Source organism: Stappia sp. MMSF_3263, from assembly GCF_030733745.1.
GTDB lineage: Bacteria > Pseudomonadota > Alphaproteobacteria > Rhizobiales > Stappiaceae > Stappia.
Genome location: NZ_JASHIK010000009.1, coordinates 1 through 57671, shown reverse-complemented (window position 1 = coordinate 57671; position 57671 = coordinate 1). Strand labels below are relative to the sequence as shown.

General features: G+C 67.0%; 43 protein-coding genes and 1 tRNA gene (1 of these 44 running past the window's edge). 34 read left to right on the top strand and 10 right to left on the bottom strand.

Going from position 1 to position 57671, the window contains the following annotated elements; translation table 11 throughout:
- From hutG to RBB46_RS11630, 5 genes are all read left to right on the top strand, one after another.
- A protein-coding gene (hutG, locus tag RBB46_RS11650; RefSeq protein WP_306029262.1) for an N-formylglutamate deformylase crosses the window boundary here: on the top strand, positions 1–449 show its 3' portion. 352 nt of this gene lie to the left of the window's left edge; only the last 449 of its 801 coding nucleotides appear in the window; its start codon lies beyond the left edge, outside the window; the stop codon is at positions 447–449.
- A gap of 15 nt (positions 450–464) precedes the next feature.
- Positions 465–2138 carry a urocanate hydratase gene (gene hutU / locus RBB46_RS11645; RefSeq protein ID WP_306029155.1) on the top strand — a complete coding sequence of 558 codons (1674 nt, stop codon included), beginning with the start codon at positions 465–467 and terminating at the stop codon, positions 2136–2138.
- Positions 2139–2218: 80 nt separating this feature from the next.
- Positions 2219–3316: a TRAP transporter substrate-binding protein gene (locus RBB46_RS11640; RefSeq protein ID WP_306029154.1), complete on the top strand. Its 1098-nt coding sequence runs from the start codon at positions 2219–2221 to the stop codon at positions 3314–3316.
- Positions 3317–3400: 84 nt separating this feature from the next.
- Positions 3401–3925 carry a TRAP transporter small permease subunit gene (locus RBB46_RS11635; protein WP_306029153.1) on the top strand — a complete coding sequence of 175 codons (525 nt, stop codon included), beginning with the start codon at positions 3401–3403 and terminating at the stop codon, positions 3923–3925.
- A complete protein-coding gene (locus RBB46_RS11630) occupies positions 3922–5475 on the top strand; it encodes a TRAP transporter large permease subunit (RefSeq protein ID WP_306029261.1) in 1554 nt (517 codons plus the stop codon). The genes RBB46_RS11635 and RBB46_RS11630 overlap by 4 nt, the downstream gene beginning before the upstream one ends.
- A gap of 60 nt (positions 5476–5535) precedes the next feature.
- Here RBB46_RS11630 and RBB46_RS11625 read toward each other — a convergent pair whose 3' ends face one another.
- Positions 5536–6027 carry an ureidoglycolate lyase gene (locus RBB46_RS11625; protein ID WP_306029152.1) on the bottom strand — a complete coding sequence of 164 codons (492 nt, stop codon included), beginning with the start codon at positions 6025–6027 and terminating at the stop codon, positions 5536–5538.
- Positions 6028–6576: 549 nt separating this feature from the next.
- Here RBB46_RS11625 and RBB46_RS11620 point away from each other — a divergent pair.
- The 6 genes from RBB46_RS11620 (at position 6577) to RBB46_RS11595 (ending at position 22285) form a co-directional block, all read left to right on the top strand.
- Complete coding sequence (locus RBB46_RS11620; protein WP_306029151.1) at positions 6577–18444, top strand: right-handed parallel beta-helix repeat-containing protein; 11868 nt, start codon at positions 6577–6579, stop codon at positions 18442–18444.
- 264 nt (positions 18445–18708) lie between these two features.
- Positions 18709–19224, top strand: a complete 516-nt coding sequence (locus tag RBB46_RS11615; RefSeq protein ID WP_306029150.1) for a phage tail protein — start codon at positions 18709–18711, stop codon at positions 19222–19224.
- 46 nt (positions 19225–19270) lie between these two features.
- A complete protein-coding gene (locus RBB46_RS11610; RefSeq protein WP_306029149.1) occupies positions 19271–19789 on the top strand; it encodes a phage tail protein in 519 nt (172 codons plus the stop codon).
- Between the two features lie 12 nt (positions 19790–19801).
- The gene (locus tag RBB46_RS11605; protein WP_306029148.1) at positions 19802–20326 is read left to right on the top strand and encodes a phage tail protein; all 525 of its coding nucleotides are present in this window, start codon (positions 19802–19804) and stop codon (positions 20324–20326) included.
- A 106-nt stretch (positions 20327–20432) separates the two neighbouring features.
- On the top strand, positions 20433–21725 hold the full coding sequence (locus RBB46_RS11600; protein WP_306029147.1) for a hypothetical protein: 1293 nt from the start codon (positions 20433–20435) through the stop codon (positions 21723–21725).
- A 5-nt stretch (positions 21726–21730) separates the two neighbouring features.
- Positions 21731–22285, top strand: a complete 555-nt coding sequence (locus RBB46_RS11595) for a GNAT family N-acetyltransferase (protein WP_306029146.1) — start codon at positions 21731–21733, stop codon at positions 22283–22285.
- A gap of 91 nt (positions 22286–22376) precedes the next feature.
- Here RBB46_RS11595 and RBB46_RS11590 read toward each other — a convergent pair whose 3' ends face one another.
- Together RBB46_RS11590 and RBB46_RS11585 are read right to left on the bottom strand one after the other, a co-directional pair.
- The gene (locus RBB46_RS11590) at positions 22377–22679 is read right to left on the bottom strand and encodes a hypothetical protein (protein WP_306029145.1); all 303 of its coding nucleotides are present in this window, start codon (positions 22677–22679) and stop codon (positions 22377–22379) included.
- Complete coding sequence (locus RBB46_RS11585; RefSeq protein ID WP_306029144.1) at positions 22676–23149, bottom strand: hypothetical protein; 474 nt, start codon at positions 23147–23149, stop codon at positions 22676–22678. Before RBB46_RS11585 ends, RBB46_RS11590 begins: the two co-directional genes overlap by 4 nt.
- Before the next feature lie 208 nt (positions 23150–23357).
- Between RBB46_RS11585 and RBB46_RS11580 the strand changes: the two genes are divergently transcribed.
- Positions 23358–24131, top strand: a complete 774-nt coding sequence (locus RBB46_RS11580) for a SapC family protein (protein ID WP_306029143.1) — start codon at positions 23358–23360, stop codon at positions 24129–24131.
- Positions 24132–24219: 88 nt separating this feature from the next.
- On the opposite strand, the gene RBB46_RS11575 is transcribed toward RBB46_RS11580, so the two are convergent.
- Positions 24220–24774: an invasion associated locus B family protein gene (locus RBB46_RS11575; protein WP_306029142.1), complete on the bottom strand. Its 555-nt coding sequence runs from the start codon at positions 24772–24774 to the stop codon at positions 24220–24222.
- A gap of 152 nt (positions 24775–24926) precedes the next feature.
- Here RBB46_RS11575 and RBB46_RS11570 point away from each other — a divergent pair, with 152 nt between their 5' ends.
- The 6 genes from RBB46_RS11570 (at position 24927) to RBB46_RS11545 (ending at position 35484) form a co-directional block, all read left to right on the top strand.
- Positions 24927–25979: a LacI family DNA-binding transcriptional regulator gene (locus RBB46_RS11570; protein ID WP_306029141.1), complete on the top strand. Its 1053-nt coding sequence runs from the start codon at positions 24927–24929 to the stop codon at positions 25977–25979.
- 74 nt (positions 25980–26053) lie between these two features.
- Positions 26054–29377 carry an ammonium transporter gene (amt, locus tag RBB46_RS11565; RefSeq protein WP_306029140.1) on the top strand — a complete coding sequence of 1108 codons (3324 nt, stop codon included), beginning with the start codon at positions 26054–26056 and terminating at the stop codon, positions 29375–29377.
- A gap of 96 nt (positions 29378–29473) precedes the next feature.
- Entirely contained in the window at positions 29474–30058 is a 585-nt protein-coding gene (locus tag RBB46_RS11560) for a TetR/AcrR family transcriptional regulator (protein WP_306029139.1), read from the top strand.
- Positions 30055–31221, top strand: coding sequence for an efflux RND transporter periplasmic adaptor subunit (locus tag RBB46_RS11555; RefSeq protein WP_306029138.1), 1167 nt, complete (start codon positions 30055–30057; stop codon positions 31219–31221). Before RBB46_RS11560 ends, RBB46_RS11555 begins: the two co-directional genes overlap by 4 nt.
- Positions 31222–31340: 119 nt before the next feature.
- On the top strand, positions 31341–34508 hold the full coding sequence (locus RBB46_RS11550) for an efflux RND transporter permease subunit (protein WP_306029137.1): 3168 nt from the start codon (positions 31341–31343) through the stop codon (positions 34506–34508).
- 349 nt (positions 34509–34857) lie between these two features.
- A complete protein-coding gene (locus tag RBB46_RS11545) occupies positions 34858–35484 on the top strand; it encodes a LysE family translocator (protein WP_306029136.1) in 627 nt (208 codons plus the stop codon).
- A gap of 169 nt (positions 35485–35653) precedes the next feature.
- On the opposite strand, the gene RBB46_RS11540 is transcribed toward RBB46_RS11545, so the two are convergent.
- The 5 genes from RBB46_RS11540 to RBB46_RS11520 form a co-directional block, all read right to left on the bottom strand.
- A complete protein-coding gene (locus tag RBB46_RS11540; protein ID WP_306029135.1) occupies positions 35654–36595 on the bottom strand; it encodes a U32 family peptidase in 942 nt (313 codons plus the stop codon).
- Positions 36586–37584, bottom strand: a complete 999-nt coding sequence (locus RBB46_RS11535; protein WP_306029134.1) for a peptidase U32 family protein — start codon at positions 37582–37584, stop codon at positions 36586–36588. Before RBB46_RS11535 ends, RBB46_RS11540 begins: the two co-directional genes overlap by 10 nt.
- Positions 37581–38132: an SCP2 domain-containing protein gene (locus RBB46_RS11530; protein WP_306029133.1), complete on the bottom strand. Its 552-nt coding sequence runs from the start codon at positions 38130–38132 to the stop codon at positions 37581–37583. The genes RBB46_RS11535 and RBB46_RS11530 overlap by 4 nt, the downstream gene beginning before the upstream one ends.
- A 170-nt stretch (positions 38133–38302) precedes the next feature.
- Positions 38303–40663, bottom strand: coding sequence for an EAL domain-containing protein (locus tag RBB46_RS11525; RefSeq protein WP_306029132.1), 2361 nt, complete (start codon positions 40661–40663; stop codon positions 38303–38305).
- Positions 40664–40830: 167 nt separating this feature from the next.
- Positions 40831–41976 (bottom strand): MFS transporter, encoded by a 1146-nt coding sequence (locus tag RBB46_RS11520; protein WP_306029131.1) that lies wholly within the window; start codon positions 41974–41976, stop codon positions 40831–40833.
- A 1045-nt stretch (positions 41977–43021) separates the two neighbouring features.
- Between RBB46_RS11520 and RBB46_RS11515 the strand changes: the two genes are divergently transcribed.
- Both RBB46_RS11515 and RBB46_RS11510 read left to right on the top strand, forming a co-directional pair.
- Positions 43022–43225: a hypothetical protein gene (locus RBB46_RS11515; protein ID WP_306029130.1), complete on the top strand. Its 204-nt coding sequence runs from the start codon at positions 43022–43024 to the stop codon at positions 43223–43225.
- Positions 43226–43357: 132 nt separating this feature from the next.
- Positions 43358–44029: a hypothetical protein gene (locus RBB46_RS11510; RefSeq protein ID WP_306029129.1), complete on the top strand. Its 672-nt coding sequence runs from the start codon at positions 43358–43360 to the stop codon at positions 44027–44029.
- A gap of 385 nt (positions 44030–44414) precedes the next feature.
- Here the strand turns inward: RBB46_RS11510 and RBB46_RS11505 are convergent.
- Positions 44415–44504, bottom strand: a tRNA-Ser gene (locus RBB46_RS11505).
- Positions 44505–45014: 510 nt separating this feature from the next.
- On the opposite strand from RBB46_RS11505, the gene RBB46_RS11500 reads away from it, so the two are divergent.
- The 14 genes from RBB46_RS11500 (at position 45015) to RBB46_RS11435 (ending at position 57621) form a co-directional block, all read left to right on the top strand.
- Positions 45015–45650, top strand: a complete 636-nt coding sequence (locus RBB46_RS11500) for a 50S ribosomal protein L21 (protein WP_306029128.1) — start codon at positions 45015–45017, stop codon at positions 45648–45650.
- 46 nt (positions 45651–45696) lie between these two features.
- On the top strand, positions 45697–45966 hold the full coding sequence (gene rpmA / locus RBB46_RS11495; protein WP_306029127.1) for a 50S ribosomal protein L27: 270 nt from the start codon (positions 45697–45699) through the stop codon (positions 45964–45966).
- 133 nt (positions 45967–46099) lie between these two features.
- A complete protein-coding gene (locus RBB46_RS11490; RefSeq protein ID WP_306029126.1) occupies positions 46100–46720 on the top strand; it encodes a GNAT family N-acetyltransferase in 621 nt (206 codons plus the stop codon).
- Entirely contained in the window at positions 46702–47280 is a 579-nt protein-coding gene (locus RBB46_RS11485; protein WP_306029125.1) for a GNAT family N-acetyltransferase, read from the top strand. The genes RBB46_RS11490 and RBB46_RS11485 overlap by 19 nt, the downstream gene beginning before the upstream one ends.
- Positions 47277–47807: a GNAT family N-acetyltransferase gene (locus RBB46_RS11480; protein ID WP_306029124.1), complete on the top strand. Its 531-nt coding sequence runs from the start codon at positions 47277–47279 to the stop codon at positions 47805–47807. Before RBB46_RS11485 ends, RBB46_RS11480 begins: the two co-directional genes overlap by 4 nt.
- A 46-nt stretch (positions 47808–47853) precedes the next feature.
- Positions 47854–48897: a GTPase ObgE gene (gene obgE / locus RBB46_RS11475; protein WP_306029123.1), complete on the top strand. Its 1044-nt coding sequence runs from the start codon at positions 47854–47856 to the stop codon at positions 48895–48897.
- 90 nt (positions 48898–48987) lie between these two features.
- Complete coding sequence (gene proB / locus RBB46_RS11470; protein WP_306029122.1) at positions 48988–50235, top strand: glutamate 5-kinase; 1248 nt, start codon at positions 48988–48990, stop codon at positions 50233–50235.
- On the top strand, positions 50228–51514 hold the full coding sequence (locus RBB46_RS11465) for a glutamate-5-semialdehyde dehydrogenase (protein WP_306029121.1): 1287 nt from the start codon (positions 50228–50230) through the stop codon (positions 51512–51514). The genes proB and RBB46_RS11465 overlap by 8 nt, the downstream gene beginning before the upstream one ends.
- Positions 51515–52159, top strand: coding sequence for a nicotinate-nucleotide adenylyltransferase (locus RBB46_RS11460; protein WP_306029120.1), 645 nt, complete (start codon positions 51515–51517; stop codon positions 52157–52159).
- Between the two features lie 256 nt (positions 52160–52415).
- Positions 52416–52826: a ribosome silencing factor gene (gene rsfS / locus RBB46_RS11455; RefSeq protein WP_306029119.1), complete on the top strand. Its 411-nt coding sequence runs from the start codon at positions 52416–52418 to the stop codon at positions 52824–52826.
- 99 nt (positions 52827–52925) lie between these two features.
- On the top strand, positions 52926–53408 hold the full coding sequence (gene rlmH / locus RBB46_RS11450; protein ID WP_306029118.1) for a 23S rRNA (pseudouridine(1915)-N(3))-methyltransferase RlmH: 483 nt from the start codon (positions 52926–52928) through the stop codon (positions 53406–53408).
- Between the two features lie 228 nt (positions 53409–53636).
- Positions 53637–55031 (top strand): murein hydrolase activator EnvC, encoded by a 1395-nt coding sequence (locus RBB46_RS11445; RefSeq protein ID WP_306029117.1) that lies wholly within the window; start codon positions 53637–53639, stop codon positions 55029–55031.
- Positions 55028–56365: a S41 family peptidase gene (locus RBB46_RS11440; protein ID WP_306029116.1), complete on the top strand. Its 1338-nt coding sequence runs from the start codon at positions 55028–55030 to the stop codon at positions 56363–56365. Before RBB46_RS11445 ends, RBB46_RS11440 begins: the two co-directional genes overlap by 4 nt.
- A 77-nt stretch (positions 56366–56442) precedes the next feature.
- A complete protein-coding gene (locus tag RBB46_RS11435) occupies positions 56443–57621 on the top strand; it encodes a divergent polysaccharide deacetylase family protein (protein WP_306029115.1) in 1179 nt (392 codons plus the stop codon).
- Positions 57622–57671 lie beyond the last annotated feature (50 nt).

Genomic DNA, 57671 nt, shown 5'->3' with positions numbered 1-57671 from the left:
CGTTCCATGCCCCCTATCATGCGGCGCTGGCCGACGAGATCGCGCGGGTGAAGGCGATCCACGGGGTGGCGATCCTTTATGACTGCCACTCGATCCGCTCGCATATCCCGTTTCTATTTGCCGGCAAACTTCCCGACTTCAACATCGGCACCAATGGCGGCGAGACCTGTCATGCGCTGATCCAGCAGGCGGCGGTCGAGGTCTGCGGCGGGGCGCAGGGCTATTCCTGCGTGCTCAACGGCCGCTTCAAGGGCGGCTGGACGACGCGCCACTACGGCCGGCCTTCGGACAATGTCCACGCCATCCAGATGGAGCTTGCCCAGTCGACCCATCTGGCGAGCGAAAGCGCGCCCTTTGCCTATGACGCGGCGAAGGCCGCCCCCTTGCGCGCCCATCTCAAGACCCTGCTCACCCGTCTGGAACGCCTCGCGCTCGACGGCAAGCTTTAGATCCGGAGGAAATCCATGACCAATCCCCGCCACAACAGCCGCACCGTGCGGGCCGCCACCGGCACCGAGATCACCGCGAAGTCCTGGCTGACCGAGGCCCCCTTGCGGATGCTCATGAACAATCTCGATCCGGACGTCGCCGAAAAGCCGCACGAGCTCGTCGTCTATGGCGGCATCGGCCGGGCGGCGCGCACCTGGGACGATTTCGACCGCATCGTCGCCACCCTGCGCGACCTGGAGGAGACCGAGACGCTGGTCGTCCAGTCGGGCAAGCCGGTCGGCGTCTTTCGCACCCACAAGGACGCGCCGAGGGTGCTGATCGCCAATTCCAACCTGGTGCCGCACTGGGCCAACTGGGACCACTTCAACACGCTCGATAAGGCCGGGCTGATGATGTACGGCCAGATGACCGCCGGCTCGTGGATCTATATCGGCAGCCAGGGCATCGTGCAGGGCACCTACGAGACCTTCGTCGAGGCCGGCCGCCAGCATTACGGCGGCTCGCTCAAGGGCAAGTGGATCCTCACCGGCGGCCTTGGCGGCATGGGCGGCGCCCAGCCGCTCGCGGCCGTCATGGCCGGCGCCTGCTGCCTCGCCGTCGAGTGCAACCCGGACTCCATCGATTTCCGCCTGCGCACCCGCTATGTCGACGAGAAGGCGGAAACGCTCGACGAGGCGCTGGAGATGATCGAGCGCTGGACCAAGGCGGGCGAGGCCAAGTCCGTCGGCCTGCTCGGCAATGCCGCCGACATCTTCCCCGAACTGGTGCGGCGCGGGGTGAAGCCGGACATCGTCACCGACCAGACCTCGGCGCATGACCCGATCAACGGCTACCTGCCCAAGGGCTGGACCATGGCCGAGTGGGAAGCGAAGCGCGAGAGCGACCCCAAGGCCGTGGAAAAGGCGGCGCGCGCCTCCATGCGCGAGCATGTCGCCGCCATGGTCGACTTCTGGAACTTGGGCGTGCCGACCCTCGATTATGGCAACAACATCCGCCAGGTGGCGCTGGAGGAAGGGCTGGAAAATGCCTTCGCCTTCCCCGGCTTCGTGCCGGCCTATATCCGTCCGCTCTTTTGCCGCGGCGTCGGCCCGTTCCGCTGGGCGGCGCTGTCCGGCGATCCGGAGGACATCTACAAGACCGACGCCAAGGTCCGCGAACTGCTGCCCGACAACACCCACCTGCATCGCTGGCTCGACATGGCGCGCGAGCGCATCGCCTTCCAGGGGCTGCCGGCGCGCATCTGCTGGGTGGGCCTGGGCGACCGCCATCGGCTCGGCCTTGCCTTCAACGAGATGGTGAGGAACGGCGAGCTGAAGGCGCCCGTCGTGATCGGTCGCGACCATCTCGATTCCGGCTCCGTCGCCTCGCCCAACCGCGAGACCGAGGCGATGAAGGACGGCTCGGACGCCGTCTCCGACTGGCCGCTGCTCAACGCGCTGCTCAATTGCGCCTCGGGCGCCACCTGGGTCAGCCTGCATCATGGCGGCGGCGTCGGCATGGGCTTTTCCCAGCATTCGGGCATGGTGATCTGCTGCGACGGCAGCGAGGACGCCGAGCGCCGCATCGAGCGGGTGCTGTGGAACGATCCGGCCACCGGCGTGATGCGTCACGCCGATGCCGGCTACGACATCGCGCTCGACTGCGCGAAGGAACACGGCCTGCGGCTGCCCGCCATCCTTGGAAACTGAGGACGGGCGGCCAGGGGCCGTTGCGGGGCGTGTCGCCCCATGGAAGACGTGAACGAAGACCAACCAGAGGATCGTGCACCATGAAAAGACGTGATTTCCTGAAGACCGCCGGTGTCGGCGCCGTTGCCACCGCCGCCGCTTCCACCCTTGCCGCCCCGGCCATCGCCCAGGACGTCAGGCGCTGGAAGATGGTCACCGCCTGGCCGAAGAACCTTCCCGGTCCGGGCGTCGCCGCCCAGATGCTGGCCGACCGCATCACCGCCCTGTCGGGCGGGCGCATCGAGGTGCAGCTCTTTGCCGCCGGCGAACTGGTGCCGGGCAACGGCGTCTTCGATGCCGTCTCCGAAGGCACCGCCGAGCTCTACCACGCGGTTCCCGCCTATTGGGGCTCCAAGTCGAAGGGCATCCTCTTGTTCGGTTCGCAGCCGTTCGGCCTGCGCGCCGACGAGCAGTTCGGCTGGCTCGCCCATGGCGGCGGACAGGAACTCTATGACGAGATGTATGGCCGCTTCGGCCTGAAGCCGTTCCTGTGCGGCAACTCGGGTCCGCAGTGGGCCGGCTGGTTCCGGGGCGAGATCAACTCCGTCGACGACCTCAAGGGCCTGCGCTTCCGCACCACCGGGCTTGCCTCGGAAATGTGCGCCAAGCTCGGCATGGCCGTGCAGGCGATGGGCGGGCGCGACATGTTCCAGGCGCTGCAGTCCGGCGCGCTCGACGCGGGCGAGTTCATCGGCCCCTGGTCGGATTCGGCCCTCGGCTTCTACCAGGTCGCCAAGAACTACTACTGGCCCGGCGTCGGCGAGCCGTCCTCGGCCGAGGAATGCGCCGTCAACAAGGCCGCCTACGAGGCCCTCCCGGAAGACCTCCAGCAGGCCGTCAGCGTCGCCTGCTCGAGCCTCTACAATCCGGTGTGGACCGAGTACACGACCAAGCACGCCCTGGCGCTGGAAAAGCTGGTCGCCGAGCAGGGCGTCCAGGTCAAGAAGCTGCCCGACGAGGTGATCGTCGCCATGGGCAACGCCGCCGGCGAGGTCATCGGCGAATTGCGCGAGAACGACGACGAACTGGTGCGCCGCATCACCGAGAGCTTCCTCGGCTACCGCGCCTCGGTGTCGGCCTACATGACCTATGCGGATAACGGGCAGATGAATGCCCGCGCCATGGACTACAAGTACTAACAAGGTCATTGTTCACGAGGCCGCGGACCGGAAACGGCCCGCGGTCCAACCCGCCCCGTTCAAGCCCCGACCAGAGGACCGCCCGTGCTCGACCGCCTCGCCGACAGGCTCGACCTCGTCAACCGCGCCGTCGGCGCCACGGTGCGCTGGCTGGCGCTCTTCATGGTGCTGCTGCAGTTCGCCGTCGTCGTGCTGCGCTATGTCTACGGCATCAGCTTCATCTTCCTGAACGAGGGCGTGCTCTACATGCATTCGGCCCTGTTCATGCTCGGCGCCGGCTACACGCTGCTCGTCGACGGACATGTGCGGGTCGACATCTTCTATGCCAGGGCGGCAAGACGCGGCCGCGCGGCGATCGATGCCGGCGGCGCGGTTCTCTTCCTGCTGCCGTCGATGGCGATCCTCGCATGGTGGTCGTGGCCGTCCGTCAGAAACGCCTGGGCGGTCATGGAAGGGGCGATCTCGGTGGGCGGCATTCCCGCATCCTTCCTGTTGAAGTCGCTGATCCCCGCCTTCTGCCTGCTGCTCGCCCTGCAGGGCCTCGCCTGCCTGCTGCGCGACATCGCGCGCTTCGCCGCGCCCTCCCCCAATGACGGGACGCCCGCCTGATGCTGCCGCTCGATCTCCTGATGTTCGCCGCCCTGATCGCGGCGATCCTGATCGGTTACCCGGTCTCCTTCACGCTGGCCGGCATCGCCACGCTCTTCGCCGTCCTCGGCTGGTTCACCGGCCAGTTCGACATGAGCCTGCTCGGCGCGCTGGCCCAGCGCGTCTTCGGGCTGATGACCAATGACGTGCTGATCGCCATTCCGCTCTTCGTCTTCATGGGCGTGGTGCTGGAGAAAAGCCGCATCGCGGAAGACCTGCTGGAGACCGCCGGCCGCCTGTTCGGCACGCTGCGCGGCGGCCTTGGCATCTCGGTCGTGCTGGTCGGCGCGCTGCTTGCCGCCTCCACCGGCATCGTCGGCGCGACGGTGGTCGCCATGGGCATGATCGCCCTGCCGACCATGCTGCGCAACGGCTACGATCCCAGGCTTGCCTCCGGCATCGTCTGCACCTCGGGCACGCTCGGCCAGATCATTCCGCCCTCGACGCTGCTGATCATCCTCTCCGACGTGATGTCGAACGCCTACCAGCAGGCGCAATACGCGCAAGGCAAGTTCACCATCGAGACCATTTCGGTCGGCCAGATCTTCGCGGCCGCGCTGCTGCCGGGCCTGACGCTGGTGGCGATCTACATCATCTACCTGCTGGTCAAGGCCTGGCTGCAGCCGGCATCCGCTCCGGCGATGGCACAGCTCGACGAGAGCCCCTCGCGGACCCAGGTGGCGCGCGCCATCCTGCCGCCGGTGCTGCTCATCATCGCCGTGCTGGGATCCATCCTGGGCGGCATCGCGACGCCGGGCGAGGCCGCCTCGGTCGGCGCCATCGGAGCCCTGCTGATGGCCAGCGCCCGGCTGTCGGCCGGCACTCCCCGCCTCGTCATCGCCGGTGCGATCAGCCTTGCGCTGCTTGCCGTGCTGATCGGCGTGCATCCGGTCCGCCTGCAACGCGACGACGCGGGCCTTGCCGACTGGCTCGTCGGCGGTCTCGCGACGCTGCTCGTCGCGGTGGCGGCGGCCGCCATCTGCCAGGCGCTGGCCCGCACCTTCCGCGCCGACGTCCTCAAGCCGGTGATGAATTCAACCCTGTCGGTCACCGCGATGATCTTCGCAACGATCCTGACCGCCAGCGTCTTCTCCCTGGTCTTCCGCGGGCTTGGCGGCGACCACCGGGTGGAGGCGTTCCTGGCCAACATGCCGGGCGGGCCCGACGGTGCCCTGCTGTTCGTCATGGCGCTCGTCTTCGTGCTCGGCTTCTTCCTCGATTTCGTCGAGATCTCGGTGATCCTGCTGCCGCTGGTCGCGCCCGCGCTGATCCTGATGGGTCACGACCCGGTCTGGCTGTCGGTGCTGATCGCGATCAACCTGCAGACGTCCTTCCTGACGCCTCCCTTCGGCTTCTCGCTGTTCTACCTGCGCGGCGCCGCGCCGCCCGAGGTGACGACGGGCCAGATCTATCGCGGCGTCATTCCCTTCATTCTGCTGCAAATCGCCGGCATCGCGCTGATCTGGCTGCTGCCACCGGTGGCGACCTTCCTGCCGAAACTGGTGTTCTGACGGCCCGTGGCGGCATCCCGCCACGGACCGGACAGGCACCATAAAGACATCGGCCCGGCGTCAGACGGGCGCCAGCACGGCTGCCTCGCCATCGGGGAAGAACACCTCCTCCAGGTTGTTGCCCGGCCCCGAACGGTCGGCGACGAGGAAATCCTGCAAGGGCTGCAGCACCAGCAACGGGTGATGCCAGACACCGCGCGCGATCTGCACGCCCTGGTCGCCGCGTACCAGGAAGCAGCGGCAGGCGGCGGCGTTCGGGGCCTCGGCCACGACCACCAGCCAGGGGTGCCGCTCCATCGGCACGAAGGCCTGGCTGGCCAGCGGATGCCGCTCGAGCATGCGAATCGTCACCGGGCTCGGCCATGGCGTGCCGCGAAACACGGACAGTACAATCTCGCCGTCCGCGCCCGGATCGGTGGCGGCAAGCGCATGGAAACGCCGGGTGCGCCCCTCGTTGATCAGATAACTCGCCTCGAACCGGGCCTCGATCACGGTGCCGAAGGGGGCGAAGGCCTCGGCGGTCAGCGGCTCCGGTGTCAGGATCTGGCTCAAGCGTCTCTCCCTGCCTGTCTTGCGTGAACGTGTCTTGCGTGAACGTGCATGACATGAACGTGCCTGACATGAACATGTCTGGCGCGGCCGTTCCTGGGGAACAGCCCTTCGCGCCTGCTCTTCCATGCGCACAGCGCTTCCCGCCTCGCCGTGGCCCGCAATCCTAGCCCGCCCGTTGCCCGAATGCGACAGGTGCGCCGGCGCCCGGCATTGTTTTCCCGAACGGGAAGCGGAATCACATCAAATGCTTGGCTGCAACAGGTCCGCCCCGTCGGTGCAACCAGGCACGGGAATGCCGGCCCAGCCGCACTGCAACCTTTCGATGTGTCGCCCTCGCGCAACACCCCTTAACAAAACACTGCAAAACACCACCCTCAGCGCGTGCGTACGATTGCATACACGCGGGCAGTGGTTAAACGTGAGGCGCGGATTGCGTCAGCGTGCCGCCGCCATTGATTAGGTTTTTTCGAATTTTTGAACACACCTTGGGAGGGTGTCATTTCCTACTCGTATCCTCATAAGCGCTTCCTCTCGGGAGCCGGACGGGAATTGCTGTCCTCCTCGTGTGCCGCCGCCCTGCTGGCCGGCACGGGATCCGCCGCCCTTGCCCAGGAGCCCGCTCCGCTATGGGGTGCCTGGGGCGAACTCGGTGCTCAGGCCGGATCCCAGAACGCCGCCTTTCTCGAAGGGTTCATGCCGCTCGCCCAGGACGGCGACAGCATGGTCTTCCTCGACCTGCGCCTCGATTACGGCGAGAACAGCAAGGGCTCGGCCTCCGTCGGCCTCGGTTTCCGCGAAATCGTCGGCCCCGACCTGATTCTCGGCGCCAATGCCTTTGTCGACCTGGTGCGGACCGACAACGGCAACCAGTTCCTCGGCATGACGCTCGGCGTCGAGGCCTTCACCTCGATCTTCGACATCCGCCTCAACGGCCATGTTCCGCTTGGCGGCGTCAGCAAGCTGTCGAGCACGACGACGTCCACCGGCGTGACCATCGTCAACAACCAGCTCGTCGAGCAGAGCAGCCTGACCGAACGCTCGGAAGCCCTTCTCTACGGTCTGACCGGCGAAATCGGCGCGATGTTCGATTCGCCCTTCTCCGAGAACCAGCGGCTGCGCACCTATGTGGGCGGCTATGTCTATGACCGTGGCGGCCACGCCATGGAGACCGGCGCCCGGCTTGGCCTCGAGTACCAGATCGACGGCGCGCTCGGTCTCGCCGGATCGCGACTGACGCTGGGCGCGGAACTCGTCTACGACAAGGAGGACGAGCTCGACGCGATCGCCTCCGCCCGGTTCCGCGTGCCGCTCTTCGCCGGCCGGACCGAGGACGGCGCGGACACGGCCACGCGCCTGTCGCCGATCCAGGAACGCATGTCGGAAGGCATCCGCCGCGACAAGGGCATCCGCTCCAGCGCGCGCGCACGCACCTCGCCGCAGACCGCGACGCCCGTCATCAACCCGACCACCGGCCGCGTCTATGGCGGCGTCTACTACGCCAACGCCACGGGCGGCGGCGTCGGTTCCTTTGCCGATCCCACGAGCCTTGCCACGGCGGTCGCCAATGCCGGCACCGACGGCATCGTCGTCGTTCTCGGCGCCGGCGGCACCGTCACCACCTCCGGCATCACGCTGCAGTCCGGGCAGATCCTCACCGGCGGCGGCGAGAGCGTCGGCGTCCAGCTCGCCAGCGGCGCGACGACGACCTTCCTGCTGTCGGGCACCAACGGCACCATCGACGGCGACCCCGGCGTCACCACGGTGACGCTGGCCGATGGCGTCACCATCCGCGACCTGACGCTGCTTGGCGGCACCACCGTCGTCGGCGGCAACAATGTCACCGGCGTCACGCTGCAGGACCTGTCGATCCAGGACGCGACCGACGGCGTGCGCATCACCGGCGCCACCGGCACGACGCTTACCAACCTGTCGTTCAGCGGCATCACCGGCACCTCGATCTTCCTCAACAACGAGGCGGCGACACTGTCGGGCATCACCATCGACGGCGGCACCACGGGCATCTCGATCGCCAACAACACCGGCACGACCAACCTGTCGGCGATCAACATCTCCAATGTCAGCGGCGATGCGCTCGCCTTCGCCAACAACACCGGCATCATCAACGTCGCCGACCTGACCGCCACCAATATCGGTGATGACGGCGTCGTCATCACCGGCGGCGGCACCTTCGGCTTCACCGGCACCACCGCGATCAACGGGCTGGGCGCGGGCGCGACCAGCGACGGCTTCGACCTGACCGGCACCACCGGCGCGACGATCACCACCGGCGACACGGACATCACCGGCCTTGGCGGCGGCACCGGCCTCAATCTCGCCGGCGGCGACGCCACGGTGACGATGTCGAGCCTCGATGTCACCGGCACCGGCGTCGCGGGCTCGCGCGGCATCGACCTGTCCGGCACGCAGAACGGCCGCGCGGTGACCATCACCAATGGCGGCAACATCTCCAACGTCGCCACCGGCGTGGTGCTTGGCACCAACGGGGCGGCCGGAACGGCGGCGAGCGCCGCCTTCACCTTCGGCGGCGGCATGATCGCCGGCAACGTGTTCGCGCTCGACGGCATCGGCGTGATCTCCGGCAGCGGCACCTACGGCTTCGGCACGACCAATTTCACCGGCGCCTTCAATTTCGACGTCAGCAGCACGCAGAATTTCTACGTGGCCGCCACGGCGACCGGCACCGGCGACGGCTCCTCGACGGCGAACCGCGCATCGATCGCGACCGCCATCGCCGCGGCCGGCGGGCTTGGAACCGTCAACTTCGTGCTGATCAACGACGGCACGGCGATCGACACGAACGGCCTCACCTTCGCGCTTGCCAACGGCCAGAGCGTCGACACGTTTGGAGGCGGGCGCACCTTCGCCGAGGCCGGCTTCGTCATCCCGGTCAACATCACCGGCGACAACCTGCCGACCGGCAGCGTCGTCGTCACCGACCCGACGGGCCTGGGCGCCGCAACGCTGACCAATTCCTCCGGCGCGGTGGCGACGCTGACGCTCGCCAACGGCAATGCCGTCAGCAACATCACCATCGGCAGCTCGGCCGGCAGCGCGATTTCCGGCACCGGCATCGCCGGCGTGATGATTTCCGGCGTCACCTCGACCAGCACGGTGGCGCTCACCAACACCACCGGCGCTGTGACGCTGACCAATCTCGATATTTCCAACGGCTCGGGCACCGGCCTGACGCTTGCCGACGTGTCGGGCAGCGTCACCGGCACCAATGTCGACATTGCCGGCGTCAACACGCTCGCCGTCACCGGCGGCAACGGGACGATCTCCTTCGACGCGACCAGCTCGCTCACCAACACGTCCGGCGCCGCGGTCTCCATCACCGGCCGCATCGGCGGCAGCTTCAGCCATTTCGGCGCCATCTCCTCGAACGGGGCGGGCGCCACCGGCATCACCGTTTCCGGGGCGACCGGGGCCAGCAACGTCACCTTCGGTGGCCAGGTGTCGCTCGGCACGACGACCGCGCTCGGCGGCATCGGCGTCAACATCGACAATGGCGGCCAGACCTCGACCGTCGCCTTCGACGGCGGTCTTGACGTCGCCACCACGGGCTTCACCGGCCTGCGCGCCGTCAATGGCGGCACGCTGCGGATCGCCGACACGGCCAGCGAGACGGTCACGACAACGGCGGCCGCCGCGCTCGAGCTGAGCGGGATCAACACCGACGTCACCTTCGACCAGGTCAACGCCACCAATTCGAACATGACATCGGTGTCGCTGCAGAACCTCGACGGGTCCTTCACCGTCAATGGCGGCACGCTGGCAACCGTCGCCAGCGGTTCCTCGTTCAACAGCTTCAACGTCACCCAGAACGACGGCACGGCAACGCGCGCGCTTACCCTCACCGTCGACGGGCTGACGATCACCCACGACGCCTCCGGCGCCAGCAGCACACCCAGCGAGCACGGCATCGCCGTGACCACGAACGGCGACGACAGCGCCGTCTTGGCAATCTCCAACTCGACCTTCCGGACCGAGGATTCGGCCGTCAGGGTGATCGCCAGCAACAGCCTCGTAACGGTCACGAATTTCGCCAACAACACGCTGCTCGGCGACGCCACCTCCTTCGATCCGGCGCTGTTCAACAACGGCGTGACGTTCGAGGGCGTCACCTTCGATGCGGACCTGTCCACCGCCGGCATCCAGACCGTCAACGGCGGCGCCTTTTCCGCCGGCACGCCGGGCCAGGCCGTCAACCACGGCATCTTCTTCGGCAACACCCTCAACAACAATTCCGGCCGCATCGACTTCGGCAACTACACGGTAAATGCGGTCAATACCGGCCTGTCGCTCAATGGCGGCAACCCGGGCCTGACGGTGGGCATCGCCGACGGCAGCATCACCGCCGGCACCGTGCGGCTCGGCACCGGCACAGGTGTCGCCAATGGCGACATCACGCTCTCCAGCCTGACGCTGAGCGGCGGTCTCTCGGCCAACCAGTACGCCGGCTCCTTCTCCGTCACCGGCGCCACGACGATCACCTCGCCCGAGACGTTCCTCGATCTCGGCGGCGGCTTCTACCAGCGCACGGCGACGACCGCCCTCTCGGTGGCGAACTCCTCCGGCAGCTTCAGTTTCAACACCTTGAACATCGCCTCGACACCCGCCGCCAACCACACGACCGGCGGATCGACGGTCGGCATCGACCTCAACGGCAACAGCGGCACCTTCACAGTCTCCGGCACGACGACGATCACAGACACGGTCGAGGATGCCATCCGCATCACCGACACCAGCGGCGCCATCTCCTTCGGCCAAACGACCATCGTCAACCCGCACGCGACACCGATCGTTGCGGGCACCTTTATCGGCGGCGCGCCGGAAGCGCGCAGCGCCGGCATCGACATTTCCGGCACGATCACCGGCGCGATCTCCTTCGCCGATCTCGACATCACGCTGAATTCGGCGAATTCCACCGGTATCGAACTGACCGGGGCGACGCTCAACGCCGCCGTCACCGCCGGCGATTTCGACGTCACGGGCAACAGCTCGGCCGGCACCATCGGCGTCGACCTGCGCGGCGTCCTGGGTGGCGGCACGGTGCGGCTCGGCGATGCCACGGTGGGCGGCGCGGACGCCACCATCGCCGGTGTCGACACCGGCGTCTTCCTCGACAATACCAGCAATGCCAACTTCATCTTCGGCGACGGCGAGGGCGCCAGCGACACCGGGTCGTCGATCTCCGCGACGACGGCGATCAACGCGGCCAGCGCGCCGACGCTCGGCACCTACAATTTCCAGGATGTCGAGTTTGTCGGCAGCCCGGGCGCGGGCTTCGGCCTCGGCACAATCTACTATGTCGATTCCGACGGCGCGACCGGCGGCGGCGACGGTTCGGGATCGGACGCCTCCAACCCGATGACGCTGGCCGCGGCGGAACTCGCCGCCGGCGCCGGCGACATCATCGTTCTGATCAACAACGGCAATGTCATCTCGACGGCCGGCACCAACGCCAACGACACGCTGAACCTTGCCGACGGCTTGCAACTGCTCGGCTTTGGCGACGGAGCCGGCGGCAGCCAGACAATCACGGTCAATCTGACGGTCCCGCCGACGATCCTGCTGTCGGCGGCCGGCGTCACCATCGCCGACCCGACCAGCGGCGGCGCCGCCACGCTGACCACGACCGCCGGCAATGACGTGATCACGCTGGGCGCCAGCGGCAACCGCATCTCCGGCCTGACGCTGGAAGGCAACGGCACCGCGGGACGCGGCATCAACGACAACGGCACCGGCGCCACCGGCACGGTGATCGAGACGTCCACGATCCGCAACTTCGCCACGCGCGGCATCGAGATCACGCCGTCGACCAACACGACGATCAATGGCGTCACCTTCTCCGGCAATGCCGGCGACGTGCTGCTGAACGCCTCCAACTCCACCCTGCGCAACATCACCTCGACGGGCGCGACCGGAACCTCGATCACGCTCACCGACGTGTCCGGCACGACGACGCTGGAAAACATCTCGATCACCGGCGCCGGCCAGAACGGGCTGAGCTTCGCCACCAACGCCACCGGTCCCGCCGGCACGATCAACGCCACCAATGTCGACATTTCCGGCAGCGGCGCCGTCGCCCTGCTGATCGATGGCGGCAATGCCGCCTACAATTTCGACGCGACAAGCTCGATCAACATCACCAGCGGCACCGCGGTCAGCCTGACGAACCTCGCCGGCGGCAGCCTCACCCACGCGGGAACGGTCACCGCCAATGGCGCCGGCGCCAGCGGCATCACCTCCTTCGGCGCGACAGGGGCGCATTCCGTCACCTTCAGCGGCGCGGTCGATCTCGGCACGACGACGGCGATGGGCGGCTCCGGCCTCTTCATCGACAACAACAGCCAGGCGGGCACGTACAGCTTCGCCAACCTCGACATCAACGTCGAAAGCGCCTTCGGCGTGGTCTTCCAGCAGGGCGGCTCGCTCGGCATCACCACCGGCACGGTCGCCGCCAACGCCGGCCAGGGCATCAATCTTTCCAATACGGCGATCGCCGCCGGCGGCATCAACCTGACATCGCTGTCCAACACCAATGTCGCGGGCGCGGCCGGCATCGGGCTGAACAACGTCACCGGCGGCGCGTTCACCGTCTCCGGCACGACCACGGTTTCGGGCACCACCGGTTCGGCCGTGTCCCTCGCCAATGTTGCCTCGAATGTCAGTCTCGGCACGGTCAACATCTCCGTCACCAGCGGCGACGGGCTGCTGCTCAACGGCAATTCCGGCACGCTGACCACCGGAGACATGACCATCGCCATGGGCGGGGGCACCGGCAGCGGCATCCGCGCCACCAACGCCAACGGCGTGATGACGTTCGGCAATGTCGACATCACCGGCCTTGGCGCGGGTACCGGCGTCAACCTCTCGGGCGGCACGTTCGACGGCGCGATCACCTTTGCCACGCTCGACATCACCGGCACCGGCGCTACCGGCTCGACCGGCATCGACCTGACCGGCTACGACAACACGCAGAACGTGGTGACGACCGGCTCGGGCACGATCCAGGGCGTCCAGATCGGCGTCAACCTGACCAATGCCGACATCGCCAATGGCGTGCGCTTCCAGTATGGCGACGGGTCCGCCCCGGTCGCCAGCACGATCGACACCTCGGGCATCGCCGGCAATTTCGCCATCGTCACCACCGGCGCCACCGGGACCGGCGAATACGATTTCGAGGATGTGGGCTTTGGCACCAGCAACGTGTCGAACCTGCAGGGCGTCAGCTATTTCGTCGTCGACACGGCCGGAACGCCGGGTGCGGGCACGTTCGACGATCCGGGCACTGCCGCCCAGGCGGAGGCCTCCGGCGCCAGCGTCATCGTCCTGATCGACAGCACCGTCGACACAGTCCAGGACACGATCGACCTCGTCGCGCAAGGCGACGGCACTCTCAACCTGGCAGCGGGCCAGGCGCTGATCGGCATGGCCAATGGCGACACGATCGACGCCTCGACCCTGGGCATTTCGGCCGGCGGCGCGCCGGCCAGCGTGCAGCTCACCGGCTTCTCCTCGAGCAGCACCATCACCGCGACCAGCGGCGTCACCACGATCGACGACGAGGTGCCGATCCTGACCACGTCGGGGGCCAATGACACGGTGGTGCTGGCCGGCACGGCGACCATCCAGAACGTCGCGATCACCAATACCGGCACCGGCAACGGCGTTTCGGCGAGCTTCGGCGCGGCCTCGAACGCCATCATCCGCTCCAGCACGATCGGCGGCGGCACCGGTGCCTACGGCATCGACCTCGCCACCACGTCGGGCGCTTCCACCGCGAGCCTCTCCAACCTGACGCTGACGAGCGGCCTGCGCCTCAACGGCTCGGGCGGCGGCACGCTGACGGCGACGGCCACCGGCACCAACACGATCACCAGTTCGCAGACCGAGGCGCTGACCCTCGACACCATCGCGGCCGGTGTCGGCGGCCTCGCCTTCGACCAGATCACCTCCACCGGCGACACGGCCGGGATGACGCTCGACACGATATCCGGCGCCGGCAGCGTCACCATCCAGAGCGCGACGTTCAACCGGTCCGGCACGGCCACGAACAACGTGATCACCATCGCCGACCAGACCATGACCGGCGCGCTCACCATCGCCAACCTGGACGTGGATTCCTCCAACACGCAGAATTTTGCCGCCCTGCGCACGTCGGGCACGAACACCTCGACGTTCAACATCGGCACCGGCACGAACGGCGTGGACATCAGCGGCGCCCACAACGGCCTGATCTTCTCCGGCTCGCACGGGACAGTGAACATCGGCACGGCCGGCGCGGGCGTGCAGATCGACGGGCGCGGCACGGCGATCTCGTTCGTCAGCAACAGCAGCGGCACGTTCAATATCGGCCATGGCGGCGCCACGTCGTCGCTCGCCGCCGGCAACGGCTCCGGGTTGGCGCGGGGCATCGAGGTCGCCAATTCCGACGCGACGATCACGGCCACCAATATCGACATCAACCGCACGGGCACCGGTGCTTCGAACGGCAACGGCATCTATGTCGCGGACAACGACACCTCCGGCTCGTTCACGCTCGCCGGCACCAACACGATCGACAATACCGGCGGCGCAGGCGTCTACATCCAGAATGCCAGCGTCTCCCTCTCCGGCCTGACGCTCGGCGCCTCGGCCACCGGAACCGGCGACGACATTTCCGGCGCCGGCATCCAGGTGGTCAGCAACGCGGCACTCTCCACCACCGTGTCGCTCTCGGGCATCACGATGGGTTCGGGCGGCAACGGCGACACGGGCGATGTCGCCGGCATCGGCCTCGACATCGATTCCTCCGGCTCGGGCGTGCTGACGGTCAACCTGACCGGCACCAACACGATCCGCTCCACCGGCCAGGCGATGACCGCCAACGAGACCGGGGCGGGGACCGCCAACAACCTGCTTCTCACCGTCAACAACACGACGTTCGAGAGCACGGCCGCGGGCGTGCCGAGCGTTGCCGTCACCGGCCAGAACGTCACGACGACGACCAGCAGCATCGGCGTGCGCGGTTTCGCCGGCAACACGGTGATCGGCAACGGCACCGGCGGCGGCATCCTATTCACCGCCGTCGATTTCGATGGCAACGGCGCGGGGGCTGCGGTCGCCGGCGGCACGCTCAATGTCGGCCAGGGCACGGGCAACCGGGTCCAGGGCGACGGCCTGTCGCTGATCGACACGACCGGCGAGCTCGGCTTCACCACGCTCAACATCTTCAACAATGGCGGCATCGGTCTCGAGGTCGACACCAAGACGAACGGCAACAACACCGTCTTCACGCTGAATGGCGGCGGTGCGGGCACGGTCGACACGACGGGCGGCATGGCCCTCTTCCTCGATCCGCTGACGATGGACCTCACCTTCGGCGTGGTCCGTTCGACCGGTGCCGCCGGCGCCGGCGTCTACATCGACGGCGGCAACGCGACGGCGGCGGGCAACAACGCGCTGACCATCGGCACGCTGAACGTCACCGGCTCGACCAATGCCGGCCTGCGCATCACCAATTCGACCGGCACGTTCAACTTCGGCGCCACCACGATCAACAATTCGGGCTCGGCCGGCGGCGGCGTCGACATCGACCTGGGCACCGGCGACACGGCCACGGTCAACTTCACCGGCCCCCTCGACATCGACACGAACACGGGCACCGGCTTCGACGTCAACGGCTCCGCCGGAACACTGCTGACGCTGAATGTCGCAAGTGCCGGAACCCAGGCGATCGACACGACGACCGGCCGCGGCATCATCATGAACACGGTCGCGGTCGGCGCGGGCGGCGTCTTCTTCGACACCGCGACTGCCACCGGCACATCCAGCGGCAACTTCATCGACCTGCAAGGCATCTCCGGCGGGGCCTTCCGCGTCGCGACCACGAGCGCCAACGACGTCAACGGCACCGGCATCCGGGTCAACAACTCGTCCGCCGCCTTCACCTTCAACGCGATCACGCTCGGCAATAACGGCACGCCGGGTCCGATGACCTACGGCATCGACCTCGACGGCAATTCGGGATCCTTCACCACGACGGCGTCGAACATCATCTACTACGCCCAGACGGCCGGCATCCGCATCACCAACGCCCAGGCTTCCTTCGTCGCCGATTTCCAGGGCCAGATGGAAGTCTCCAACCGCGACAACGTTGCCTACACGGCAGGCGGCGACGGCCTTGTCCTGCAGAACAACAATGCGGCCTCCCAGACCACCTTCTCGAGGTTCGTCCATACGGACTTCCAGAGGAACACCGGAGGGGGCACCGTTACCGCCAGCGGCCAGGGCATCGATGCCGACAACGGCGGCAGTCTCACCATTCTCGATGGCAGTGTGGGCAGCAACAACGCGCTCGGCGACGGCGTTGCCGCCATCGACATCCGCGGCACCGCGACCAACATCACGCTCAGCAGCGTGGGCCTGGACAATGACGATGCCGGCGAGAGCGGCGGCGGCATCCATCTGGAGAACAACACCGGCAGCTTCACCCTTCAGTCGGGCACCGCTTTTTCGACGCGCAACACGACCTCGATCTTCGCCAACAATGCCGGCACCCTGTCGCTCGGCACGGTGACGGCGGTCAATATCAGTTCCTTCGGCGCCGGCGCAATCGACATCACCAACACCGCGCTGAACCTCACCCTCGGCACCGTCACCGCCCCGACCAGCGCGGGCCAGGGCATCCGCCTCAACAATGTCTCCGGCACGGTGACGACCGGCAACCTCAACCTGTCCAACACGGGCGGCACGGGCGCGACGATCGACATCTCCAGCCTGCAGGCCGGAACCAGCGTGACATTTGCCGGCACGAGCGCGACCGTCAACGGCGGCACCAACACCGCCGTCAGCATCACCAACAACACCGGCTCCACCATCGCCTTCACCAATGGCGGGCTCGACATCGACACCACGTCCGGCGCCGGCTTCGTCGCAACCGGCGGCGGCACGGTGAGCGTCACCGGCACCGGCAACTCGGTGACGACGACGACGGGCCGGGCGGTGCAGATCGACGGCACGACACTGGGCGCGGCCGGCGTCACCTTCCAGTCGGTCTCCACCAATGGCGCGAGCAACGCCATCAACCTGCGCAACACCGGCTCGACCGGCTTCTTCTCGATCACCGGCTCCGGCTCGACCGACGGGTCCGGCGGCCTGATCCAGAACATCACCGGCGCCGACATGCTGGACGAGACGCCGACGGCGAGCGGCGTGGGTACGGCGATCTATCTTGAGAACGTGACGGACGTCCGCATCGCCAACCTGCAGGTGCAGAACACCTCGAACTTCGGCCTGCGTGGCTTCGGCGTGAACGGCATCACGATGAACAATGTCGACTTCACCGGCAGCCACGGCAACAATGCCGGCGCCGACGAGGGCGTCTTCTACGTCAACAACCTGACCGGCACGGCGACCTTCACCGGCGGCACCTATCTCGGCGGCATCGAGGATTCGGTCCATATCGACAATGACGGCACCAGCGGCACGCTGACGCTGGCCATGTCGGGCATGGCGATCACCACGGGCGACGGCAGCAACGCGGCGATCGGCAACAACGGCATCACCATCCAGGCGAGCGCCGGCAACGTCAACGGCACGATCAGCGGCAACAACTTCGTCGCCGCCGTCGCCTCGCACCTGCAGCTGGTCTCCTCCGGCACCGCCAATTACGGGCTGACGATCGACAACAACACCTTCACCCGGCATTCCGGCATCGTCGGAAACGGCGGCATCGGCATCCTTGCCGGCACGCAGAGCTCGGGCCTGTTCAACGTCACCATCTCGAACAACGACATGTCCCTGCTCCGCTCGCTCAACAACGCGATCGATGTGGGCAGCGTCAACGGGCCGGGCACCTTCGCCGGCACGGTCGACATGACGATCTCCGGCAACACGATCGGCACGATCGGCAATGTGGGATCCGGCACGGCCTTCAACGCCATCGACGTCGACGGCGATGGCGGCGGTTCGTCGGTCTACCGGATCACCGGCAACTTCATCTACGATCACGACGAGCGCGGCATCAACGTCGCCGCCGGCGAGGGCGCCGGCGCCAGCCACCAGATGAGCGTGCTGATCAACAACAACATCGTCCAGGACAATGTCTCGGCCAACGACATCCAGGGCATTCACGTCGATTCCGGCGTGAGCAGCGGCTCGACACCGACGATCTGCGCCACGATCACCAACAACACCGTTTCGAACAACGCCAACTACATCCACGCCATCCGGGTGCGGGCACGCAACGACGGCAGCCTGCAGATCGCCAACGGCACCGGCGGCGCGGCGAGCGAGGTGGCGGTCGAAACGCATCTCGGCGGCGCGGCCGGCAACACGGTGACCCAGCCGATCGACGCGGTCCTGTCCGGCACCGGCACGCTCTCCTTCGTCGCCTCCTGCCCGAACTAGGGTGCGCCCGGCGACAGGAACTCGAGACAGGACGCCCCCGCGCGCGGGCGTCCTGGCCTTTCCGCCGACCGATGCGCGCCGTGTTCCGCCGGACGGTCTCACTTGCGCGCCGTGGCATGACGCGGCGATAAAACACAACCACTGATCGATATTTTCACGGATAACGGGCGGCGCTTGTTAGGCCTTTCAATCGCTAATAATCTCGTGCATGATACCGCCGGTTGCCGAAACGTTGATTGCACTTTTTTGAAACTCGGAGGATTCATGTCGGAGCCGTTTCTTGCCGAAGTCCGCATGGTGGGGTTCAATTTCGCCCCGCGCGGCTGGGGGTTCTGCGACGGGCAGATCCTTCCGATCAACCAGAACCAGTCGCTCTATTCGCTGCTCGGCACAACCTATGGCGGCGACGGGCGCACCACCTTCGCCCTGCCCGACCTGCGCGGCCGCACCCCAATCCATGTCGGGAGTTCCGATGGCGGCGCCCACCACAGCGAGGGCCAGAAGAGCGGCGAGGAAACCCACACGCTCTCGGTCAACGAGATGCCGCAACACCGTCACTACGTCCAGGCGAGTTCCGCCACCGGCACCGAGCGCTCCCCGGCCGGCCACGTCTTCGGCGGCTTTCCCGGCGGCTTTGCCGATTTCTCCAGCACCTCGGTGGCGCTGCGCGCCGGCACGCTGACCAATGTCGGCGGCAGCCAGGCGCATGACAACATGCAGCCCTACCTCGCCGTCAATTTCTGCATCGCGCTGCAGGGTCTCTTCCCCTCGCGCAACTGACGCAGTCCTTTCCCGCTATTCCTGAAGGCTTGGGAGGGCCTTATTCATGTCCGAACCCTTTGTCGGCGAGATCCGCATGTTCGCGGGTAATTTCGCCCCGCGTGGCTGGGCCTTCTGCGACGGCCAGCTTCTGGCGGTCAGCCAGAACGACGCGCTCTTTTCCCTGCTCGGCACCATCTATGGCGGCGACGGGCGCACCACTTTCGGCCTGCCCGACCTGCGCGGCCGCATCCCGATCCATGCCGGCCACGGGCCCGGCCTCAGCGAGCGGCGCCTCGGCGCCAAGGGCGGCGCCGAAAAGGTGACGCTTACGGTCAACCAGATGCCCAGTCACGGCCATCCCCCGCATGCCGACACCAATATCGGCATCGAATCCACTCCGACCGACAACGTCACCGCGACCTCGACGGCCGTCGATATCTATTTCGACGGTACGGCGGACAGCAACATGCGTTCCGAAGCCATCACCCATGTCGGCGGCAGCCGTTCCCACACCAACGAGATGCCGTTCCTTTGCGTGCATTTCATCATCGCGCTGTTCGGCATTTATCCGAGCCGGCACTGAAGGAGGCGATCCATGTCCGAACCGTTCATTGCCGAGATCCGCATCTTCGCCGGCAATTTCGCACCGCGCAGCTGGGCCTTTTGCAATGGCCAGCTCCTGCCCGTCTCGCAGAACACCGCCCTGTTCTCGCTGATCGGCACCACCTATGGCGGCGACGGGCGCACGACCACGGCCCTGCCCAACCTGGAAGGCCGCGCGCCGATGCATCCAGGCCGCGGCCCGGGCCTCACCTCGCGGCGGCTCGGCGAGCGCGGCGGTGTCGAGACGGTCACCCTGACCGAGGCGCAGATGCCCAACCACAATCACACCCTGCGCGCCGTTGGCGCCGACCCCGGCGACATCACCACGCCGACCACGAACACCTCCTTTGCTCGTTCGAGCGGCGGCAACGCCTTCTCGCTCAACACGCCCGACAGCACCATGGCCGAGCAGATGCTGCCCAACGCCGGCGGCTCGCAGGCGCACAACAACATGCAACCCTATCTGGCCATCAATTTCATTATCGCGCTGCAGGGTCTCTACCCCTCGCGCAGCTAGTGTCCAAAGACCGAAGTTCGTCGCGTCCCGAAACGCAGCGGCGACGTGCTTCGGATCCGCCACACCGGCTTTCGACCTTATTTCGAACCAATTGCGGGAGCGCCACATGACCGAGGCTGCCAGGACCGAAATCGAACTGGAGGAAGGCGCCTTCCTTCCCGAGCCGCTCGCCCCCGGCGAGGCCCGCGAGGTTCCCTTCACCGAAAACTCACGCCTCATGGTCATCGGCATCGAGGCCGATGCCGGCAGCCCGCTCGTCTGGAAGGCCCAGGTCGCGCCGAACGGCCCCTGGTCCGAAAAATGGGTGACGGTGACACCCGACGCCTACAGCGCGCCGCTCGCCTCCGGCACCACCGCAGACGGCCGGGTCGCCATCGTTGCGATCAAGAGCGGCCAGCCGACAATCGACTATATCGACGAGGCCGGCGACGGCTCGGGTCCGGAGCAAAGCTGGAACGCGCCGGTCTCGCTCGGCCTGCCGCCTGGCGTCACCCAGCTTCACCAGCTGCGCCTGATTGCCGATGCCGAGGGCCGCGTCTCCGTCTTCGCCCTGACGACGAGCGGCGATCTCTGGTGGATCCGGCAGAATCCCGACCGCATCGTCGAGCAGACGATCAAGGTCGTGCCGCCGGGCGCCAGCGAGCCGATCACCATCACCGTGCCGGTGGAACAGCCGCCAGAGCAGGTCTGGGGCACGTGGCAGCAGCTTTCCGGCCAGTCCATCGCGCTGATCGAGGTCGCGGCCAATGTCGACGGCCGCATTCTCATCGCCGGTGTCGGCAGCAACCCGAATGACCGCCATCTCTACGTCAACCAGCAGACGGTGGCACAGACCCTGACGCCGCAGCAATGGACCGGCTGGACGCAGCTCGACACGGCCGCAAGCGGCCCGGCCGACAGCCTGCCCTGCCCGGTCCTCGACAAGGAAGGCGCGCTCAACATCTTCATGATCGGGAACAATTCCGATGTCGTGCAGATTCGCCAAAGCCCGCCGGGATCGTTGACCTGGTCGCAATGGATCCGCCCGGGCATGGTCGGCGTGACCCTCGTCAACCTTGCCGCCGACTTCGATGCCGACGGCCATATCATGCTGGTCGCGCAGGACGAAAACCACGGCCTGCACGCCAACCAGCAGGTCGATGCGCTGTTCCAGCAGTGGCGCGGATGGCAGAAGATCGGCATTTCCCCGGGCTTCGGCTATGCGGTGATGGACTACAGCGCCGACGGCCGCCTGTTCTATTTCCAGCAGACGGCCACGAATGGCGTTGCCTGCCTGCCCGAGGCCGGACCTGAATCCACCTCCTGGGAGGCGGGCTGGACAGTGCTTGCCACGAGCGGCTTCCAGTCGGGCTACACGGTGGTGCGCGACCTGACGCCGCCGCAGGAAACCCCGGACTGAACGGGATGCCGGATCCCGGGCACACGATACTGGCGGCCGCGAGGGATGCGCGGCCGCTTCCCGTTCTGCCGCGCGCCGCCGCGCGCGGTCTCGCCTTCCGGCGGATGAGCGAGGACGACCTCCCCTTCCTCGGCGATCTCTACGCCTCGACGCGGATGGAGGAACTCGCCGCCCTGCCCTGGAGCGCGGCGGAGAAAAGCGCCTTCCTCGAACAGCAATTCCGCGCCCAGCATGCCCACTACATGCAGCACTATCCGGATGCCGACTGGCTGGTGGTCGAGCGGCAAGGCGCCCCCGTCGGCCGGCTCTACCTGGAGCGCTGGCCTTCGGAGATCCGCATCATCGACATCGCCCTGATGCCGGGCGCGCGCGGCGAGGGCCTCGGCCGGGCTATGCTGGAGGATGTGCAGGACATGGCCGCACGCGACGGCCTGGGTGTCGGCATCCATGTCGAGCACAACAACCCGGCCATGCGCCTCTATCTCCGCCTCGGCTTCTCCAAGCGCGAGGACAAGGGCGTCTATCACCTGCTGCGCTGGGACGCGGCGGCGCCGGCCTGACGGCCTGGCCTCCTTCCGCAGACCTGCCGGACGTTCCGCGCCGGCTGGTCGTCCGCCGCGCGGGTGGCCGGAAACCGCCCGGCCGGCCGGCTCAGTTGAACACGGCCTCGTAGAGCATGCCGTCCTTGTCGGGACCCAGCGGCACCAGAAAGATCTCCGCCTCGCCGTGTCCCTCGACGACAATATGATGGATCGCCTGTTCCACAACCGGCTCGCGCGGCCCGCGAAACACCACCGAGAACGCGCCGCCCGGCCGTTCCGGCCCGCTGACGGCGGTCACCTCGGCGATGGCCAGGTCCATGCTTTCGTCACCCGCCGTCAGGCGTATCGGCTTGTCCCTGCAGGCTTCGAAGTCGGCCATCGTCGCCGTCGCAAGGTCGCTCAGTCCCGTCATTCCCTGTCTTCCTTCCTGTCCGTGGTGGCTGTTGCCCGCGAAACTCCCGCTCCCGCCGCGCCGGCCGCCGCCGGACGATGCAAGACCCTGGGCACCGGGAACTGGCCGAAGCCGAGATCGATCGACCGCCGCCGCCGGCCGGCCGGTCGCGTATCCGCCGGGGCAGGCTCCAGGACGGCGCCGCTGCGAACCCCTTCGAGTGTTCTTTCGACCATCGCCGAGAAACCGCCCTGGTTGAGCGCCGCCAGCATCGCCAGCGTGTCGGCCGCGGCCTCGCCGAAGAACCAGGCACAGTCGGAAAAACGACAGCCGGTCAGCACCGGCAGCGTGCCGCCGTCATAATGCAGATGGCAGCGCTCGAAGCTGCAGTCGCGAAAGGCCCCGCCGTCGAGCAGGATCTCCTCGCCGGCGAAACTGACGCCCGCATGCGCGCCGGCGACCCGCTGCGTTCCGGAAACGGCCTGCGCCATCTCGTCTCCCCGTTTCCTCTTGCGTCCGTTTCATCCTGCGCCCTGGCGGCGCGGCATCAGGCGCCGCACCGCGCAACCGGCGGTATGCACATTCATCTGTCCGGCCACCCTAGGCAACCCGTCGCTGGAATTGTACAAAAAAGTCGCGTGGCCCGAGGCCCTGCCCGATTTCCGCATATTCATTCAACCGCCCGAAGGACGGATCATCATGACCAAGACCGAGGCCGAGGCCGACAGCACCGCTCCGCGCGCCGCGGCAGGCGCCGCCGCCATGCCGCTGTTCTACAAGCGGCCCGAGGCGCTGCGGGCCGACAGGCACGGCGCGTTCGGCGTAACGCTTGCCCCGGACTACGGCTTCGCCGCCGGCACCCATGCGGTGCCGGTCAACGCGATCGAGTTCGGCATCGCGGCGCGGCATTATCCGATCGTCTTCGCCGCCGGCACCACGCCGCCGGCAGCCGTCGCCGTGCTTGGCCTGCGACGCGACCGGAACCTGTTCGTCGACGCGGCCGGCGCCTGGGCGGAGGATGTCTATATTCCCTCCTATGTCCGGCGTTATCCCTTCGTGCTCGCCCGCAACGACGATGCCAGCGAGTTCGCCCTGTGCGTCGACATGGAAAGCGGCAAGGTCGGTCCGGATGGCGAGGTGCCGCTGTTCGAGGGCTCGGAGCCGTCCGAGGCGGTTCGCAAGGCGCTCGACTTCTGCGGCGCCTTCCAGCGCGAGGCGCGCGAGAGCGAGACGGTGCTGGGAAAGCTTGCCGAGCATGACCTGCTGGTCGCCAATGAAGGGCGCTTCACCTTGCCCGGCGGCGAGGTGCTCACCGTCAACGACTTCTGCATCGTCGACGAGGCCCGCTTCTCGGCCCTTTCCGACGAGGCGTTTCTCGACCTGCGCCGCTCCGGCGCGCTGCCGGTGATCTACGCCCACCTTTGGTCGATGCGCAACTGGGCCGACCTGACCCGTCGCACCGCCGCCGCCTGAGGCATCCGGAAAAGTAAAAAGGCAGGCTTTCCGAAGAAAGCCTGCCTTTGTTCCACGGCACCAGTGCCGATGGTCTTGCCAGGGGGCGTCAGCTTCCCAGCTTGGTATAGGCGGCGGTGAAGCCGATCAGCGTCACCGGCACGGCGAGATCCTGCTGCTGCGCCGTCTTGAAGGCGATGATCAGCCTCTGTCCCTTTTTCAGCGAGGCGAGCAGGTCGTCGCTGATCGCCGTTCCCGCATAGGCGCCGTTGGCATCGCTCGTCTGGATGACCAGCGGCGTCGGCTCGCCCTCGTCGACGCGGATCGCCGCGCCCGCCGGCAGGAACACGCCATGCGGCAGGGCCAGCACCAGCGCGTGGTTGGGGGCGCCCTCGCGCGGCTCGACCACGACCGTCAGCAGCCGCTGGCCGCTGTCCTTCATGACGATGTTCTGCAGCACCCGGCAGCTTTTCGGTGCCTTTTCGGTCGCCTCGCTGCATTGCAGGACCCAGTTTTCGCCGCTCGGGCTGGCGGTCTGGCCAGCGCCTTCGGCCGCCTTGTCCTGGGCGAACGCGGGCCCTGCCATGGCGAGAGCGGCGGCCAGGATGACGGGCCGGGCAAGAGCGCGCAGGCATCCGGTCGCGGAGGGAAAAGTCTGAAACATGATCGGTTTTCCAGGCAGGGTGTGGACGTTTCAATTTGCGCGCGATCCTAAGTGCCGGGCACCCGCAAGGTCAATGGCCGCGCCGCGCGAACCGCTTGCCGCTTGCCAAATGACGTAAGGGACGGCAAGACAGGGGGCGGGAGAACAAGAACATGCCCCGGGTCACCTCACTCGACGTCGCGCGCCGCGCCGGCGTCAGCCAGTCTGCCGTCAGCCGCGCCTTCACCGCGGGTGCCAGCGTCTCCGCGGAGACCCGGGCAAAAGTGATGGCGGCGGCCGAGGAGCTCGGCTACCGCCCCAACAAGATCGCCCGCTCGCTGATCACCCGGCGCTCCGGCATTGTCGGCATCGTCGCCGCCTATCTCGACAATCCCTACTATCCGGCAATCCTGGAAAAACTGTCGCGCCGCCTGCAGGCACGCGGCTACCACGCGATGATGTTCTTCACCGGTCAGTCCAACGACCCGATGGACGACGTCCTGCGCGAATTGCTGGAGTACCAGATCGACGGCCTCGTCATGGTTTCGGCCGGCCTCAGTTCCGCCTTCGCCGCGCGCTGCAGCGCCGCCGGCATTCCCGTCGTCCTGTTCAACCGCACCCTCGACGACGAGAGCCTGTCGGCGGTGAGCTCCGACAACCGGGCCGGCGGCCGCCAGGTGGCGCGCTTCCTGATCGAGAACGGGCACGAGCGGATCGCCTATCTCGCCGGCTGGCCGGGAAGCTCGACCAACCGGGACCGGCGCCAGGGCTTCATCGAGGAACTGGCCCGCAACGGACGGACCCTGTTTGCCGAGGATGTCGGCAATTACGAGCGGGTAGCGACCTGCGCCGCGATCCGCCGCCTGTTCTCCGGGCCGAGCCGGCCCGACGCCGTGTTCTGCGCCAATGACCACATGGCGGCGGCGGCACTCGACACGCTGCGCCACAAGCTTGGCATCGACGTGCCGGGCGAGGTCTCGATCGTCGGCTACGACGACGCCCCGATGGCGGACTGGCCCTCCTATGCGCTGACCACCGTCAGCCAGCCGGCGGAGGAGATGGTCGAGGCGGCGGTGCGCATCCTGCTTGCCAATATCGAGGCAAAAGCCCCCGCGCCCGAGCGGGTGATCGTCGAAGGGGCCCTCATCCTGCGCGGTTCGGCAAGAATTGCGGCATTGCAACATGGCGAAAACCATCGCATCCAAAGAAACGTCCCTCGCGATTAATTGCGAGGACACATGGTGCAACCGGTTTTTAACCGCTGCGTCCTAAGCTCCCGCAAACAAAGGGGACACGGGACATGGCGGCATTGCAATCCGGGCATTGGAGACGCATTTCGGCACTGGCGGTGCCGATGGCGGCCATGCCCGTGCCGGCCTTTGCATCCGGTCTTGCGGGCGAGCTTTTGTCGCTGCAGCGCACCCTCGATTTCGTCTGGATTCTCGTCGCCGCCGGGCTCGTCCTGCTGATGCAGGTCGGCTTCCTGCTGCTGGAAGCCGGCATGGTGCGCTCGAAGAACTCGATCAACGTGGCGCAGAAGAACCTGCTCGACTTCAGCTTCTCGGTCGTGGTCTTCGCGCTTGTCGGCTTCATGTTCGCCTTCGGCGCGTCAAGCGGCTTCATCGTCGGTCTCGACGCGGAACTGTTCATGCTCGGCGGGCTCGATGCCTGGGGCTTTGCCTTCTTCGTCTTTCAGGTGATGTTCTGCGGCACGGCGGCAACGATCGTGTCGGGCGCGGTGGCCGAGCGCATGCCGCTTGCCGCCTATGTGGTGTGTTCGGTGTTCATCGCCGGCCTCGTCTATCCCGCCTTCGTCCACTGGGCCTGGGGCACGGCGCTCAACGAGAATGCCAGCGCCTTCCTGGCCCATGCCGGTTTCATCGATTTCGCCGGCTCCACCGTCGTGCACGGCACCGGCGCCTGGATCGCGCTCGCCGCCTGCATCGTCATCGGCCCGCGCATCGGCCGTTTCGATGCCGACGGCCGGCCGGTGCGCTTCAACGGTCACAGCCCGGTGCTGGCCACCGCCGGCGCGCTGCTGCTCTTCGTCGGCTGGATCGGCTTCAACGGCGGGTCGACGCTGGCCGCCTCCCCCGCCATCGCCCATGTGATCGCCAACACCGTGCTTGCCGCGGCCACCGGCGCGGCGGCCGGCTATGCCATCGGCTGGCACCATGAGCGCGTGCTGCTGCCGGAGAAGGCGTTTTCCGGCATGCTCGGCGGTCTCGTGGCGGTCACCGCCGGCTGCATGGTGCTCGATGCGCGCGGCGCCATGGCGATCGGCCTTGCCGGCGGCGCGGCGGCGATCTACGGCATATCCTTCCTGGAGCGGCGCCTGCGCGTCGACGATGCGGTCGGCGCCATCGGCGTGCATGGCGTTGCCGGCGTCGTCGGCACGCTCGGCCTTGCCCTGCTCGCGCCGGTGGAGAACCTCGTGGCCGGCGGGCGGCTGGCGCAGCTTGGCGTGCAGGCGGCGGGCGCTGCGCTCAATTTCGCCTGGGCCTTCGGTCTCGGCCTCGTCTTCTTCCTCGCCCTGCGGCGGGTGATGGCGGTGCGCGTTTCGGCCGAGGGCGAGGTGCGCGGCCTCAACGAGGCGGAGCACGGCACGCGCATCGGCATCGGCCATGTCGAGGATGCCGTCGGCCGCCTTGTCGCGGGCAAGGCCGATCTCGACCTGCGCCTGCCGGTCGAGGTCGGCGACGAGGCGGAAGGCATGACCGTGCTGTTCAACGCGCTGATGGATTCCATTCAGAGCGAGGAGCTGGCGCGCGACCGCCAGGAAGACGTGCGCCGCACGGCGGAGGAGGCGGAGCGCCTGACCGCGCTTGCCAATGCCACCTTCGAGGCGATCGTCATCTCCGTGCGCGGCACGATCATCGACGGCAACCACGCGCTGGAACAGTTGATGGGCCTGCCGCTGTCCGCGCTGAAATCCCGCAACATGCTCGACTTCATCGATCCGGATGACCGGGCCCGCGTCGCCGCCCAGCTTTCGGAAGCCGAAAGCGGACCCTACGAGCTGCATGTCATCCATTCCGACGGAAACCGGATCCCGGTCGAGGTTCGCGCCCGAGAGATCCTCTACCGCGGCGAGCGGACCCGCGTCTCGGCCATTGTCGACCTGCGCGACCGCAAGAAGGCGGAGCAGCATATCCGTCATCTGGCGCAGCACGACCCCTTGACCGACCTGCCCAACCGGGCGGTCTTCGCCGACAGGCTGACCGGCGTGCTCGACGCGGCCAGGGCCAACGACAGCGCCGCGGCCGTGTTGATGATCGACCTCGACCGGTTCAAGGAGATCAACGATGTGCACGGCCACCTGGCCGGCGACCAGGTGATCCGCGCCACGGCCGACAGGCTCAAGGCCCTGGTGCCGGCCAGCGACACCGTCTCGCGGCTGGGCGGCGACGAATTCGCCGTCATCCAGCACCAGATCGCCTTCGCCAACCAGGCGGCCGATCTCGCTCACCGGCTGGTCCATGCGCTGTCGCAGCCGATCGACTGCGGCAACGGCGTGATACTGCGCACCGGCGCCAGCATCGGCATCGCGGTCAGTCCGTTGCATGGCGAGGATTCGGAGCTGATCGTGTCGCGCGCCGACACCGCGCTCTACAAGGCCAAGAGCCAGGGGCGCAACACCTATTGCGTCTTCGAGGAGGGCATGGATGCGGTGCTGCGCAAGCGCCGCCTGCTGGAGGCCGACCTTGTCAAGGCGATTGAGAACGACGAGTTCGAGCTCTACCTGCAGCCGCGCCTTTGCATCGCCTCGCAGACGATCGGCAGCTACGAGGCGCTGATTCGCTGGCACCATCCGGAGAAGGGGCTGATCAGCCCGAGCGACTTCATTCCCGTCGCCGAACAGTCGGGCCGCATCATCGCCATCGGCGAATGGGTGCTCAGGCGCGCCTGCGAGATCGCCCGGCGGCAACCGGAGATCCCCCGCATCTCGATCAATGTCAGTCCGCTGCAGTTCCGCGAGAAGCACTTCCTGGAGACGGTGCGCGAGGTGCTGGAGGCAACCGGCCTGCAGGCCAACCGGCTGGAGGTCGAGGTCACCGAGAACGTGCTGATCGATGACGACCGCCGGGCGCTGCAGATCCTCAAGGCGCTGAAGGCTCTCGGGGTGCGTATCGCGCTCGACGATTTCGGCACCGGTTATTCCTCGCTCGGCTATCTGTCGCGCTTCCCCTTCGACGTGATCAAGATCGACCGCTCCTTCGTCAAGGCGATGCGCCAGACGGCGAGCGCCCGTCCCATTGTCGAGACGATCGTGCGGCTCGGCGCCGCGCTCGGCATGAGTGTGGTCGCGGAAGGGGTCGAGGATGCCAGCGACCTGCGGGTGCTGGCGGAGGAAGGCTGCAACGAGATCCAGGGCTATTTCGTCGGCCGGCCAACCCCGCTCGACACGCTGCAGACCGAACTCAACGCGGAAACGCAGGCGCTGCTGCGCGAACTCGTCCGCTCTCCCGCGGCGGACGAACCGGACATGCCGCCCGCCGAAAGCACCGACCGCGCCGTCGCCGCGTTGCGCAGCACCGCCGCGCGGATGCGCGATCCGGACCCCGGAACGGGCCGCCTGCGCGGTCCGCGCATGCGCTCCCGCCGGTTGCGGCGCGGCAAATAGGGCTTCCTCCAGTTTATTTTGCACTGCAAAAAAACGTTGCGCCGGCAGCGCGGCGATATATATAACCATTCGGTCGGAAAAAATCTCTGGATCCGGATGGGACGCAAACGCACCATAGAACCCGATGCGGTTCTCGATGCTGCCGAGCAGGTCGTGATGCGCGATGGCGCGGCGCGGCTGACGCTCGATGCGGTCGCATGTGCCGCCGGCATCAGCAAGGCCAGTGTCCTTTACGACTACAAGAACAAGCAGGCCCTGATCCGGGCGGTGGTCGAACGACGGCTGGCCGCGCATCGAGCCTGTGAACGGGACGCGGCGGACGAACTCGGCAATGTGGCGGATGCCGCGATCCGGGCGCGCATTTCCGTCGCCTCCCATTCCCTGACCGACGAGGACCGCGCCGTGGCGCTCGGCCTTCTCGCATCGCTCGCCCAGGAGGCGGAGTTGCGCGAGCCGATCGCCCTTGCCTATCGCGAGCGCCTCGCCGAGGTCGAGGAGACGTCGCGCCATCCGCGCGCCGCGCTGCTCGCCTTTCTTGCCCTTGAGGGACTGATGTCCCTGGAGTGGCTTGGCCTGCACACCTGGGCGCCCGACGAGCGCGCCCGCCTGATTTCGGAGATCGGCTGGCTGGTTGACCAGAACCCAGAGCCCGCCCGTCTCCCCGAAAGGTCGACGACATGAACCGGAAACTGATCGCCGTAGTCCTGAGCGCTGCCCTTCTGGCAGGCTGCAACGAAGTCTCCAGCAAGAGCGAGGCCGGCGGGGCCAAGGCGCCGCCGCCCACCGGCGTGAGCTTCGTCGAGGTCAAGGCCGAGACGATCCCGATCACCAACGAACTGCCCGGCCGCATCGCGCCGACACGGATCGCCGAGGTGCGCCCGCGCGTCTCCGGCATCCTGGTCGAGCGGGTCTTCGAGCAGGGCTCGGTGGTCAAGGAAGGCGACGTGCTCTATCGCATCGATCCGCGGACCTTCCGCGTCGAGGTGGCGCGCGCCAAGGCGACCCTGCAGCGCGCCGAAGCGGCCCGGCTGCAGGCCAGCCAGCAGGCCGACCGGCAGAAGGAGTTGCGCGACCGCAAGGTGAGCAGCGTCCAGGCATTCGACAATGCCACCTCGCAGCTCGCCCAGGCCAATGCCGACGTGGCCCTGGCCCGCGCCGGCCTCGACGCGGCTGAGCTGAACCTGCAGTTCTCGGAAGTTCGCGCCCCGATCACGGGACGCATCGGACGGGCACAGCTGACCGAGGGCGCGCTGGTCGATCCCTCCAGCAGCGTGCTGGCGACGATCCAGCAGCTCGACCCGGTCTATGCCGATTTCACCCAGTCGGCCAACCAGCTGCTGCGCCTGCGCCGCTCGCTCGACGTCGGCGCGCTGAACGGGCCCGGCTCCGGCGAGGCCTCCGTTCGCCTGCTGCTCGATGACGGCCAGCAGTATCCGCATCCCGGCCGCCTGCTTTTCTCGGAGGCCGCGGTCGATGCCACGACCGGCCAGATCACCCTGCGCGGCGAGTTTCCCAACACGGATGGCGACCTCTTGCCGGGCATGTATGTCCGCGTCCTGATCGAACAGGGCGAGGAGGAGAACGCGGTTGCCGTGCCGCAACAGGCGGTGCAGCGCAATGCCGGCGGCCAGGCCCAGGTCTATCTGGTCGGCGCCGACGACAAGGCGGAGCTGCGCCCGGTCGAAACGGGCCGCGTCGTCGGTTCGCGCTGGGTCATCACCAAGGGGCTCGAAGCCGGCGACAAGGTGATCGTCGAGGGCTTCCAGAAGCTGCGACCCGGTGCGCCGCTCGCCGCCACCCCCTGGGCCGCCGAGGCCAAGACCGCGGAACTCTCCGCGAAGTGAACCCCGGAAGGCTCCAGGCCGCGCCAGCGCGCGGACCGGCGCCTTTCGCCATGACACAAAGGACCGGATGACGGCGCCACGGCACCGTCTCCCCTCCCGGTCCAGCAGGATGTGATCGCATGCCGTCCTTTTTCATCGACCGGCCGGTCTTTGCCTGGGTCATCGCCATCTTCATCACGCTTGCCGGCGTGATCGCGATCCCCTTCATGCCGGTTGCCCAGTACCCGACCGTCGCCCCGCCGCAGATTTCGGTGCAGACCAATTATCCGGGCGTCTCGCCCGAGGACGCCTATCTGAGCGTCACCCGGCCGATCGAGGAGGAGCTCAACGGCGTCGACGGGCTGATCTATTTCGAATCCACCTCCGAAAGCTCCGGACGGATCGCGATCACCGCGACCTTCGCCCCCGGCACCGAGATCTCGCAGGCCGCCGTCGACGTGCAGAACTCGATCCGCCGCGTCGAGCCGCGCCTGCCGCGCACCGTCACCCAGCAGGGCATCCGCATCGAGCAGGCCGGCGCCGGCTTCCTCATGGTGGTCTCCGTCACCTCCACCGACGGCTCCCTCGACGTGATCGGTCTCGGCGACTACCTGAGCCGCAACGTGCTCGGCGAGATCCGCCGCATCGACGGCGTCGGCAGTGCCCAGATGTTCGCCAGCCAGCGCTCGATGCGCATCTGGATGGACCCGGACAAGATGCTCGGCCTCAACCTGACGGCCAGCGACGTGATCGCCGCGATCCAGGCGCAGAATGCCCAGGTCGCGGCCGGGCGCATCGGCGCCCAGCCCAATCCGGTTACCCAGCAGATTTCCGCCACGGTTCTGGTCAAGGGCCAGCTGACCTCGGCCGAGGAATTCGGCTCGATCGTGCTGCGCGCCAATCCGGACGGCTCGACCGTGCGGCTGTCCGACGTCGCCCGGGTCGAGATCGGCGGTGAAAGCTACAATTTCTCCACCCGCCTGAACGGCCAGCCGAGCGCGGCCATCGGCGTGCAGCTGTCCTCCACCGGTAACGCGATGGCGACCTCGGCGGCGGTGCGCGCCAAGATGGAGGAACTCGGCCAGTTCTTCCCCGAAGGCATCGCCTACGAGATTCCCTACGACACCTCCCCCTTCGTCGAGGCGTCGATCGAGAAGGTGATCCATACGCTGCTCGAGGCGGTCGGCCTCGTCTTCGTGGTGATGTTCCTGTTCCTGCAGAGCTTCCGCTACACGGTCATTCCGACGCTGGTGGTGCCCGTCGCCCTGCTCGGCACATGCGCGGTGATGCTCGCCGCCGGCTTCTCGATCAACGTGCTGACCATGTTCGCCATGGTGCTTGCCATCGGCATCCTCGTCGACGACGCCATCGTCGTGGTCGAGAATGTCGAACGCATCATGGCCGAGGAAGGCCTGTCGCCCCGCGCTGCCACCCGCAAGGCGATGTCGCAGATCTCCGGCGCCATCATCGGCATCACCCTGGTGCTGACCGCCGTGTTCATTCCGATGGCCTTCTTTCCCGGCGCCGTCGGCATCATCTACCAGCAGTTCAGCCTGACCATGGTCGTGTCGATCCTGTTCTCCGGCTTCCTGGCGCTGTCCTTCACGCCGGCGCTCTGCGCCAGCATGCTGAAGCCGATCCCGCAGGGACATCACGAGAAGAAGGGCTTCTTCGGCTGGTTCAATCGCGGCTTCAACCGCACGACCAAGGGCTACAGCTCCACCGTCGGCTGGCTGTCGCGCCGGGCGGGGCGGATGATGGTCATCTATCTCGCCCTGCTTGTCGGCCTTGGCTGGGCCTTCACCCGCCTGCCCTCCTCCTTCCTTCCGAACGAGGACCAGGGCTACCTCCTGGTCAACATCCAGGCGCCGCCCGAGGCCAGCGCCAACCGGACGCTGGAAGTGATCCAGCATGTCGAGGAGATTTTCGGCAAGGAAAGCGCCGTCTCGCGCATTGTCGGCATTCTCGGCTTCTCCTTCTCCGGCACCGGCCAGAACGCGGGCCTTGCCTTCGTCACGCTGAAGGACTGGTCCGAGCGCGGGCCTCAGGATTCTGCCGCCGCCATCGCCGGTCGCGGCAACGGCCAGCTGTTCGGGCTGAAGGACGCGATCTCCTTCGCCCTGTCGCCGCCGGCGATCCAGGGCCTGGGCACCTCGAACGGCTTCTCCTTCCGCCTCCAGGATCGTGGCGGCCGGGGCACCGACGCGCTTGCCGCCGCCCGCGACCAGCTGATGGGCGCGGCCGGCCAGAGCCCGATCATCGCCGGCCTGCGCATCGACGGACTGCCCGACGCGGCGCAGGTCAATCTCGAGATCGACCGCGAGAAGGCCAATGCCTTCGGCGTCGCCTTCGCCGATATCAACGCCACCATCTCGGCTCATCTGGGGTCGAGCTATGTCAACGACTTCCCCAATTCCGGCCGCATGCAGCGGGTCACCGTCCAGGCCGGCGAGGACGCCCGCATGCAGACGGACGACCTGCTGAAGCTGACGGTGCGCAACGCCAATGGCGGCATGGTGCCCCTGTCGGCCTTCGCCACGGTCAGCTGGGTCAAGGGCCCCTCGCAGATCGTCGGCTACAACGGCTATCCCTCGATCCGCATTTCCGGGCAGGCGGCGCCGGGCTACTCCTCCGGCGAGGCCATCGCCGAAATGGAGCGGATCGCCGCCTCGCTGCCGGCCGGCTTCGGCTATGAATGGACCGGCCAGTCGCTGCAGGAGATCCAGTCGGGTTCGCAGGCGCCCTTCCTGATCGGGCTGAGCATCCTGTTCGTCTTCCTGCTGCTTGCCGCGCTCTATGAAAGCTGGTCGATCCCCTTCGCCGTGATGCTGGTGGTGCCGCTCGGCGTCATCGGTTCGGTCATCGCGGTGACCTTGCGCGGCATGCCGAACGACGTCTATTTCACCGTCGGCCTGATCGCCATCGTCGGCCTCTCCGCCAAGAACGCGATCCTCATCATCGAGTTCGCCAAGGACCTGATGGCGGAAGGACGGACCATGTTCGAGGCCACCGTCGAGGCGGCGCATCTGCGCTTCCGTCCTATCCTGATGACCTCGCTCGCCTTCACCCTCGGCGTGACGCCGCTGGCGATCGCCACGGGCGCCAGCGCCGGCAGCCAGAACGCCATCGGCACCGGCGTGATGGGCGGCATGATCTCGGGCACGGTGCTGGCGATCTTCTTCGTGCCGGTCTTCTACGTCTTCGTCATGCGGCTGTTCGCCCGCATCCCGATCGACGGCAAGCTGAAGCCGCGCATCGACGAGGACCATCCGGCGCCCGCCACGGCGGACAAGACCCCGGCCGAATAGACGCCGCTCGCGAACCCGTCGACCTGGCGGGGACAGGCACGACGGCCGCCGGGGACAGCTCGGGCGGCCGTCGCCGTTTCAGGCCGGAAGGCCGACCCCGCGTCATCCGCCTGCAGCGTGCAATTTCGAAAATAAATGAATCAATTATTCGAAAATCCTGCGCAAGAATTGTCCGAACTTGTCCAAACTCCGCTCCTTCGCGGCAGGATTCAGACCCGATCGGGCCGTTCGCCGGACCGCGTCCGGCCGCTCCGAAATCCGCTTCCTATCCGGTCCGGGCCGCGCTAGCGTTGCGACCGGCCGGGCAGGTTCGGGAAAATGCCGGCCGACCCTTTTCCGGGAGGGAAGCATGAGCGCCGAATTGTGGTTCGTCTTTGTTCTGTCCGCCATCGCCCTGTCGCTGACGCCGGGGCCGAACGGCCTGCTCTGCCTCGATCACGGCGTACGGTACGGGCTTGCCCGCAGCGTCTTCACCGCGCTCGGCGCGGTGGCCGGCATGAGCCTCTTGATCGGCGCCTCGCTTGCCGGTCTGGGCGCCGTCATGCAGACCTCGGAGCTGCTCTTCACGGTGGTCAAATGGGTGGGCGCGGCCTATCTCGTTTGGCTCGGCATCCGGCTGTGGCGAGCGCCGGGCTTTTCCGCCGCCGCGGTCGACAATGCTGCGGCCGCGGCCCGGCCGATCTCCCGGCGACGCGCCTTCACGCAGGGGCTTCTGGTCGCCGTCTCCAACCCCAAGGCCTTGATCTTCTTCGCGACTTTCCTGCCGCAGTTCATGCAGCCGGGCCAGTCTCTGTGGCTGCAATTCGTCGTCTTTGCCGGCACCTACGGGGTCATCGAGTTCACCTATGAGGTGGTTCTGGCAGGGGCTGCCGGCCGGCTCGCACCCTGGCTGGAGCGCTGGGGCCGGGTCTTCAACCGGATCACCGGCGGCGCCTTTGTCGGGGTCGGGGCGATGGTCGCCGCGACGCAGCGCTAGGCCGCCTTTCGAAGCCTCCGGAGCAGCGGCATGCCGACCGCCTTGCCCGATCCGGATTTTTGTCGCCGCAGAAGCGGCGATGCGCCAGCATATCCGCGCCTCCCGCCGCAAACGGCTGGCCCTTTTGAACGGGTCCGACTGGTCCGCCTGAGCACGGACAGCACCGCCCTTACCGGTCAGCCATGGCCGCCGCATCCGCCGCGATCTTCCGGTAGCCGGCGACGCCATGATAAAACCCGTTGCTGAACCGCGTGCCCGGACACAGGCCGACGAGTTCCGCTTCCGCCTCGGCCGGGTCCTTGCGACCGTCGAGGCAGTCGCGAAAGGCACGCGCCACGCCAACCATGTCCACCGCCTGCGGCATCAGGCGCAGATGTCCGACACCGGCCTTTGCCAGCGCACCGGCCTCACCCACCAGGCAGACATAGCTTTCCGACAGCGTCTGGATGCCGTTCACCCTCAGGAACGGCCGGCCGTCACGGGTCGCCAGCGGCATACCGTCGGCGTCTTCCTCGCACACGAACTGGCAATTGTCCTTGGTCCGGCCATGGGCGCGGGCGTGATAGCAACGGGCCGAGACGGCGAGCGGCGCACGGCCGAAGACCTGGTATTCGACCTCGACGCCGAGAGCTGCCGCTGCCCGTGCGGCGACCGCGATCGCCTCACCCGGCAGTTCCGCCGGCAGGCAGACATGGGTCGCGCCGCCGCGCGCCAGCCACGCGATCGCGTCCTCGTTATAGGCGTTCATGAAGGGGCCGACACGGTGCGGCCGGCCGGCCCGCGCCAGCAACCCGGCGGCATTGTTGATCTCGATCTCGACGCCGTCCATGTCGGCGAGATCGGCCGTCGCCTTGCGCTCGCGCGTCAGCATCACCTCGGCCAGCGACGACAGCACCACGCGCTTGCCGCCACGCTCCAGCCGCTCGGCCGTCTCCGGGATCTCGGTCTCGAAGAAGGGCGCGCGCTTGGAGCAGATCACCTCGCCGAGATAGACGGTTGCAACGGGCGCCTCGTCGGCGATGCGGGCGTAGAAATCCCGCTTTTCCTCGCGTGACCAGTGAAAGGGAATGGGTCCGAGCGTCAATTCCGCCTGCATGCCGGTCACCGCCATTTCTTCGTCCGGAAGGCGCCTTGCGTCTCCTTCTGCCCCTCCGTCAGGGCGACCAGATCGGCAAGATCGGGAGCGACCCCGGCACGAATGTCGTCGACGGCACGCCGGAAGGCGGAGACGACGGATCGCACATAGCTTTTCGAGCGTTGCCGGCCCTCGATCTTGAAAGCATGTACGCCGGCGGCGACCAGTTCGGGCAGCATCCGCGCAAGGTTGAGGCTGACCGGCTCCTCGAAGGCGTAGTAGCCCTCGGCCCGGTGCGGCGCCAGGTAGCGCCCCTTGCAGATGGTCGGGTATCCGGCCTTCTCGTCGGGAGCAAAACGGTCGATGGTGACGCCGCCGAGGCAGCTCGACATGGATCCGTCGGCAGAGCGGACATACTCGACGTCGGAGGCGGGCGAACAGACCCCGTCCATGTTCGTCGACTGGCCCGTGACATAATTGGTCAGGCTGCAGCGCCCCTCCACCATCAGCCCGTGATTGCCGAAGACGAAGGTCTCGATCTCGCACGGGATCTCCTTGCGGATCGCCCGGATCTCCGGGATCGTCAGGATGCGCGGCAGCACCACCCGGCGCACGCCGAAGCTCTCGCAATAATAGCGGATCGCCTCGGGACTGGAGGCCGCCGCCTGCACCGACAGATGCAGCCGTGTGCCGGGATGGGTGCGGGCAACGTGATCGGCGACCCCCATGTCGGCAACGATGAAGGCATCGACGCCGAGCCGCGCGCCGGTCTCCGCCGCCTCGCGCCACAGAGCGGTCTTTCCGGCAGGCGGGTAGGTGTTGAGCGCCAGCAGCACCTTGGCGCCGCCTCGGTGGGCGTAGGCGACCGCCTCGGCAAGTTCCTCCGGGGTGAAGTTGAGGCCGGGAAAGTTGCGGGCGTTGGTGGCGTTGCGAAAGCCGCAATAGACGGCGTCGGCGCCCGCGTCGACGGCGGTGCGCAGGGCGGCCGGCGTACCGGCGGGGCAGACAAGCTCGGCCTGTGTCACGCGAGCGTCCCCCCGGCCTGGTCCTCGTAGCGGCGGCGCAACTGCGCCAGCACGGCGCGCCCGGGCGCGCCGAACATCGCCGCCGTTTCCTCGGCGAGCGAACCGTCCATGTCGTCGAGCGCATTGCGCAGGCGTACCACGGCCTCGGTGTTGCCGGTGACCGTCAGGTCGCGCGAGAAGAAGACGGCATCGCCATCCTCCTGCGCGTCGACGAGTTGCAGCAACAGCAGGAAACGGCCACGGATCGTGGCGCCGGCCACGGGCTCGCGGTCGCGCGGCACGGCGCGCAGGACCAGAGCCCGCGGATCAGGGCGCAGATGCAGCGCGAAAGGGAGATCGAGCGGGTCGATGACGTAGTCGGTGGTCCGATGCTCGCCGAGCCGGTCGAACAGCTCCGGGTGACGGGAGGCGACCTGCCCGACGATACGGCCGAGCAGCGGCTGCAGCAGCAGGCAGACCAGCGGCGCGGCGCGCGCGCCAAGGCGCGCCAGGCCGGTGGCCGGCAAGGTGATCGCAGGGGAGGCGGCAGGGGTGTCTGGTTCGCTCATGGGGGCGAACGCTAGCCGGGGCGTGCCCCATGTGAATTGACATATATCAAGTGACAAACGCCTTAAACGTTCACTGCGACGGAACGCCGCCGGGTGAACGAGGCCTTGTCGCACCAGGACGGGACGGCGGCGCGGCGGGATGCCGCACCGGCCTGAGTTCCGACCTCGCCTTATCCGGCCGACTTCAAGGGCGGAGCCGCCTCCGCGGTGCCTGCGACCACCGGCACCCTGCTCTCGGCGGGCCGGCCGACAAGATAGCCCTGGGCTTCGGAGCAGCCTTCCTGCTCGAGAAATGCCAGCTGCGCCTGCGTCTCCACGCCTTCCGCCAGGACCGGAATATGCAGGCTGTCGCCGAGCGCCAGAACCGCCCGGATCATGGCACAGGCCTGCGGCCCCTTGTCGAGATCGTCCATGAACGACTTGTCGAGCTTGATCTTGTCGAACGGGAAGGCGCGCAGCGTCGAGAGAGACGAATAGCCGGTGCCGAAATCGTCCATCGCGATCGAGACGCCGAGCGCCTTGATGCGCCGCAGAATGTGAAGCGTGCGCTCGGTGTCGTGAATCAGCGAGGTTTCGGTGATCTCGATCTCGAGCCGGCTGGGAGAAAGGCCGCTTTCGATCAGGATTTCATGGATCGTGTCCGGCAGTTCGGTGTTGCCGAGCTGCAGCGCGGACATGTTGACCGCGATCTTGTGCCGCTCCGCCCAGGAGGCCGCCTCGTGACAGGCGGCGCGCAGCACCCAGTCGCCGATCGGCAGGATCAGGCCGGTGTCCTCGGCCACCGGAATGAACTGCAGCGGCGGCACCACACCGCGCTCGGGATGACGCCAACGCAGCAGCGCCTCGTAGCCGGTGATCTCGCTGTTATGGATGGAAATCTGCGGCTGAAACACCAGGAAGAACTGCTCCTCGGCAAGCGCCGTGCGCAACTGCAGGGCCATCGCCCGCCGCTCGCGGACACGCTTGTCCATTTCCTCCTCGTAGAAGCAGACCGCCTCCGAATGGGAGCCCTTGGCGCGATACATGGCAAGGTCTGCATTGTTCATCAGCATCGCCGGGCTCGCCGCATCGTCGGGATAGAGCGAGATGCCGATCGAGGCGCCGCAGGTCAGGTCGGCATGCTCGTAGACGACAGTGACGAAGAGTTCGCGCTCCAGCCGCGAGGCGAGGCAGAGGGCCTGTTCGCGGTCGCTCACCAGGGCGGAGGCGACGAACTCGTCGCCGCCGAGCCGGGCGACGAAGGCGTCCTTACCGACGGCGACGCGCATTCTCTCCGCCAGCACGCGCAGGACATGATCGCCGGCCGCATGGCCATGAACGTCGTTCACCTCCTTGAAGCGGTCGAGGTCGATCGCAAACAGCGCGATCCCGGAGCCGGCCGGGCAGGTCGCGATCAGGTCGTCGAGATGCTCGAGGAAGGAGGAACGGTTGGGCAGGCCCGTCAGGTTGTCGAAGCTGGCGAGATAGGTGATCTTCTCTTCCTGCGCGAGGCGCTGGCGCAGGTCCCGCACCGAATAGTAGCGGTTGCCGTGCTCGGTCCTGTCGTCGCGATCGTCGCGGGCGGCGACCTCCACCGGCACGTCCTGCCCGTCGGCGGTGAAGAGCCTCGCGCGCACCAGGTGGTCGGCGGTCGCGGGCCCGTTCGGCACCAGTTCGGCGAAGGAGCGGCCGACGATGCCGTCGCGTGGCTGCCCGAAAAGCAGCACGAAGGCCTCGTTGCAATCGACGATCCGGCCGGCCGTCTCGATGACGATGCCGTCGACGGAACTTTCCAGGATCTGCTTGGCGCGCGCCTTCGAGCGCAGTGACGCCTGCCGGTCGAGCAGGTGACTGGCAAGGCCGGTGCCCAGCACCAGCAGGCCGACGCCGGCCACCGCCACCGCCAGCGCGCCATAGGCGTCGTTGCTGGTCGGCATGCCGGGCTCGGGAACGGCCGGGATGATGCCGACCGCGGCCATCCCGGTGAAATGCAAGGCAACGATCGAGGCGGTCAGGACGGCGGCACCCGCGACTTCCCGCATCTGCGGGCTGCCGGCACGGGTTGCGGCGGCGAAGGCGCCCGCCCCCAGCAGCAGCGACAGGAGCACCGACACGGCGACATAGGCGACGTCCCAGACAATCGCCCCGTCGACGCTGAAGGCGGCCATTCCGGTATAGTGCATCGCGGCGACGCCGAGGCCGAACAGGGCACCGCCCGCACCGGCCGAGAAGCGTGACCGGCCGCACGCGACCGCAAGGCTTGCCGAGGTGAAGACGACGGCGACCAGAAGCGACAGGCCGGTCAGCATCGGCTCGTAGGAGACGGGCACGCCGGGCCTGTAGGCGAGCATGGCGACGAAATGGGTGCACCAGACCGTCGAGCCGGCGGCCACCGCGCCGAGGAAGATCCAGAACGGCTTTGCCTCGCGCTCGGCCGCCTTGGTTCTCAGGAACAGGCGGATGGTGATCCAGGTGCCCAGCACGCAGATGGCGGCGGCCAGAGTGACCAGCCAGAGATCATGCTCGGTGAACAGACAGACGAAGAAGCGCACGGAAAACCCTCACAAAAGACGCATGGCACTTTTGACGGGGCACCTTTCATTTCCCTTAACTTTCCGCCCCGGCGCCGCATGCCGGGCCATCACGATTTGCGGAGCCCGGACGCCGGGCAAGGCACCCGCCAACGGATGGCGGGTGCCCCTTTCCGCTTTCGGATGCGCTAGCCGGCGACAATCCGCACGGCGATCGCCTGCAGGGCGAACAGGCCCGCCAGGAAGACGAAGCCGAGGAACGGGGAGCCGGCCGCCGCAGCACCGACCGCCAACGGTCCGAGCATGCAACCTGCCGCCCAGAAGAAATAGTAACTCCCCGATACCGCCCCCTTCAGCGTGTCCGGCACACTTCCGGTCAACTCGGCCATCGACACCACGCAGAAGACGCCGAGGCCGATCCCCGCCAGCCCGAGGGGCAAGTAGACCCAAGCCCCCGGCACCAGTGGCAGCGACGCCATGCCGGCCGCCGCAAGCGCCATCCCCCAGACCATGAATCCATGCCTTCCGATGCGGTCCGAGAGAAGGCCGGCACCGACCTGTGCGAGGCTCACGGTCGCGTAGAACAGCACGAAGTGAAGGCTGATCCCCACAGTGCCGAAGTCGTGCGTGCGGACGAGGGATACCGGCAACACGCTGATGAAGACGCCGTAGCCCGCCCCGTAGAGCAGCACGCCGGCGAGAAGGACCACGGCGGTCTTCGCCCGCAAGAGCGACAGGAATTGCCGCGCTCCGGTTCCGCCGCGGCCGACCGCTGACGACGCAGCCGGAACCGCTCCTGGAAAGAGCATCACCAGCGCACCCGCGACGAGGCAAAGCACGGCAAACAGGACGAAGGGCTGACGCCCCTGACCGTCGGGCGCGACCAGCAGGCCGAGCAGGGGACCGGCGGCAAGTCCGATATGGATCGCCGCGTTGTAGATGCCGATGGCACGTCCCCTTGCCTCGGGATAGGCGGCCGCGAGAACGGCCGGTCCCAACGCCCAGACAGGTGCTTCGCCAAGCCCCTGGATGGCGCGGCCGAGATAGATGCCGGCCGCCGTTTCGGTGGTGACGAAGACCACGCCCGACAGGGCGCAGAGCAGGTACCCGGTCACCAGGAAAGGCCTGGCACCAAGCCGGTCGGAGAGGATTGCCACGGGAAGCTGCGCCAGCAAATAGGCAAGGGCGAAAACGGCGGCCACCAGGCCGACGCTCTCGAGCGTGCCCGTCGTCGCGTAGACGCGTTGCGGCAGGAGCGCCACGATCATTCCCACGCCCAGCATGAGGAGCGTCGCGGACAGGGTCAGTACAGCAAGTGGAGAAAATCTAGACATGGATTTTGGCTTCTCGTCAGCCACGCGACCGGGCCGACGCCGCGGCCTGGTGGCCGGGCGCGCGCAACAATCGCGTCATTGAAAGAAATTCGGTAGGACGAGAGAACGCGCAAGGCATCGCGCCCCGCCGCGCAGGCGGGGTCTGCCGGGATCGGTTCGAACTCTCGCCGGGGCGTCGACCCTGCGCGTTTCAGAACGCGCCGAGGCGCCCTAGCGCACGCGAGGTGGTGGCGAGACCGAGAAGAAGGAGGAAACCGCAATCATCTGGAACAGACTTCCTGAAAGATCCTGATGCGGGACACGGTAGGGTCTGCGGAGCGGAATGTAAACGCAGGGCAATGTCTTCGCCTCCCCGCAAGGGATGCGCGCATTGCGATCTGTCGAAGACCGGGAAAACGGCGGGCCGAAGCCGGCGAAAACGAGACCCACACCCGGGCCATGGCCTCGCAAGATGAGCGAATCGACCCGATGGCCTGGCGTCGCACGGCAATCAGAACTTTCGAAGCGGGTTTTCACGCCCGGCACGCCCGGCGCGGCAACTGTTCGGCCGGTTGCCAAACCGTCAACTAGCGTCTCAATCGCCATAGCTGATAGAGCGAGAAACAAGACATCAGTACAGCCAAGGGGAGCCAAATCAGTTTTGACTGCTCCGAATAGACCACCCCGGCATCGCTGTCGAAGCACACGCCCAGTTCATTAAAACAGTCAAGCCATTTGAAATAGAACGAATAACAAGCAAACCAGAAGATGGCAGACAGTCCCAGTGACGCCATAAAAAGAAGTTTTCGCAACGCAGCTTCCATTTCACGAACATATCGCTGACGCCCAAAAACTCAATGTCTGAAAATCCGTGTGGCCGTCCTTTGTTGTCTCGACTGCGTATGCCTGTTTGGCCGCGGACGCTGGCAATACCGAACGGAAACAATGCCATTCCTGGCAGAGAGTGAGCGGCGGCACACGGGCCATTACATGCGACGGCCGGTGGAGATCTGGGGGAGACAGTTCGAACCCGCGGGATTCGCAAGGCGAAGAGCCGTCCAGGCTCATGCGGGACTTCGACCGGGGAAGAGCCCGAAGGGCCACAGCACGAAGTCAAGAAATGGCGGGGAGCCGAGGAGAAATTTCGAACCGCCTTGGTTATCTTGAAGACGATCTTTTCAAGGAACTGGAGCATTGGGAAGCGATATTGAATGAGCTGCCTGATTTCGATGTGAATGAAAACTGCATACCAATCCAGGAGCCCAATTGAAGATGTAGTGAACGGTAGTTTCGGGGCCGCGAGCGGTCATTCCCAGCAGAATAATTTGCGTGTAAATCAGATATTCAATCCTATCGCGGGATAGGCAGAATTTCGACTAGCGGACCGTAGTGGAGGGCTCGATTGCAGACGGACGATCTTCCCAACTACCGCTTCACCGCGAAGATCCCGGGGTATCGCGATACCCCGCAAAAGGTCGAGATGGCCTACGTCATCGAGCACCGGGGCCTCTCGGTGATGCGAGGGGGGGCCGTCCGCCTCGTCCCGTGGACGTCGCTTCGATTCCTGCACCTTCACGTCACGAGTGGGGTCGGCACCACTGGCTTTCCAGTCTACAGCGCGCGTCTAAGGACGCTTTTCACGTCATGGGAAATCTCCTCGCTCGATTGGCCCGGAGAAGCGGCGGTCGATCGATCCGCGGAGTACGTTCGCTTCATGGAAGAACTGATTCCGGTTGCGGCCGCACGGAACCCACCGCTCCGCTTGCGATACGGCGGCGACCCGTTGTTAGAAACGGTGATGCCGCTGGTGCTGAGCCTCATCGTAGCCCCGCTCATTTTCCTCCCATTCTTGATCCTAAAGGTGCCGGCCGGTTTTCTTGCAATCGCGGGGAAGAAGTCCCTTGGGAAGCTCGTGGCGGGGCTTTTTAGCGCAGGGTTCGGCGTGGTGTTGAACGCGCTCCCCTGGTCCAGCGGGAAACCCTTCGAGGCGCACGATCTGCCTGCGGCCGAACTCCCGATGAGATATCGAGAAGGTGCCGTCTACAAGGGTCATGTCGATCTTGACCAACGGTGACGCACTAGCCCTCCATTATTACTCTCGGGAACCTCGCGCATAGCGGCTTGGCTGGCACACGCAACGTCGCCTTTGCCCGTTCAGACCCTGAAGCCGTCCGGGCGCTAACCATCCCCCCCACGACATTGAGCCCAAACACGGACACGGCTGCTTTGGGGGAAATTTCCGGTCTGCGTGAACGGCCGCAATGGGGCGCATAGTCGCCATTCGTTTGTGTGTGTCTAAAGGTTAACATGGGGCGCAAAGCGTCTGATTAAGAGTTTTTGCGTTTTCGCCCGGAGAACGCCCGCTTATAAAAGTAGGCAGGATTATCGTGTCTCGAAAATCTAGCAACTTTGCTCTAGTGGGATCACTCACACCGGAGACAATATCGATTTATGGAAAATGGCGGAGAGAGAGGGATTCGAACCCTCGGAACGCTTGCGCGCTCAACGGTTTTCGAGACCGCCCCGTTCAACCACTCCGGCACCTCTCCGCATTGACGAGATGTCGTGGTCTCAAAGTGCGACGGTACATATCGAAGTGCGACGCGCCGCACAAGGGGCGGCTTGCGATTTTCCTCGAGGTTTTTGCAATGCCTGCCGGGCCTTGCTCCTGCCTTGTCTCAACGGGCGGATGCGACCTGCCCGCCTGCCGTCCCGCGCGGCAGCACAAAAGCGCCGGGAACAGCGCGCGCAAGCGTTGACTTTGCCTTCCCGATCCGTATATTCGCGCTGCTTCGCAAAGGGACCGAAAGTGTCCCTCCCCGTTGCCCGAGGCATTCCGCCGATCCCCGCAACCGTCAACAGCCGTCCCGAAAGGGCGCGCGTCCGGTTTCGATGTCGGCAGGCCGCCGGGTGTCCCTCACGCAGGGATCCCGCCGGTTTTTCAAAGTTCCCTCAGGGCCCGTCACGGCTCGCCAGGGACGCCGCAGGGCACGGCTGCAAGCCGTCCGGACCACGCCGGTCCGGGTCGTGTCAAAAACGAAAAGAAGGACGTGCGAGACATGTTCGCAGTGATCAAGACGGGCGGCAAGCAGTACCGCGTCGCCCAGGACGATCTGATCAAGATCGAGAAGCTGACGGCAGAGCCGGGCGAGACCGTGACCTTTGACGAGGTGCTGATGGTTGGCGGCGAGACCGCGACCGCGATCGGTTCGCCGGTCGTCGATGGCGCCAGCGTCGTGGCCGAGGTCGTCGACCAGGGCCGCCATCGCAAGATCATCATTTTCAAGAAGCGCCGCCGGCAGAATTCGCGTCGTCGCAACGGCCACCGCCAGAGCTTCACCCTCGTCAAGATCACCGATATCCTGACGGGTGGCGCCAAGGCTGCGCCGAAGAAGAAGGCTGCCGCGCCGAAGACCGAGAAGGCTGCGACGCCGAAGGCTGAGGAAGCTGGCGCCGAGAGCGAGCTGCCGGTGCTGTTCACCGCTCCGGAAGGTCCGGCCGACGATCTGAAGAAGATCTCCGGCGTCGGCCCCGTGCTGGAGAAGAAGCTGAACGCGCTGGGCATCACGACCTATGCTCAGGTCGCGGCCTTCTCCGCGGAAGACATCGCCCGCGTCGACGACGCCCTTTCCTTCAAGGGCCGTATCGACCGCGACAACTGGGTCCAGCAGGCGAGCGAGCTGGCCGGCAAGTAAGCCGCCGTTCAACGCTAACGCTAACGTTTCGACGAGGAGTTTCGTCATGGCACATAAAAAGGCAGGTGGCTCGTCCCGTAACGGCCGCGATTCCGCGGGCCGACGTCTGGGCATCAAGAAGTTCGGCGGCGAGGCGGTCGTTCCGGGCAATATTATCGCGCGCCAGCGCGGCACGAAGTGGCATCCGGGCACGGGCGTCGGCATGGGCAAGGATCACACGATTTTCGCCATGGTCGAGGGCACGGTGACCTTCGAGAACAAGGCCAACAAACGAACGTTTATTACCGTAACGCCACTCGTAGACGCAGCAGAGTAACGCCGACGTGTTTGGTTTCCAACCGCCGGCGTCCCATCGACCCGGCGGTTTGAGAAAACCGGCATGATCGCGACAGATCAGGGGAGATGGGCCGCCATCTCCCCTTTTCTTTGTCGCAACGCCGGAGGACACCATGGTTGCGGATCTCGAAGATGGTCTGGAAGAAGAAAGTCCGGGCGCGGCCGCCCGGCCCCAGGATAGCGAAAGGCTCAGGCTCGACGCCCTGCGCCAGGACGATCTCACCGATATCGTCTTTCTCGCCAACAACCGGCGCATCGCGACCATGGTCGCCTCGATGCCGCATCCCTTCACCGTCGCCGACGGGCGCAACCTGATCGCCACGGCCGCCACGCGCAAGGTGAACCGGGCCAAGTTCGCGATCCGCATGCGCTCCACCGGGCGTTTCATCGGCGAGATCGGCTACGGCACGCTCGACGAGGACGGGCCGATGCATCTGGGCTACTGGATCGGCGAGCCGTTCTGGGGCCAGGGATACGCCACCGAGGCGGCGCAGGCCACCATCGACCATGTCTTCTCGACGACACGGATCGAGCGGCTGACGGGCGCAGCCCGTGTCACCAATCCGGCCTCGCGGCGGGTCATGGTGAAGTGCGGCTTCCAGTTCGTCGACCAGGGAATGATCGTCTCGCGCGGCGCCGGCGGACCGGTTTCCGTCGACCGCTTCGCGCTCGACCGCAGCACCTGGTGCGCCCTCAAGCGCTGGGGGCAGATGTCATGTCTCGTCAGCGCCTGAACGAACGCATCGCAACGCGGCGACTTGTCCTGCGTCCGCTTCAACAGGCGGACGCAGGCGCGATCGACACGCTGTGCGTCCATGACTTCGAGGTCTTGCGCTGGATGACGAGCCTGCCCTGGCCGCCCGAGGACGGGGCGACGGCGGATTTCATCGCGGCGGCGGCGGACCAGGATCCGGTGAGCGGCGAAGCGGCCTTCGCAGTGACGCTTGGCGGCATCCTGATCGGGCTTGTCAGCATCACGGCGCCGGGCGACCTGGCCGAGCATCCGGACTGCCCGACGCTCGGCTACTGGATCGGCCGGCCCTTCCAGGGTTTCGGCTATGCGGGCGAGGCGGCGGTCGCCGCACTCGACTGGGCGTTCGCCGCACATGGCTGCACGGCCGTCGCGGCGCGCGCCTTTACCGACAACGCCGCCTCGCGCAAGGTGCTGGCACGGCTCGGCTTTCGCGAAACGGGGCGAACGACGCGCCGGTCGAAGGCTCTTGGTCGCGAGGTGGAGAATGTCGTCCTGCGCCTGGAACGGGATGAACGTCGGCAAACGGAGGCGGCGCAATGACCCCGCCTGTTCAGACCCCGAGGCTGACGCTGCGGCGGCCGACAGGACAGGATATCGACCGGCTGCTGCTTCTGGCCAACGATTTCGAGGTGGCGCGGATGCTCGAACGCATGCCGCATCCCTACCGGCTCGCGGATGCGGAAGCATGGCTCGCGGCGATCGGGCAGGATGACAGCCGCATGGACCTTGCCATCGACGACCGAAACGGTCTGATCGGCGGGTTGTCGCTACGCGGATTGGACGAGACGCCGGTGATCGGCTATTGGCTTGGCCGGCCCTACTGGGGCCGGGGTTACATGAGCGAGGCGGCGACCGCGGCGCTCGGCTGGTTGTTCGACAGCCGCGGCGTGACGCAGGTCGAAGCCCGCGCCATGACGGAGAACGCGGCTTCGCTGAAGGTCCTGGCAAAGCTCGGCTTCCGCGACGTCGGTGCGGCCGAATGCGCCTCGACCGCCTGCGGGGAGACCCGGCCGGCGCGACGCTGCCTGCTTGACCGCGACACGTTTCGCCGCCTTACATCGGCATGACAGGGGCCTGACCGGCGATCCGGCGGCCAACGGAAAGACAAGACAGATGAAGTTTCTCGACCAGGCCAAGATCTATGTCCGTTCCGGCGACGGCGGTGCCGGCGCGGTTTCGTTCCGCCGCGAGAAATACATCGAGTTCGGCGGACCGGACGGTGGCGACGGCGGGCGCGGCGGCGACGTCTATGTCGAATGCGTCGACGGCCTCAACACGCTGATCGACTTCCGTTTCCACCAGCATTTCAAGGCCAAGACCGGCATGCACGGCATGGGCCGCAACCGCACCGGCGCCAAGGGCGACGACGTGGTGCTGCGCGTGCCGGTGGGCACCGAAATCCTGGAGGACGACAACGACACGGTGCTTGCCGACATGACGACGGTCGGCGAGCGCCTGCTCTTGATGAAGGGCGGCAATGGCGGTTTCGGCAACGCCCATTTCAAGTCCTCCACCAACCAGGCGCCGCGCCATGCCAATCCGGGGCTGCCCGGCGAGGAGAAGTGGATCTGGCTGCGGCTGAAGTTGATCGCCGATGCCGGGCTCGTGGGCCTGCCCAATGCCGGCAAGTCGACCTTTCTCGCCGCCGTCTCGGCCGCCCGGCCGAAGATCGCCGACTATCCCTTCACAACGCTGCATCCCAATCTCGGCGTTGTCGAGATCGACGGGCGCGGCTTCGTCATCGCCGATATTCCCGGCCTTATCGAAGGTGCCCATGACGGCGTCGGCCTCGGCGACCGTTTCCTCGGCCATGTGGAGCGCACCCGCACGTTGCTGCATCTGGTCGACGGAACGCAGGAAGATCCTGGCGAAGCGTACCGGGTGATCCGCGGCGAGCTTGCCGCCTATGGCAACGGGCTGGACGAGAAGCGCGAAGTGGTGGCGCTGTCCAAGGTCGACGCACTCGATCCGGAGACGCGTGAAGCGCGCGCGGCCGAACTGGAAAAGGCCAGCGGCCAGAAGCCGGTGCTGCTGTCCTCGGCCAGCGGCGAGAATGTCGAGCGGACGCTGCGCATGATCCAGAGGGCGATCGACGGCGACCGCGAGGAAGAGGCGAACATGGTGCCGCATCTTCCCAGCGAGCCATGGCGACCGTGACGGTGCTGCCGGGATCGCGACCCGGGCACCATGCCGCCCCTTTCGTCATCTCGCCCGCTTCGGGCAGGAAGCTCACGGACCCAGACGCACATGTCCACCAGCAAAGAGGCCGCCGTAACGGGTAAGGACGGCTCGGGAACCTCCCTCGCAAACACATCCCCCGCGGGCAACCGCCTCACCGGCTATCGCCGCGTCGTCGTCAAGATCGGCTCGGCCCTTCTGGTCGAGGACGGCCGGCTGAAACGCGACTGGCTCGACGCGCTCGCCGACGATCTCGCCTTGCTGGCCCGCGCCGGCTGCGAGCTGATCGTCGTCTCGTCGGGCGCCATCGCGCTCGGGCGCGGCGTGCTGAAACTGCCGCGCGGCCCCTTGAAGCTCGAACAGGCGCAGGCGGCCGCCTCCGTCGGCCAGGTGGCGCTGGCGCAGGCCTATGCGGAGGCGCTCGGCGCGCGCCAGTTGACCGCCGGCCAGGTGCTCCTGACCCTCGGCGACACGGAAGAGCGGCGGCGCTATCTCAACGCCCGCGAAACGCTCAACATGCTGCTGAAGCTCGGCGCCGTGCCGATCGTCAACGAGAACGACACGGTGGCGACCTCCGAGATCCGCTATGGCGACAACGACCGCCTGGCGGCGCGCGTCGCGACCATGGCGAGCGCCGATTGCCTGGTGCTTCTGTCGGATGTGGACGGGCTCTACACCGCTCCGCCGGCAACCAATCCGGACGCGGTGTTCCTTCCGCAAGTGCCGGCGATCACGGCCGAGATCGAGGCGATGGCCGGTGCCGCCGGCTCGGAACTTTCGCGCGGCGGCATGCGCACCAAGATCGATGCCGCAAAGATCGCCACCTCGGCGGGAACGACAATGGCGATCGCCAGCGGCAAGCGGCTCAATCCGCTGGCCTATCTGGAAGGCGGGGGACGGGCGACCTGGTTCCTGGCCCGCTCCACCCCGGCCAGTGCGCGCAAGGCGTGGATCGGCGGCCATCTGGAGCCGCGCGGGGCGCTGGCGCTCGATGCCGGCGCGATCAAGGCGGTGATCGCCGGTCGCAGCCTGCTGCCGGCAGGCGTGCGCCAGGTGGACGGAACCTTCAGCCGGGGCGATGCGGTGCGCATCGTCGGGCCGGACGGGCGCGACATCGGTCGCGGCATCGTCGCCTACGATCACCCCGAGGCGCAGTTGATCATGGGGCGCAACAGCCGCGAGATCGAGGCGATCCTCGGCTATGCCGGACGGGCCGAGATGGTGCATCGCGACGATCTCGTGCTAAGCGGGCAAACGGACGAAACGGGACAGGCCGCGCGCGACGGCACGGCAAGGGGAGTGCGGGACGATGCTTGAACGGGCAACGACCGGAGGCGGTGACATCGCGGCGCTGATGCTCGACATGGGCGCGAGGGCACGCAAGGCCGCGCGCCGGCTGGCGACGCTCGACGCGGCCGCCAAGAACCGCGCGCTTGCCGCGATGGCGGGCAAGGTGCGTGCGGCCAGTGCCGGGATCCTGGCCGCCAATGCCGAGGATATCGCGGCGATGACGGCGAACGGCCAGACCGCCGCCTATCTCGACCGCGGCACCTTGAACGAGGAGCGCATCGAGGCGATCGCCGCCGGCATCGAGGCGGTGGCAGCACTCGAGGACCCGGTCGGCGGCGTGATCGCCGCATGGGAGCGGCCCAACGGCCTCAGGATCGAGCGGGTGCGCACGCCGCTCGGCGTCATCGGCGTCATCTACGAGAGCCGCCCGAACGTGACCGCCGATGCCGGTGCGCTGTGCCTCAAGGCCGGCAATGCGGTGATCCTGCGCGGCGGTTCGGACACGATCCGCTCCAACCGCGCAATCCATGCAGCGCTCGCCGCCGGCCTTGCCGAGGCCGGCCTTCCGGAAGACGCCATCCAGGTGGTGCCGGTGACCGACCGGGCGGCCGTCGGCGAAATGCTGAAGGGCCTGGGCGGTGCGCTCGACGTGATCGTGCCGCGCGGTGGCAAGAGCCTTGTCGCCCGCGTGCAGGACGAGGCGCGGGTGCCCGTCTTCGCCCATCTGGAAGGCCTCTGCCACATCGTCATCGACAGGAAGGCCGATCTCGACATGGCGGTTGCCATCGCCGCCAATGCCAAGATGCGGCGCACCGGCATCTGCGGCGCAATGGAGACCCTGCTCGTCGACCGGGCGGTGAAGGACACCCATCTGGCGCCGATCTGCAAGGCGCTGGTCGCGGCAGGCTGCGAGCTGCGCGGCGATGCCGAGGTCTGCGCGGCCATTCCCGAGGCCGTTCCGGCGAGCGAGGAAGACTGGCGCACGGAATATCTCGACAGCATCCTTTCCGTGCGTGTGGTCGACGGTCTCGACGACGCGATCGGGCATATCGAGACCTACGGATCGCATCATACCGACGGCATCGTTACCGACGATCCGGAGGCGGCCGCGAAGTTCTTCGCCGAGGTGGATTCGGCCATTCTCACGCATAATGCCTCGACCCAGTTCGCCGATGGCGGCGAGTTCGGCATGGGCGGCGAGATCGGCATCGCAACGGGACGCATGCATGCGCGCGGACCGGTTGGCGTCGAGCAGCTGACGAGCTTCAAGTACCGCGTCCACGGTACGGGTCAGGTGCGCCCCTGAATGCGCGCCACCGCGACCGATCCGCGCGACGATCCGCGGACGGCGATTCCGCATGCGGAACCCGGCAATGTCATCGGCCTGTTCGGCGGATCGTTCAATCCGCCGCATTCAGGCCACCGGCTCGTCGCGGACGTCGCCCTGTCGCGACTCGGGCTCGACCAGCTCTGGTGGCTGGTGACCCCGGGCAATCCGCTGAAGGATCACGCGCAGCTCGCCCCGCTGGGCGAGCGCCTCGATGCGGTGGCGGCCCTCGCCCGCCATCCGCGCATGCGGGTGACCGCGCTGGAGACGCGGCTCGGCACCAGCTACAGCGCCCGCACGGTGGACCTGCTGCGACAGAAGCGGCCGCGGCTGCGGTTCGTCTGGATCATGGGAGCCGACAATCTCGCCGGCTTCCACCGCTGGCAGGACTGGCGCGGGCTGATGGAGAGCGTCCCCGTCGCCGTGATCGACCGCCCGGGCGCAACGCTTTCGGCACTCTGGTCGCCGGCCGCGCAGACATTTTCCCGCTGGCGGATCGACGAGCAGGACGCGGGCCTTGTGGCCAGGGAACGGGCTCCGGCCTGGACCTTTCTGCACGGTCCCCGGGACCCGTCCTCCTCGACACGGATCCGGGCCGGGCAGGCCGGCACGCGGATGTCTTGAAAACGCCACCAAGCAGGGCCACTCTATCCCCAGCGTCAGAAGAGTCGCTTTAGGCGAAGTTCTGGCGTAGAAGGCCGGGTACAGAACACCCGCCGGCCGGCAGGTCCTGTGCCCAATCGGCGCGATCCGCGGATCGACCGACGACGAGACCCGCCCTTCGGGACGCAGACGTCGCGGCGATGCGGTCGGCAGGACTGACCGGCACCAACCCTTTCGGGCGGCCGGGCGAACCGGATGAAAGGCTATCCGTCTGAGCATGATCTTTGAACCCGAGGCGACGGCGGCAGCCGCTCCTCATCCCGCAGCAGGCGGCACGCATGGGCGTGCGAGCCTGCTCGACACCGTCCTCACCTCCCTTTCGGATTCCAAGGCCGAGGACATCGTCACCATCGACATCACCGGCAAATCGCCGATGGCCGACCAGGTCATCGTCGCATCGGGACGTTCGCACAGGCATGTCGGCGCCATCGCCGATCACCTGCAGAGCGACCTCAAGGATGCCGGTCATGGCAATGCCAAGATCGAGGGAGCACCACAGTGCGACTGGGTGCTCATCGATGCAGGCGACGTGATCGTTCACGTGTTCCGCCCCGAGGTCCGCGACTTCTACAATATCGAGAAGCTGTGGTCGGCGGATGTGAGCGCGCCGGTGCATTACGCCGGCTGAGCCGAGGCGGCAACTGAGCACGCCGGAAAGGGACCCGCCGCATACCCGGCGGCGGGGATGGAGTTCTTTCGCTCCTCCCCGGCAAGGCACGGATACCGGATGCGCCTGCACATAGCCTGTATCGGACGGCTGAAGTCGGGACCCGAGCGCGAGTTGTTCGACCGCTACGAAGGACGCGTGGCCAAGGCCGGGCGCGCCGTTTCGCTGGGTCCGCTGTCGGTTGCCGAACTACCCGAATCACGCGGCGCCCGCGCGGAGGACCGCAAGAGCGAGGAGGCGCGCGCACTGCTGGCGGCAATCCCGGCGGGAGCGGCGATTTTTGCGCTCGACGAAACCGGAAAGACGCTGACCAGCGAGGCATTCGCCGAACAGCTCGCGGGCCTGCGCGATGCCGGCACCGGCGATCTGGCGCTCGTGATCGGTGGTCCGGACGGACATGGCGAGGCCGTGCGGCAGGCGGCGCGCCTGACGCTGGCCTTCGGCCCGATGACCTGGCCGCACCAGATCGTGCGCGCGCTCGCAGCCGAGCAACTCTACCGCGCGGTGACGATCCTGTCGGGGCATCCCTATCACCGAAGCTGAAAACCGGACTGCCGAGGGGTAATTCTGCCCGTATTCCGCCCTATTTCTCGTCTAGGGGTGTTAACGAAGGCAGGATTGAACGGTTTACCATTCGTTAGGGTTGACGTTTCGTTAACGTCCCTGGGGCAAGCTGATCACTCGATTTTCAGCCCGTCCCGCGGGCCTTGCGCATGACGGAGGACAATCCGCCGCGCGAGGTCGCCGCGACAGACGCGGGCGGAGTGGTGGATGCGCGACAAACTGCCTAGTGAGACCATGCGGACAGCCCTGGTGCTGGTTTCCCTTGCCCTCGCTGCCGGTCCGGCGGCGCATGTCCTGCAGCCGGCCACGGCCATGGCCAGCGAGGAGATGGCGGGCGAAGAACCGGATACAGGCGAGGCGGCAAGCGGGACCGACGAGACCCAACAGCCGCTTGCCGAACGCAAGGCCCGGCGCGAGGAAGAGTTGTCGGCGCTGACCCGCGACCTGTCTCTGTCATCCGACAGGCAGGCGGCACTGGCCCGGGAGATTCGGGCCATCGAGCGTGATCGACAGGCCCTGAATGCCGATCTCCTGCGCACGGCGCAGCGGGTGACGCGCCTGGAGGAGCAACTGGCGGCGACCGAAGACCGGTTGCGCCGCCTGGGAGAGAACGAGGACGCAGTGCGCGCTTCCCTTGTCGAACGGCAGGACGTGCTGGCCGAGGTGCTCTCGGCCCTGCAGCGCATCGGCCGGCATCCGCCGCCGCCGCTTGCCGTGCGGCCGAAGGATGCGCTCGGCGCGGTGCGCAGCGCGCTGCTGCTGAATGCGGTGATGCCGGAGTTGAGCCTCGAGGCCCAGGCGCTGGCAAGCGATCTTGCGTCACTGCGACAGCTCAAGGTTTCCAGTGCCGCCGAACGCGACCGGCTCGTTGCCGATGCCCGCCGGCTGGCGGAAGAACGCACCCGGGTCGAGCTTCTGGTCTCGTCGAAAAAGCGCGAGCGCGAAACGAGCGAGGCGGAACTGGCGCAGGAAAAGGCGCGCTCCGAACAGCTCGCCCAGGACGCAAGCTCGCTGAAGGACCTGATCGCGACACTCGAGAGAGACATCACCAGCGCCCGCGAGGCGGCAGAGGCCGCAAGACGGGCAACCGAAGAGCGGAAGACGCGAACGGCCTCCGCCGATCCCTCCCGCGACCCGGGCCGGCTGGCGCCGGCCTTCGCCTTCACCGAGGCGAAGGGGCGGATCAACACGCCGGTCACCGGGGCGGTGCTGCGCGACTACGGCATGGATGACGGGTTCGGCGGCCGCACGCAGGGACGCTCGATCGCGGCGCGGACGGGGGCCCAGGTCGTGGCCCCGGCCGATGGATGGGTCGTCTATGCCGGGCCGTTCCGCTCCTACGGGCAGGTCTTGATCCTGAACGCCGGCGACGGATATCATATTCTCCTGGCCGGCATGGACAGGACGAATGTGGAGCAGGGACAGTTCGTGCTGGCGGGAGAACCCGTCGCAACCATGGGCGAGACGCGCGTCGCCAGCGCCGCCACGCTCGACCTCGCGGCACCGCAACCGGTGCTCTATGTTGAATTTAGGAAAGACGGCGTTTCGATCGACCCCACCCCCTGGTGGGCTCGGCCCGAAGAAGAAAAGGCTCGCGGATGATTCGGAAAGCTTCCCTGTTGCTGGTCGGCGCGCTCATTGGCGGCGCGACCATCACCGCCCTCTCGCAGATGCCGGTGCGCGTCAGTGGCGTGGCCAATGCCGCAGCCTCCGACACCTATCGGCAACTCAACCTGTTTGGCGACGTGTTCGAGCGGGTCCGGTCCGACTATGTCGAGGTGCCCGATGATGCGGCGCTGATCGAATCCGCGATCAACGGCATGCTGAGTTCGCTCGACCCGCATTCGAGCTATCTCTCGCCGAAGCACTTCCGCGACATGCAGGTTCAGACCCGCGGCGAGTTTGGCGGCCTTGGCATCGAGGTCACCATGGAAGATGGTCTCGTCAAGGTGGTGACGCCGATCGACGACACGCCCGCCTACAAGGCTGGTGTGCTGGCCGGCGATCTGATCACCCATCTCGACGGCGAGCAGATCCAGGGCCTGACCCTTTCCGAGGCCGTCGAGAAGATGCGCGGACCGGTCAACACGGGCATCGACCTGACCATCCGCCGCGAGGGCGCCGCCGAGCCGATCAAGCTGACGATCACCCGCGACGTCATCCGCATCCGTTCCGTGCGCCACCGCGAGGAAGGCTCCGTCGGATATGTTCGCGTCACCCAGTTCAACGAGCAGACCTATGACGGCCTGAAGGACAGCATCGACGAGCTGGCAAAGACGATCGGCCCGGACAAGCTGAAGGGCTACGTGCTCGACCTGCGCAACAATCCCGGCGGCCTGCTCGACCAGGCGATCGCGGTTTCCGACGCGTTCCTGCAGCGGGGCGAGATCGTCTCGACGCGCGGTCGCAACAACGACGAGACGCAGCGCTACAATGCCCGGTCCGGCGACCTCACCGAGGGCCTGCCGGTCATCGTCCTGGTCAATGGCGGCTCGGCGTCGGCCTCGGAGATCGTCGCAGGCGCGCTGCAGGACCATCGCCGCGCGACGGTGCTGGGTACGCGCTCCTTCGGCAAGGGGTCGGTGCAGACCATCGTGCCGCTGGGCGCCAACGGCGCCATCCGCCTGACCACGGCACGCTATTACACGCCATCCGGCGTCTCCATCCAGGCAAAGGGCATCACCCCGGACATCGAGGTGCTCCAGGAGCTTCCCGATGAGCTCAAGGGCAATGCCGAGACCAAGGGCGAGGCGGGCCTGCGCGGCCACCTGCAGGGCGAAGGCGACGGCGAGGAAAGCTCCGGCAGCCAGGCCTACGTGCCGCCGGATCCCAAGGACGACGCCCAGCTCAAGCTGGCGCTCGACCTGCTCAACGGCGTCCAGGTGAACAGCGCCTTCCCGCCGGTTGGCGACCAGAAGGCCGGTATCCCGAACTGATCCCGCGAAACTGACCGGATGCGGCGGCCCAAGGGAGGGACCGCCGCATCCGCCCGTCACAACCAAGATGAGGCATCATGGCGGGGAATGACCTGTCGGCCCCGCTGGGGCTCGGCAAGAAAAAATATCTCAACCTCCCTCTCGGCCTGATCGGCGCCGGCGTCATAACCGTGCTCCTGACCACGGCGCTGGTCTGGGTCGGTGTCGTCAACGATCCGCTCGGCGGCGAACCGACCGCGTCGGTCCCGCTCGAACGCTCTCTCGACGGCCTCTCCGCCCGCGACTTCGGCGTCGTCGAGATTCGGCCCTCTCTGCCCGATCAGGGACAGGAGGCCGGCAAGGGGGCCGGCCAGCGTGCCGAAACGCTCGGCCCGCGCTTCGAACCCAAACCCGTGGGCGAACAGAATTCCGGACCGCATCCGAGCGAGGCCGCGATGGTGTCGACCGCATCCCTGTCGGTGCGGCCGGATGCGCGCGTCATCGAGGCCGGGCCGCACGGAGCGATGCCCGTCGTCTCGGACGGCGGCCTGCGGCCGCTCGACGTCTATGCAAGGCCGGCAAGCCAGTCGTTCTCCTCTGTTCCCAAGATCGCGATCATCGTTGGCGGGCTGGGCCTTTCCCAGACGGGCACGCAGGCCGCAATCGACCGGCTGCCGCCCGACATCACGCTTGCCTTTGCGCCCTATGGCGCCAGCATCGACCGCTGGATGCAGCAGGCGCGGCGCGACGGGCACGAGTTGCTGCTGCAACTGCCGATGGAGCCGTTCGACTATCCCGACAACGATCCGGGCCCGCATACGCTGCTGGTCAGCAACTCGACCGGCGAATTGCGCGACCGGCTTGCCTGGCTGCTCAGCCGGATGAGCAACTATGTCGGGGTGATGAACTACATGGGCGCGCGCTTCACCTCGGCCGAATCCTCGCTGGAGATGCTGCTTGGCGAGATCACCAAACGCGGGCTGATGTATGTCGATGACGGTTCTTCCTCGCGCAGCAAGGCGACCGCCACCGCAAGCGGCATGCGCACCCCCTTCTCCCATGCCGACCTCGTCATAGACGACGTGCCCCGGCCAAAGGAGATCACCGCCCGGCTGCTGCAGCTGGAAGGCACCGCCCGGGCGCAGGGCATCGCCGTGGGCGTTGCCAGCGCCCTGCCCGTGACCATCGACGAGCTTGCGAAATGGTCACGCGACCTGGAAGAACGCGGCCTGCAACTGGTGCCGATCTCCGCATCCATCGACCGGGGAAGCCGCTAGCAGAAGGCTGCCCGGCAGGGCCGCCCCGACAGCATCCGCTTTTCCGGTCC

Coding starts and splice junctions, on each gene's coding strand:
- RBB46_RS11550 (WP_306029137.1), top strand. CDS start 31,341: ATGCCGTCCTTTTTCATCGACCGGCCGGTCTTTGCCTGGGTCATCGCC.
- RBB46_RS11545 (WP_306029136.1), top strand. CDS start 34,858: ATGAGCGCCGAATTGTGGTTCGTCTTTGTTCTGTCCGCCATCGCCCTG.
- amt (WP_306029140.1), top strand. CDS start 26,054: ATGGCGGCATTGCAATCCGGGCATTGGAGACGCATTTCGGCACTGGCG.
- RBB46_RS11490 (WP_306029126.1), top strand. CDS start 46,100: ATGGTTGCGGATCTCGAAGATGGTCTGGAAGAAGAAAGTCCGGGCGCG.
- RBB46_RS11440 (WP_306029116.1), top strand. CDS start 55,028: ATGATTCGGAAAGCTTCCCTGTTGCTGGTCGGCGCGCTCATTGGCGGC.
- RBB46_RS11615 (WP_306029150.1), top strand. CDS start 18,709: ATGTCGGAGCCGTTTCTTGCCGAAGTCCGCATGGTGGGGTTCAATTTC.
- RBB46_RS11515 (WP_306029130.1), top strand. CDS start 43,022: ATGCGGGACTTCGACCGGGGAAGAGCCCGAAGGGCCACAGCACGAAGT.
- RBB46_RS11560 (WP_306029139.1), top strand. CDS start 29,474: ATGGGACGCAAACGCACCATAGAACCCGATGCGGTTCTCGATGCTGCC.
- rlmH (WP_306029118.1), top strand. CDS start 52,926: ATGCGCCTGCACATAGCCTGTATCGGACGGCTGAAGTCGGGACCCGAG.
- rsfS (WP_306029119.1), top strand. CDS start 52,416: ATGATCTTTGAACCCGAGGCGACGGCGGCAGCCGCTCCTCATCCCGCA.
- obgE (WP_306029123.1), top strand. CDS start 47,854: ATGAAGTTTCTCGACCAGGCCAAGATCTATGTCCGTTCCGGCGACGGC.
- RBB46_RS11465 (WP_306029121.1), top strand. CDS start 50,228: ATGCTTGAACGGGCAACGACCGGAGGCGGTGACATCGCGGCGCTGATG.
- RBB46_RS11520 (WP_306029131.1), bottom strand. CDS start 41,976: ATGTCTAGATTTTCTCCACTTGCTGTACTGACCCTGTCCGCGACGCTC.
- RBB46_RS11600 (WP_306029147.1), top strand. CDS start 20,433: ATGACCGAGGCTGCCAGGACCGAAATCGAACTGGAGGAAGGCGCCTTC.
- RBB46_RS11540 (WP_306029135.1), bottom strand. CDS start 36,595: ATGGCGGTGACCGGCATGCAGGCGGAATTGACGCTCGGACCCATTCCC.
- RBB46_RS11480 (WP_306029124.1), top strand. CDS start 47,277: ATGACCCCGCCTGTTCAGACCCCGAGGCTGACGCTGCGGCGGCCGACA.
- RBB46_RS11610 (WP_306029149.1), top strand. CDS start 19,271: ATGTCCGAACCCTTTGTCGGCGAGATCCGCATGTTCGCGGGTAATTTC.
- proB (WP_306029122.1), top strand. CDS start 48,988: ATGTCCACCAGCAAAGAGGCCGCCGTAACGGGTAAGGACGGCTCGGGA.
- RBB46_RS11640 (WP_306029154.1), top strand. CDS start 2,219: ATGAAAAGACGTGATTTCCTGAAGACCGCCGGTGTCGGCGCCGTTGCC.
- hutU (WP_306029155.1), top strand. CDS start 465: ATGACCAATCCCCGCCACAACAGCCGCACCGTGCGGGCCGCCACCGGC.
- RBB46_RS11460 (WP_306029120.1), top strand. CDS start 51,515: ATGCGCGCCACCGCGACCGATCCGCGCGACGATCCGCGGACGGCGATT.
- RBB46_RS11500 (WP_306029128.1), top strand. CDS start 45,015: ATGTTCGCAGTGATCAAGACGGGCGGCAAGCAGTACCGCGTCGCCCAG.
- RBB46_RS11605 (WP_306029148.1), top strand. CDS start 19,802: ATGTCCGAACCGTTCATTGCCGAGATCCGCATCTTCGCCGGCAATTTC.
- RBB46_RS11580 (WP_306029143.1), top strand. CDS start 23,358: ATGACCAAGACCGAGGCCGAGGCCGACAGCACCGCTCCGCGCGCCGCG.
- RBB46_RS11585 (WP_306029144.1), bottom strand. CDS start 23,149: ATGGCGCAGGCCGTTTCCGGAACGCAGCGGGTCGCCGGCGCGCATGCG.
- RBB46_RS11595 (WP_306029146.1), top strand. CDS start 21,731: ATGCCGGATCCCGGGCACACGATACTGGCGGCCGCGAGGGATGCGCGG.
- RBB46_RS11485 (WP_306029125.1), top strand. CDS start 46,702: ATGTCTCGTCAGCGCCTGAACGAACGCATCGCAACGCGGCGACTTGTC.
- rpmA (WP_306029127.1), top strand. CDS start 45,697: ATGGCACATAAAAAGGCAGGTGGCTCGTCCCGTAACGGCCGCGATTCC.
- RBB46_RS11445 (WP_306029117.1), top strand. CDS start 53,637: ATGCGCGACAAACTGCCTAGTGAGACCATGCGGACAGCCCTGGTGCTG.
- RBB46_RS11590 (WP_306029145.1), bottom strand. CDS start 22,679: ATGACGGGACTGAGCGACCTTGCGACGGCGACGATGGCCGACTTCGAA.
- RBB46_RS11555 (WP_306029138.1), top strand. CDS start 30,055: ATGAACCGGAAACTGATCGCCGTAGTCCTGAGCGCTGCCCTTCTGGCA.
- RBB46_RS11575 (WP_306029142.1), bottom strand. CDS start 24,774: ATGTTTCAGACTTTTCCCTCCGCGACCGGATGCCTGCGCGCTCTTGCC.
- RBB46_RS11435 (WP_306029115.1), top strand. CDS start 56,443: ATGGCGGGGAATGACCTGTCGGCCCCGCTGGGGCTCGGCAAGAAAAAA.
- RBB46_RS11530 (WP_306029133.1), bottom strand. CDS start 38,132: ATGAGCGAACCAGACACCCCTGCCGCCTCCCCTGCGATCACCTTGCCG.
- RBB46_RS11570 (WP_306029141.1), top strand. CDS start 24,927: ATGCCCCGGGTCACCTCACTCGACGTCGCGCGCCGCGCCGGCGTCAGC.